At 70.9% G+C, this 56117-nt stretch carries 56 protein-coding genes (1 of these 56 running past the window's edge); 23 read left to right on the forward strand and 33 right to left on the reverse strand.

Features of this window, described 5'->3' with window-relative positions:
• Positions 1 to 338 precede the first annotated feature (338 nt).
• Entirely contained in the window at positions 339 to 1214 is an 876-nt protein-coding gene (locus tag ABEB03_RS23430; RefSeq protein WP_345652764.1) for an alpha/beta fold hydrolase, read from the forward strand.
• Positions 1215 to 1234: 20 nt separating this feature from the next.
• Here the strand turns inward: ABEB03_RS23430 and ABEB03_RS23435 are convergent, their stop codons facing one another.
• Positions 1235 to 2131 carry an NYN domain-containing protein gene (locus ABEB03_RS23435; RefSeq protein ID WP_345652767.1) on the reverse strand — a complete coding sequence of 299 codons (897 nt, stop codon included), beginning with the start codon at positions 2129 to 2131 and terminating at the stop codon, positions 1235 to 1237.
• A 237-nt stretch (positions 2132 to 2368) separates the two neighbouring features.
• On the opposite strand from ABEB03_RS23435, the gene ABEB03_RS23440 reads away from it, so the two are divergent.
• On the forward strand, positions 2369 to 2521 hold the full coding sequence (locus ABEB03_RS23440; RefSeq protein WP_095936476.1) for a hypothetical protein: 153 nt from the start codon (positions 2369 to 2371) through the stop codon (positions 2519 to 2521).
• Between the two features lie 110 nt (positions 2522 to 2631).
• Here the strand turns inward: ABEB03_RS23440 and ABEB03_RS23445 are convergent, their stop codons facing one another.
• The 3 genes from ABEB03_RS23445 to ABEB03_RS23455 form a co-directional block, all read right to left on the reverse strand.
• Positions 2632 to 3237, reverse strand: a complete 606-nt coding sequence (locus tag ABEB03_RS23445) for a MarC family protein (protein ID WP_028801987.1) — start codon at positions 3235 to 3237, stop codon at positions 2632 to 2634.
• 311 nt (positions 3238 to 3548) lie between these two features.
• The gene (locus ABEB03_RS23450; protein WP_345652774.1) at positions 3549 to 4421 is read right to left on the reverse strand and encodes a PHP domain-containing protein; all 873 of its coding nucleotides are present in this window, start codon (positions 4419 to 4421) and stop codon (positions 3549 to 3551) included.
• A gap of 452 nt (positions 4422 to 4873) precedes the next feature.
• The gene (locus tag ABEB03_RS23455) at positions 4874 to 5515 is read right to left on the reverse strand and encodes a DUF6758 family protein (RefSeq protein WP_095936473.1); all 642 of its coding nucleotides are present in this window, start codon (positions 5513 to 5515) and stop codon (positions 4874 to 4876) included.
• Between the two features lie 163 nt (positions 5516 to 5678).
• Between ABEB03_RS23455 and ABEB03_RS23460 the strand changes: the two genes are divergently transcribed.
• Positions 5679 to 6932, forward strand: coding sequence for an MFS transporter (locus ABEB03_RS23460; RefSeq protein ID WP_345652779.1), 1254 nt, complete (start codon positions 5679 to 5681; stop codon positions 6930 to 6932).
• Between the two features lie 28 nt (positions 6933 to 6960).
• Here the strand turns inward: ABEB03_RS23460 and ABEB03_RS23465 are convergent, their stop codons facing one another.
• Complete coding sequence (locus ABEB03_RS23465; RefSeq protein ID WP_345652782.1) at positions 6961 to 7545, reverse strand: suppressor of fused domain protein; 585 nt, start codon at positions 7543 to 7545, stop codon at positions 6961 to 6963.
• A gap of 549 nt (positions 7546 to 8094) precedes the next feature.
• On the opposite strand from ABEB03_RS23465, the gene ABEB03_RS23470 reads away from it, so the two are divergent.
• Together ABEB03_RS23470 and ABEB03_RS23475 are read left to right on the forward strand one after the other, a co-directional pair.
• Complete coding sequence (locus ABEB03_RS23470) at positions 8095 to 9207, forward strand: magnesium and cobalt transport protein CorA (protein WP_028801982.1); 1113 nt, start codon at positions 8095 to 8097, stop codon at positions 9205 to 9207.
• Positions 9208 to 9253: 46 nt separating this feature from the next.
• On the forward strand, positions 9254 to 9793 hold the full coding sequence (locus ABEB03_RS23475) for a hypothetical protein (RefSeq protein ID WP_345652787.1): 540 nt from the start codon (positions 9254 to 9256) through the stop codon (positions 9791 to 9793).
• Between the two features lie 64 nt (positions 9794 to 9857).
• Here the strand turns inward: ABEB03_RS23475 and ABEB03_RS23480 are convergent, their stop codons facing one another.
• A complete protein-coding gene (locus ABEB03_RS23480; protein WP_345652790.1) occupies positions 9858 to 10619 on the reverse strand; it encodes a hypothetical protein in 762 nt (253 codons plus the stop codon).
• Between the two features lie 290 nt (positions 10620 to 10909).
• Here ABEB03_RS23480 and ABEB03_RS23485 point away from each other — a divergent pair, with 290 nt between their 5' ends.
• Genes ABEB03_RS23485 through ABEB03_RS23495 form a run of 3 tightly spaced genes read left to right on the forward strand, consistent with a single transcriptional unit; the run spans position 10910 to position 13941 of the window.
• A complete protein-coding gene (locus tag ABEB03_RS23485) occupies positions 10910 to 12190 on the forward strand; it encodes a magnesium transporter MgtE N-terminal domain-containing protein (protein ID WP_345652797.1) in 1281 nt (426 codons plus the stop codon).
• Positions 12180 to 12764 (forward strand): DUF1003 domain-containing protein, encoded by a 585-nt coding sequence (locus ABEB03_RS23490; protein WP_345652800.1) that lies wholly within the window; start codon positions 12180 to 12182, stop codon positions 12762 to 12764. Before ABEB03_RS23485 ends, ABEB03_RS23490 begins: the two co-directional genes overlap by 11 nt.
• Positions 12765 to 12807: 43 nt before the next feature.
• Positions 12808 to 13941, forward strand: a complete 1134-nt coding sequence (locus ABEB03_RS23495) for an Mrp/NBP35 family ATP-binding protein (RefSeq protein WP_345652803.1) — start codon at positions 12808 to 12810, stop codon at positions 13939 to 13941.
• A gap of 151 nt (positions 13942 to 14092) precedes the next feature.
• Here the strand turns inward: ABEB03_RS23495 and ABEB03_RS23500 are convergent, their stop codons facing one another.
• From ABEB03_RS23500 to sigE, 5 genes are all read right to left on the reverse strand, one after another.
• Positions 14093 to 14749 (reverse strand): hypothetical protein, encoded by a 657-nt coding sequence (locus ABEB03_RS23500; RefSeq protein ID WP_345652806.1) that lies wholly within the window; start codon positions 14747 to 14749, stop codon positions 14093 to 14095.
• A 327-nt stretch (positions 14750 to 15076) separates the two neighbouring features.
• The gene (locus ABEB03_RS23505) at positions 15077 to 15517 is read right to left on the reverse strand and encodes a sec-independent translocase (protein WP_345652809.1); all 441 of its coding nucleotides are present in this window, start codon (positions 15515 to 15517) and stop codon (positions 15077 to 15079) included.
• A 191-nt stretch (positions 15518 to 15708) separates the two neighbouring features.
• Positions 15709 to 17793, reverse strand: coding sequence for a S1C family serine protease (locus ABEB03_RS23510; RefSeq protein ID WP_345652812.1), 2085 nt, complete (start codon positions 17791 to 17793; stop codon positions 15709 to 15711).
• Positions 17794 to 17931: 138 nt separating this feature from the next.
• Positions 17932 to 18918 (reverse strand): anti-sigma factor family protein, encoded by a 987-nt coding sequence (locus ABEB03_RS23515; RefSeq protein ID WP_345652815.1) that lies wholly within the window; start codon positions 18916 to 18918, stop codon positions 17932 to 17934.
• On the reverse strand, positions 18915 to 19613 hold the full coding sequence (gene sigE / locus ABEB03_RS23520; RefSeq protein WP_095936463.1) for an RNA polymerase sigma factor SigE: 699 nt from the start codon (positions 19611 to 19613) through the stop codon (positions 18915 to 18917). The genes ABEB03_RS23515 and sigE overlap by 4 nt, the downstream gene beginning before the upstream one ends.
• A 237-nt stretch (positions 19614 to 19850) precedes the next feature.
• On the opposite strand from sigE, the gene ABEB03_RS23525 reads away from it, so the two are divergent.
• Positions 19851 to 20549 (forward strand): O-methyltransferase, encoded by a 699-nt coding sequence (locus ABEB03_RS23525; RefSeq protein ID WP_078629139.1) that lies wholly within the window; start codon positions 19851 to 19853, stop codon positions 20547 to 20549.
• 403 nt (positions 20550 to 20952) lie between these two features.
• Here the strand turns inward: ABEB03_RS23525 and ABEB03_RS23530 are convergent, their stop codons facing one another.
• Positions 20953 to 21120, reverse strand: a complete 168-nt coding sequence (locus tag ABEB03_RS23530; RefSeq protein ID WP_003966491.1) for a DUF3117 domain-containing protein — start codon at positions 21118 to 21120, stop codon at positions 20953 to 20955.
• Between the two features lie 363 nt (positions 21121 to 21483).
• Here ABEB03_RS23530 and chcB point away from each other — a divergent pair, with 363 nt between their 5' ends.
• Complete coding sequence (gene chcB, locus ABEB03_RS23535; RefSeq protein WP_345652818.1) at positions 21484 to 22287, forward strand: 2-cyclohexenylcarbonyl CoA isomerase; 804 nt, start codon at positions 21484 to 21486, stop codon at positions 22285 to 22287.
• Between the two features lie 100 nt (positions 22288 to 22387).
• Here chcB and ABEB03_RS23540 read toward each other — a convergent pair whose 3' ends face one another.
• Positions 22388 to 22960, reverse strand: a complete 573-nt coding sequence (locus tag ABEB03_RS23540) for a DNA-3-methyladenine glycosylase I (RefSeq protein WP_345652821.1) — start codon at positions 22958 to 22960, stop codon at positions 22388 to 22390.
• Entirely contained in the window at positions 22957 to 23307 is a 351-nt protein-coding gene (locus tag ABEB03_RS23545; RefSeq protein ID WP_345652824.1) for a DivIVA domain-containing protein, read from the reverse strand. The genes ABEB03_RS23540 and ABEB03_RS23545 overlap by 4 nt, the downstream gene beginning before the upstream one ends.
• Positions 23308 to 23459: 152 nt before the next feature.
• Between ABEB03_RS23545 and folP the strand changes: the two genes are divergently transcribed.
• A complete protein-coding gene (gene folP, locus ABEB03_RS23550) occupies positions 23460 to 24320 on the forward strand; it encodes a dihydropteroate synthase (RefSeq protein WP_345652827.1) in 861 nt (286 codons plus the stop codon).
• 58 nt (positions 24321 to 24378) lie between these two features.
• Here the strand turns inward: folP and ABEB03_RS23555 are convergent, their stop codons facing one another.
• Positions 24379 to 25137, reverse strand: a complete 759-nt coding sequence (locus tag ABEB03_RS23555; RefSeq protein ID WP_095936458.1) for an LOG family protein — start codon at positions 25135 to 25137, stop codon at positions 24379 to 24381.
• 142 nt (positions 25138 to 25279) lie between these two features.
• Positions 25280 to 26359 carry a succinyl-diaminopimelate desuccinylase gene (dapE, locus tag ABEB03_RS23560; RefSeq protein WP_345652834.1) on the reverse strand — a complete coding sequence of 360 codons (1080 nt, stop codon included), beginning with the start codon at positions 26357 to 26359 and terminating at the stop codon, positions 25280 to 25282.
• A 130-nt stretch (positions 26360 to 26489) separates the two neighbouring features.
• On the opposite strand from dapE, the gene ABEB03_RS23565 reads away from it, so the two are divergent.
• Entirely contained in the window at positions 26490 to 27470 is a 981-nt protein-coding gene (locus ABEB03_RS23565; protein ID WP_345652837.1) for a heavy metal transporter, read from the forward strand.
• 331 nt (positions 27471 to 27801) lie between these two features.
• Complete coding sequence (locus ABEB03_RS23570) at positions 27802 to 28248, forward strand: ATP-binding protein (protein ID WP_345652840.1); 447 nt, start codon at positions 27802 to 27804, stop codon at positions 28246 to 28248.
• Between the two features lie 114 nt (positions 28249 to 28362).
• Here ABEB03_RS23570 and ABEB03_RS23575 read toward each other — a convergent pair whose 3' ends face one another.
• The gene (locus ABEB03_RS23575; protein WP_345652843.1) at positions 28363 to 29466 is read right to left on the reverse strand and encodes a bifunctional succinyldiaminopimelate transaminase/glutamate-prephenate aminotransferase; all 1104 of its coding nucleotides are present in this window, start codon (positions 29464 to 29466) and stop codon (positions 28363 to 28365) included.
• A gap of 180 nt (positions 29467 to 29646) precedes the next feature.
• Positions 29647 to 29967 carry a ferredoxin gene (fdxA, locus tag ABEB03_RS23580; RefSeq protein ID WP_019058397.1) on the reverse strand — a complete coding sequence of 107 codons (321 nt, stop codon included), beginning with the start codon at positions 29965 to 29967 and terminating at the stop codon, positions 29647 to 29649.
• 140 nt (positions 29968 to 30107) lie between these two features.
• Between fdxA and ABEB03_RS23585 the strand changes: the two genes are divergently transcribed.
• A complete protein-coding gene (locus tag ABEB03_RS23585) occupies positions 30108 to 31154 on the forward strand; it encodes a GNAT family N-acetyltransferase (protein WP_345652847.1) in 1047 nt (348 codons plus the stop codon).
• A gap of 17 nt (positions 31155 to 31171) precedes the next feature.
• Positions 31172 to 32026, forward strand: a complete 855-nt coding sequence (locus tag ABEB03_RS23590) for a transglutaminase-like domain-containing protein (RefSeq protein ID WP_345652850.1) — start codon at positions 31172 to 31174, stop codon at positions 32024 to 32026.
• Between the two features lie 6 nt (positions 32027 to 32032).
• Here ABEB03_RS23590 and ABEB03_RS23595 read toward each other — a convergent pair whose 3' ends face one another.
• The 8 genes from ABEB03_RS23595 to ABEB03_RS23630 all read right to left on the reverse strand — a co-directional run bounded on the left by ABEB03_RS23595 (position 32033) and on the right by ABEB03_RS23630 (position 39557).
• Entirely contained in the window at positions 32033 to 32647 is a 615-nt protein-coding gene (locus ABEB03_RS23595; RefSeq protein WP_028801960.1) for a response regulator transcription factor, read from the reverse strand.
• Positions 32644 to 33828, reverse strand: coding sequence for a sensor histidine kinase (locus tag ABEB03_RS23600; protein WP_345652856.1), 1185 nt, complete (start codon positions 33826 to 33828; stop codon positions 32644 to 32646). Before ABEB03_RS23600 ends, ABEB03_RS23595 begins: the two co-directional genes overlap by 4 nt.
• Positions 33825 to 34565 (reverse strand): ABC transporter permease, encoded by a 741-nt coding sequence (locus ABEB03_RS23605; RefSeq protein ID WP_345652859.1) that lies wholly within the window; start codon positions 34563 to 34565, stop codon positions 33825 to 33827. Before ABEB03_RS23605 ends, ABEB03_RS23600 begins: the two co-directional genes overlap by 4 nt.
• A complete protein-coding gene (locus ABEB03_RS23610; RefSeq protein WP_345652862.1) occupies positions 34562 to 35485 on the reverse strand; it encodes an ABC transporter ATP-binding protein in 924 nt (307 codons plus the stop codon). Before ABEB03_RS23610 ends, ABEB03_RS23605 begins: the two co-directional genes overlap by 4 nt.
• A 172-nt stretch (positions 35486 to 35657) precedes the next feature.
• Positions 35658 to 37823, reverse strand: coding sequence for a hypothetical protein (locus ABEB03_RS23615; RefSeq protein WP_345652865.1), 2166 nt, complete (start codon positions 37821 to 37823; stop codon positions 35658 to 35660).
• A 160-nt stretch (positions 37824 to 37983) separates the two neighbouring features.
• The gene (locus ABEB03_RS23620) at positions 37984 to 38403 is read right to left on the reverse strand and encodes a DUF6113 family protein (protein ID WP_345652868.1); all 420 of its coding nucleotides are present in this window, start codon (positions 38401 to 38403) and stop codon (positions 37984 to 37986) included.
• The gene (gene mshB, locus ABEB03_RS23625) at positions 38400 to 39302 is read right to left on the reverse strand and encodes an N-acetyl-1-D-myo-inositol-2-amino-2-deoxy-alpha-D-glucopyranoside deacetylase (RefSeq protein WP_345652871.1); all 903 of its coding nucleotides are present in this window, start codon (positions 39300 to 39302) and stop codon (positions 38400 to 38402) included. Before mshB ends, ABEB03_RS23620 begins: the two co-directional genes overlap by 4 nt.
• Positions 39303 to 39362: 60 nt before the next feature.
• A complete protein-coding gene (locus ABEB03_RS23630) occupies positions 39363 to 39557 on the reverse strand; it encodes a hypothetical protein (RefSeq protein WP_028801953.1) in 195 nt (64 codons plus the stop codon).
• A gap of 175 nt (positions 39558 to 39732) precedes the next feature.
• Here ABEB03_RS23630 and ABEB03_RS23635 point away from each other — a divergent pair, with 175 nt between their 5' ends.
• Both ABEB03_RS23635 and ABEB03_RS23640 read left to right on the forward strand, forming a co-directional pair.
• Positions 39733 to 41889, forward strand: coding sequence for a S9 family peptidase (locus ABEB03_RS23635; RefSeq protein ID WP_345652875.1), 2157 nt, complete (start codon positions 39733 to 39735; stop codon positions 41887 to 41889).
• A 59-nt stretch (positions 41890 to 41948) separates the two neighbouring features.
• The gene (locus tag ABEB03_RS23640; RefSeq protein ID WP_345652878.1) at positions 41949 to 42086 is read left to right on the forward strand and encodes a hypothetical protein; all 138 of its coding nucleotides are present in this window, start codon (positions 41949 to 41951) and stop codon (positions 42084 to 42086) included.
• A gap of 279 nt (positions 42087 to 42365) precedes the next feature.
• Here ABEB03_RS23640 and ABEB03_RS23645 read toward each other — a convergent pair whose 3' ends face one another.
• From ABEB03_RS23645 to ABEB03_RS23665, 5 genes are all read right to left on the reverse strand, one after another.
• Positions 42366 to 43451, reverse strand: coding sequence for an ABC transporter ATP-binding protein (locus ABEB03_RS23645; protein WP_345652881.1), 1086 nt, complete (start codon positions 43449 to 43451; stop codon positions 42366 to 42368).
• On the reverse strand, positions 43432 to 44427 hold the full coding sequence (locus tag ABEB03_RS23650; protein WP_345652884.1) for an ABC transporter ATP-binding protein: 996 nt from the start codon (positions 44425 to 44427) through the stop codon (positions 43432 to 43434). Before ABEB03_RS23650 ends, ABEB03_RS23645 begins: the two co-directional genes overlap by 20 nt.
• Before the next feature lie 5 nt (positions 44428 to 44432).
• The gene (locus tag ABEB03_RS23655; RefSeq protein WP_345652887.1) at positions 44433 to 45410 is read right to left on the reverse strand and encodes an ABC transporter permease; all 978 of its coding nucleotides are present in this window, start codon (positions 45408 to 45410) and stop codon (positions 44433 to 44435) included.
• Entirely contained in the window at positions 45403 to 46326 is a 924-nt protein-coding gene (locus ABEB03_RS23660; RefSeq protein WP_345652891.1) for an ABC transporter permease, read from the reverse strand. Before ABEB03_RS23660 ends, ABEB03_RS23655 begins: the two co-directional genes overlap by 8 nt.
• A gap of 63 nt (positions 46327 to 46389) precedes the next feature.
• A complete protein-coding gene (locus ABEB03_RS23665; protein WP_345652893.1) occupies positions 46390 to 48024 on the reverse strand; it encodes a peptide ABC transporter substrate-binding protein in 1635 nt (544 codons plus the stop codon).
• 489 nt (positions 48025 to 48513) lie between these two features.
• On the opposite strand from ABEB03_RS23665, the gene ABEB03_RS23670 reads away from it, so the two are divergent.
• The 5 genes from ABEB03_RS23670 (at position 48514) to ABEB03_RS23690 (ending at position 54694) form a co-directional block, all read left to right on the forward strand.
• Positions 48514 to 49542 (forward strand): ABC transporter permease, encoded by a 1029-nt coding sequence (locus tag ABEB03_RS23670; protein ID WP_345652895.1) that lies wholly within the window; start codon positions 48514 to 48516, stop codon positions 49540 to 49542.
• 80 nt (positions 49543 to 49622) lie between these two features.
• Entirely contained in the window at positions 49623 to 51383 is a 1761-nt protein-coding gene (locus tag ABEB03_RS23675) for an ABC transporter substrate-binding protein (RefSeq protein ID WP_345652898.1), read from the forward strand.
• Positions 51384 to 51552: 169 nt separating this feature from the next.
• Positions 51553 to 52533 carry an ABC transporter permease gene (locus tag ABEB03_RS23680; protein WP_345652901.1) on the forward strand — a complete coding sequence of 327 codons (981 nt, stop codon included), beginning with the start codon at positions 51553 to 51555 and terminating at the stop codon, positions 52531 to 52533.
• Positions 52534 to 52590: 57 nt separating this feature from the next.
• A complete protein-coding gene (locus ABEB03_RS23685; protein ID WP_345652904.1) occupies positions 52591 to 53628 on the forward strand; it encodes an ABC transporter ATP-binding protein in 1038 nt (345 codons plus the stop codon).
• Positions 53629 to 53653: 25 nt separating this feature from the next.
• Positions 53654 to 54694 carry an ABC transporter ATP-binding protein gene (locus ABEB03_RS23690; RefSeq protein ID WP_345652908.1) on the forward strand — a complete coding sequence of 347 codons (1041 nt, stop codon included), beginning with the start codon at positions 53654 to 53656 and terminating at the stop codon, positions 54692 to 54694.
• 150 nt (positions 54695 to 54844) lie between these two features.
• On the opposite strand, the gene ABEB03_RS23695 is transcribed toward ABEB03_RS23690, so the two are convergent.
• The gene (locus ABEB03_RS23695; protein ID WP_345653028.1) at positions 54845 to 55222 is read right to left on the reverse strand and encodes a VOC family protein; all 378 of its coding nucleotides are present in this window, start codon (positions 55220 to 55222) and stop codon (positions 54845 to 54847) included.
• Positions 55223 to 55231: 9 nt separating this feature from the next.
• A complete protein-coding gene (locus ABEB03_RS23700; RefSeq protein WP_345652911.1) occupies positions 55232 to 55735 on the reverse strand; it encodes a DinB family protein in 504 nt (167 codons plus the stop codon).
• 102 nt (positions 55736 to 55837) lie between these two features.
• Here ABEB03_RS23700 and ABEB03_RS23705 point away from each other — a divergent pair, with 102 nt between their 5' ends.
• A protein-coding gene (locus ABEB03_RS23705; protein ID WP_345652914.1) for a class I SAM-dependent DNA methyltransferase crosses the window boundary here: on the forward strand, positions 55838 to 56117 show its start. Its footprint extends 464 nt past the window's final position; 280 of the gene's 744 nt are visible here — the first part of the coding sequence; its start codon is at positions 55838 to 55840; its stop codon lies off the right edge, out of view.

Raw genomic sequence — 56117 nt, forward strand, 5'->3', positions numbered from 1 at the left:
CGAGATCCCGGCCCAGACCGCCGCCGACGACAGCGAGGCCAAGCCCGTCCGCCGCCGGACGCGCAAGGCCACGACCGCTGCCGCGGAGCCCGCGGAGAGCTGAGTCGCCGACCTGAACGGCCCGGTCCCACCCGAGGTGGGGCCGGGCCGTTCGTCTTGCGCTCCCCCGGACCCCGGACCGCCCGGGGCCTTTCCCCGCGTTCCCGGATTCGCCCGAACAGCGGGGTCCCCCTCCCGGGGCGCCGCCCCCGGTCTCCGCTCCTCGCGGGCCGTGTGACCGTCGTCGCGTTCGCGGGCGGGCGCGCGCGGCCTCTTGCGGGTGCCGATAGCCTCGGCTCATGAGTCGGCCCCCCACGTTCGTCCCGCCCGCCGGAGTCCGCGCCCACCGCCTGTCCACCGGGCGCGGCGAGTTCGCCGTGCTCGACGCGGCACCTCAGGGACGCCCCAAGGGAACCGCCCTGCTGCTGCCCGGGTTCACCGGGAGCAAGGAGGACTTCATCGCGCTGCACGAGCCGTTGGCCGCGGACGGATACCGGACGGTGGCCGTCGACGGGCGCGGCCAGTACGAGACCGAGGGTCCCAAGGACGACGAAACTCCTTACGCACAGGAGGAGTTGGCGCGGGACGTGCTCGCCCAGGCGACCGCGATCGGTGCTCCGCTGCATCTCGTCGGGCACTCCCTGGGCGGCCAGATCTCGCGCGCCGCGGTGCTGCTGGACCCGTCCCCGTTCGTCTCACTGACGCTCATCGCCTCCGGCCCCGCCCAGATCTCCTCCTCCCAGCAGGCGCGCGTCAAGCTGCTGCGGGACGCGCTGGCCGTGATGGACATGGCCCAGGTGTGGGAGGCGATCCAGGCGATGGAGCCGCCGGAGGAGACCGACACCGGCGGTGTCGACTCGGGGCTCGACGACATCGCAGCGCTGCGCAGGCGCTGGCTCGCCAACAGCCCCGCTCAACTCGTCGCGACGGGACGCCAGCTGTGCACGGAGCCCGACCGTGTCGCCGAACTGGCCGCCCTCCCGCTGCCGAAGCACGTGCTCTCCGGTGCGCACGACGACACCTGGCCGGTGACGCTGCTGGACGAGATGGCCGTCCGGCTCGGCGCCCGCCGCACGGTCATACCGGGAGCCGAGCACTCCCCCAACACGGACCGGCCCCTCCTGACGGCCCGCGCCCTGGCCGGGTTCTGGAACGACAACCCGGGCGCCGAGTAGCCGCAGGACACCCGGCATGCCTAGTACTGCGTCTGCAGGTGCTCCCAGAAGCCGTCACGCAGGGCACGGCGCAGATCGGACTGCCCCCGCAGGGAGTACTGGAGCATCCCCTCGGCCTCGACCAGCAGGTCCTGGTCGACCAGACCGGGGAGGTAGGGATGTCCGGGCAGGAGCTCCACGAGTGACTCCCGGCCCCGTGCGGCCAGCCACTTCGCCGCGATCTGGGCGCCCACGAACCGCACGTCCTCGCGGCCGGGCCGGCTCGCCGCCGTCGCTTCGTACGAGAGGGCGGTCCGCCGCGACACGTAGGGCTTGAAGAAGTCGAGGTCGAAGGTGCGCTGGCTGTCGACCTCCCACAGCAAGGGCTCCGCCTGGTTGCGTCCTTCGGGGGCCTCGATCCCCCAGAGGTGGACGCGCGCCCCGTACCCCTGGGCCGCCTCGACCGCCGACACCAGGTCCTCGTCGCCGCCGAGCAGCGCGGCGTCGCTGATGGCGCGGTGCCGGGCCAGGGACTCCAGGTCGGACCTGATGAGTGAATCGACGCCCTTCTGCTGGTTGTTGGCGTTCAGGTTGCCCAGCCGGACCTTGACGTCGGGCAGTTCGGCGATCGACTGCTGCTCGTTGGTGTGGATGCGGCGGCGCGCCCCGTCGTACCAGTAGACGCGGAGCAGCCTGCTGTCGGCGAAGATCGTGCGGGCCCGGTCGATGAGGGCCTCGATGAGGCCCTCGGTGTCCAGATCGAAGGAACGCCGGTCCTCCGTGCCGACGGCGAGCCGCCCCGCCGCCGCGTACAGGTATCCCGCGTCGACGAAGATCGCGTGTGTGGACGGTGTCTTCGCCACCTCGGCGAGCATGCGCTGCAGGAGCTCGTTCGTGCGGTCGATGCGGGCGCCGAGCGCCAGGAGGTCGTCGTTCATCGCCACTATTGTCCCGGCGGTCACGCTGCGAACACAACTGGTCCCGTTCAGTCCCCGAACAGTCTGCGCCACATCGCTTACCAGCCGGTAATTAGGTTCTCGAAAATTTTCCTTAGCGTAGGGAATGTTTGTAACACGCACCCCGTTGAATACGTACGGATGCGGGCGCACTGTCGCCTTGCATGCCTCACACGAGTAGTTCTCCTCAGGAGGATGACCAGACGAAGGGAGAAGCCCATGCGCTTCGAAATCATGCGACTCGACGATGTCGACGGCACCCCCGTGGACAGCACCGTCGTGGACGCCGCCTCCGTCAACCGGATCGTTCAGCAAGCCGCGGCCATCGGGCAGCGACTGTGGATCCGCCCGGCCGAATCGTCCGCCTCGTAGGACGAGGACGCGCTTCGTCACGCGGACGTCATCGGTTCACCGACTTCGGAGCCCCGCACGGCATCGGCCGTGCGGGGCTCCGCGTGTGTCTGCGCCCGGGACGCCGCTCCTCAGCTCGCCCGGATCACCTGGGTGACGCCGTTGATGATCTGCTGCACGGCGATCGCGGAGAGCATCATGCCCGCGAGACGGGTCACCAGCACGACACCGCCGTCCTTGATGACTCGGATGATCACCAGGGAGTACCGCATCACGACCCACAGCACGACGTGGATCGCGAGGATCGCGGTCCACACCGACACCTGCGTGGCGACCGTGTCGGCCTTCTGCACGGCCAGGATCACGGACACGATCGCGCCCGGACCGGCCAGCAGCGGCATGCCCAGCGGTACGAGGGCGACGTTCACGTCCTTGGTCTGCTTGGGCTCGTCGGTCTTGCCGGTGAGCAGGTCGAGGGCGATCAGCAGGAGCAGCAGTCCGCCCGCGATCATCAGGGCGGGCACGGAGACGTGCAGGTAGTCGAGGATCTGGTGCCCGAGCAGTCCGAAGACCGCGATCACGCCCCCGGCCACGCAGACGGCCTGGAAGGCCATCCGCCGCTGCACCTTGGCGGGACGTCCCGCGGTGAGCGCGAGGAAGATCGGAGTGATCCCGGGGGGATCCATGATGACGAAGAGGGTGAGGAACAGGGAGCCGAAGACGGCGACGTCGAACACGGTGAATGGCCTTGCGAACGTGGTGAGAGCGGGTGTGCCGCTGGGGCGGGCGTTCCGCGCGGCACGTGACCGCGGCGGAACAGGACAGGTGAAGACAGGAGGGCGGGAGGCACCGGCCGGACGCGACGGACCGAACCGCTCGGCCGGGCGGGCCTGCGGGTACGGGGCACACGGACGGACCGTCGCGGGACGCGACGGGCCGTGGAGTGCCGCGGGGTCCGGCCGGACGACCGTTGCGTCCCCGGCCGGACGACCGGCTACGGCCCCGGCGGGACCGGGCACCGGGACGGCGCCGGCGCAGACGGCCGCGGTCAGCCCTGGGCGGTCAGGGGTCCACCGGTGCCGGGCACGGGGAACGCGCCGGTGGCCCGGCGGGTGATCTCCCCGTACACCTCGGGATCGGTGGTGAATTCGCCGAGCACGCAGGTCTTGCGGCTGCCGTGGTAGTCGGACGAGCCCGTGGCCAGCAGCCCCAGCTCGGCCGCCAGACCGCGCAGCCGCGCACGTGTCTCGGGCTCGTGGTCCATGTGGTCGACCTCGATGCCGTCCAGGCCCGCCGCGGCGAGCTCGGCGATCGCGGACTCCGGGACCGTCCGGCCCCGCTTGGCGGCGGCCGGGTGAGCGAAGACGGCGACGCCGCCGGCGCCCTTGACCAGTCTCAGGGCCTCGAAGGGGTCGGTCTCGTGCTTGGGGACGTACGCGCGGCCGCCGTCGGCGAGCCACTGCTCGGTGAACGCGTCGGAGACGCTGCCCACGACCCCCAGCTCGACCAGCGCGGACGCGACGTGCGGACGGCCGACGGATCCCTCGCCGGCGATCCGGGCGACCTGCTCCCAGGTGATCGGCACACCGAGCTCCCGGAGCTTGGCGATCATGCCCTGGGCGCGCGGTACGCGGTCGTCGCGGACGAGCTCGCGCTCGGCGAGCAGCGCCGGCTCCTCGGGGTCGAAGAGGTACGCCAGCATGTGCATGCCGATTCCGTCGATGCGGCAGGAGAGCTCGGCGCCGGTGACGAGGGTGAGCCCCTCGGGGAGCGCGGCGATCGCTTCGGCGTATCCACGGGTGGTGTCGTGGTCGGTCAGCGCGACCACGTCCAGTCCGGCCGCGGCGGCGTTGCGCACCAGCTCGGCCGGGGTGTCCGTGCCGTCGGACGCCGTGGAGTGGGTGTGCAGGTCGATACGCACTACGCGGGCTCCAGGCGGTGACGGGACGGGCGGGGACACTCAAGGATAACGGGCGTCCGGGGCCCCTCTGTCACACCCTCTCCCCGTGTACGCCCCCTACGCGTTTTCTGTGCGCTGCACCTGCGGGGGGGTCCGCACGGGCTTGGGACGCACTCCGCTCGCGACCACGCCAGTCGACCGCCGAGCCTTCCAGCCCTTCACTCCGATGGAGCAACACCGCAGACCGCGATGGGCGCACACGCCGTGCGCGACGGGCACTCCGGTGGTAGGGACGGCCTGCGGCGACCCTCCCTGGATTCACGCGGTCGGCCCGCGGCAACCCGCGCCCGGGTCCGGCGCTCCCCGCGCGCGACCCGGCGGGCCGCCCGCCCTCACGCTCCGACGTACGGAGAAGACACCCGGGCGGTCGGCCGTCGGGCAATGGGCCCGCACCGCCGTTCGGCCCTGCCGCCTCACGGCTCCAGAATGCGCGGCGACAGCGCCCCGCACGGCAGCAGGTCCACCTCCGCGCCCGCGTCCCGGAGATCGGTGAGCACCATCTCGTCGTACATCAGCAGCCCGGTCTGCTCGGGCCAGACGACGGCCCACAGCCACAGCCCGAGCGCCTCGCCCGCGAAGACGGCGCGGTCGTCGGGGGTGCCGGAGACGTGCCACAGCGGGGTGGGGCGGCCGGCCGCGAGGACCTTGGCCTGGGGTGGCTTCTCGACACTCATGTAGGGGCCGGGGTCGGGCCCGTCGACGCCGGCGTACCGAGCGCCGAGGCCGACGCCGAGCTCCTCGGCGACCAGCAGCAGCTCTCCCACACCGCCGAGCGGTCCGGGTCCGGAGCAGGCGACGACGGTCGCACGTCCACCGCTGCGGTCGTCACCGGCGAAGGCCGCGCCGGTGAACAGCCAGCCGACCGGCAGTGGCCACGGCATCCACACCGGTACCCGGGCGCGGTGCACGACCACGTCCAGGGCCTCGACGCTGGGCGGGATCACGGGCTGCAGCGGGTGCACCGTCCCGTGCACGTCGCACTGCCAGGTGTCGGCAAAGAGGCCGGGAGCCCTGACCCGGCCACCACACTTCGGGCAACTGGGTTCGCCCCTCATAGGGCCCAACGGTCCTCCCCGACGTTCGCCACGTCAAGGACGATCACCCGTCCGGCGTGTGCCTGTCACACCAAGGAACTACATGTAGCTTGCATTAATTAGCGCAGCTAACTTATTATGTGTATACGACAACGATCTCTTCGCACGCAGTGAAGGAGCGGGCATGATCAGCAGCACGGGAGGCCCCGCCGAAGGGGACACACTGGACGCGGGCGCCACCAGCCTTCTGCGCCAGCCGAAGGCCGTCTGGGCCACCGCCGGCGCCTCCGTCGTCGCGTTCATGGGCATCGGCCTCGTGGACCCGATCCTGCCGTCCATCGCCAAGGGCCTGGACGCCACGCCCAGTCAGGTGTCCCTGCTGTTCACCTCGTACTTCCTCATCACCGCCTTCGCGATGCTGCTGACCGGATTCGTCTCCAGCCGCATCGGCGGCCGCAGGACCCTGCTGCTGGGCCTGGCCCTCGTGGTCGTCTTCGCGGGCCTGGCGGGCACCTCGGGATCGGTCGGCGAACTCGTCGGGTTCCGGGCCGGCTGGGGCCTGGGCAACGCCCTGTTCGTCTCGACGGCCCTCGCCGTCATCGTCGGCGCGGCGGCGGGCGGAAGCGCCGCGGCCATCCTCCTGTACGAGTCGGCGCTCGGCCTCGGCATGGCCTGCGGCCCGCTGCTCGGCGCCCTGCTGGGCGACGCCAGTTGGCGCTACCCGTTCTTCGGCACCGCGTTCCTGATGGCGGTCGGCTTCCTGTGCATCGCCGCGTTCCTGAAGGAACAGCCCAGGCCGGCACGGAAGACCTCGCCGCTCGACCCGATCAGGGCGCTCGGCCACGGCGGTCTCGCCTCGGCGGCCGTCTCCGCGTTCTTCTACAACTACACGTTCTTCACCGTGCTGGCCTTCACCCCGTTCGTGCTGAACATGACCCCGTACAAGTCCGGCGCGGTGTTCTTCTGCTGGGGTGTGCTGCTCGCCGTCTTCTCGGTGATCGTGGCACCGCGCATGCAGGCGCGGTTCGGCTCGCTGAAGGTGCTGGGCGGCTCGCTGGTGCTGCTCGCCGTCGACGTACTCGTCCTCGGCTACGGCGACCACACCACCGCCGTCGTCTGCACGATCCTGTCCGGCGCCTTCATCGGCGTGAACAACACGGTCTACACGGAACTGGCCCTCGGCGTGTCGGACGCTCCGCGCCCGGTGGCGAGCGCCGGGTACAACTTCGTGCGGTGGTTCGCGGCAGCCGCCGCCCCGTACTTCGCGCCGAAGATCGAGGAGTGGACCGACATCCACATCCCGTTCGTGGTCGCCGCGGTGACGGCCGCGGCGGGTGCCGTCGTGGTCCTCGTACGGCGCAAGGCGCTCACCCATGAGGCGGAGGAGCTCCAGCCCCGGCACGCCGCCGAGGACAGCGTCACGGTTTTTGCCAACTGACGCTTTTCGGCCAGGAACTGAACCGGTCTCAGTCCAGCGGAACGGACTTGCGCAGCGGATCGCGCAGGTCCGTTCCGCCGTTCAGCCAGCGCTCCTGGAGGGCTGCCGCGCCGTGCACGCGCTTCCACGCGGCCTCGTTGGGCGTCATCGGCAACAGCGGCAGGAACCGCACCGGATCGGCCGGCGCGTCGAGTTCCAGGTCCTCGATCAGGCCGCCGGACTCCGCGACCAGGACGGAGGTGAACGGCGCGCCCGGCCACAGCGGTTCACCCACGTCCAGCGAGGCGCCCGGCGACACGATCAGGCCTTCGACCTGCGGGGAGGCGCCGAGCACGGCGAGCGGGCGGAGCACCTTGTCGGTGTCGGCGCCGCCCGCTCGCACCGAGAGGACCAGTTCGGCCCGCGGGCCCTTCACCGGGTCGGCGACGACCGCCGTCGGGTCCGCCATCGGCTGGGCGGACATGCCGAGCGTCGCGTAGCGGACGACGTCGCCCTCTGTGAAGCGCAGCACTTCGATACGGTCGGTGCCGAGGAAGGTGACCGCGGCCCGCGCGTCGGGTTCGCCCAGCGCAGAGCGCAGCCGGGCCTCGACCAGAGGAAGAACATCAGCCATGCCGTGAGCATAGAACTCGTCAGGAGCAGGCAAAGCGGCGCGTTGACGCTTCAGTGCGCTGATAGTCTTGGCCGCCGGTCGGAGCAGCACGCAGAAGCGTCGCTCTCAAGCTCCGAACGCGACGCACTGACGCTGACTCCCCGGGGAGTCAGACTCCCCCACGGGGGATGGATCGTCCCTCACGGGGGACCGACCGGAGGAGGTGGGGCTGCAATGGACCGAAGTCGACCGTGCAGTACCACCCGCTCTTCCGGTCGCTGAGTTCCGTAGCTGGATCGCCTGTCCATCGGCCCTGCCGGCTGCTGCCTCCCGCAAGCGTGTGCATACCTGTCAGCGTTGCCCGGTGCACCACGGAAGAGCGCTTCGATTCCGCATGATCCGTCTGATCTGCATCACCCGATCCGTCTGATCTGAATCAGTAGCGAAGCTGCCACCGCGACGGTGCGGTGCTCCCCGCTTTGTGGACGTGCCAAACATCCGCAGTCTGGACGTCCCCATTCCGGGCAGTTCCAACCGTCGTCGACGGCCTCCGGTGAAAAGGAGCCTGCCATGTCGATGATCCGTGACCTGCGTGCCGCGGTCCGCCCCCGTCCCTCGCTGCGCAAGGACGGCGGGACGTACGACACCACCCGCGACCCCGCCACCCCGTCGGCGGTGGTCGACTGCGCCGTCTACCGCGACGGTGCCCGCGTCGAGACGCGCGAGCCGCTCACCCCGCACGAGGCGATGCGCCAGGTGCACCGCGACGGCGGCTTCGTGTGGATCGGCCTGCACGAGCCCACGGAGGCCGAATTCTCCGGCATCGCCCGGGAGTTCGGGCTGCACCCACTGGCCGTCGAGGACGCCGTCCAGGCCCACCAGCGGCCCAAGCTGGAGCGCTACGACGACTCCCTGTTCACCGTCTTCAAGACCATCCACTACGTCGAGCACGACCGGCTGACCGCCACCAGCGAAGTCGTGGAGACCGGCGAGGTCATGTGCTTCACCGGGCGGGACTTCTTCATCACCGTCCGGCACGGCGGGCAGGGCTCGCTGCGGGCGCTGCGGCACCGGCTCCAGGACGACCCGGAGCTGCTCGCCAAGGGCCCCTCCGCGGTGCTGCACGCGATCGCCGACCACGTCGTCGACGGGTACATCGCCGTCGCGGACGCCGTGCAGGACGACATCGACGAGGTCGAGACCCAGGTGTTCTCGCCGGGCCGCAAGGGCACTCCGCGCGGCACCGACGCCGGGCAGATCTACCAGCTCAAGCGCGAGGTGCTGGAGTTCAAGCGGGCGGTGTCCCCGCTGCTGCGCCCCATGCAGCTGCTGAGCGAGCGGCCGATGCGGCTGATCGACCCGGACATCCAGAAGTACTTCCGCGACGTCGCCGACCACCTCGCCCGTGTGCAGGAGCAGGTTCTCGGCTTCGACGAACTGCTCAACTCGATCCTCCAGGCCAACCTCGCGCAGGCCTCCGTCGCGCAGAACGAGGACATGCGCAAGATCACCTCGTGGGCGGCCATCATCGCCGTACCCACGATGGTCTGCGGCGTGTACGGCATGAACTTCCAGCACATGCCGGAGCTGCACTGGCGCTACGGCTACCCGGTGGTCATGGGCATCACCGTCGGCCTGTGTCTCTCGATCCACCGCATCCTGAAGCGCAACGGCTGGCTGTGAGGCCGGGCCGGCCGGGCGGGTCCGCGCGCTGGCTAGGCTTGCCCTCATGACGGAACAGCTGCTCGACCGGGCCCTCGTCGAGGAGGCCACCAAGAAGTCCGGGCTGATCTGGGTGCGCGCCGCCGACGGGCCGGCTCACGCAGGGAGCCAGGACGGGCCCTCCCGCGCCCTGTGGCACGTGTGGCACGACGGCGCGGCCTGTCTCGTCGGCGACGGGCCGGGCGAGCAGCCGCTGCCGGGCCTGGTCGACGGGGGCACCGCGGTCGTCACCGTGCGCAGCAAGGACAAGGGCGGGCGGCTCGTCTCCTGGACCGCGAAGGTCGTGGAGCTGACGCCCTCCTCGCCCGAGTGGGAGGCGGCCGTCGGCGAGCTCAAGGGCAAGCGCCTGAACGCCCCCGACGGCGAGGCGATGCCGGAGCGCTGGGCCCGCGAGTGCCGGGTGCTGCGCCTGGAGCCGTCGGGCGTCACCCGGGAGCTTCCCGACGGGTCCCTGTCGGCGGTGCCGCTGCCGACCCCGGCGACCACCCGCCGGCCCATTCCGTCGGCCCTGCCGCGGCTCCTGCTCAAGAAGCGCAAGCGCCGCTGAGACCGGATCCCGGCCAGGGCCTGCCCGGCGTCGCCGGGCAGGCGGGAACGGTCCGGCGGTCCTGCTAGGAGGTGGGCAGCTGCTGCCCGTAGTCCACCGTCTCCTTCTTCGTCGGCTCCTCGAGCGCGAAGCCCTTGCCCCAGTCGGTCAGCAGGAGGGTGCCGGCGTTGCCCGCACGGACCAGGCGGACCGGGTACGGGGTGCCCTTCAGGGAGACGTCGAGCGTGCCGCCCGAACCCTTGTCGCCGGTGATGCGGATGGTGCGGATGCCCGCCTGCTCGTGGTGTCCGTCCGTGGCGAGCTTGCCGTGCAGGGTGAGCAGGCCGTCGAGGAGGACGTTCTTGTCGGTGAAGCCGCTGAAGCGCTTGTAGGCGGGGTCGCCGGTCGGCACCTTGACGTACATGCCCTCCAGCTTCTTCGCGGCCGCGCTGTCCGCCGAGGACTTGCCGCCCTTGGTGTCCTGCTGGGTCCAGAACTCGGCGTCGGCCTTCAGGAACAGGTGCTCGCCCACCCGCAGCAGCCGGAACGTCGCGCCCTTCGCGGTCACCGAGCCGGTGCCGCCGTCGGCCTTGAGGCGCATGTCGAGCGTGTACGTCGTCCCGCCCGACACCACGCTCCCGGAGAGCCGCACGGTGTCGGCCCCCTCGGCCGCCTTCCGCGTCTTCGCCTGAATGGTGGCGGCGGGCAGCTTGCCGACCCCGTTCGTGCCCGCGTCCGGGTCCTCGCCGCCGCCGCACCCCGTCAGCCCCACGCCCGACACGGCCAGTGCGCACGCGGCGCTCACCAGTGCGGCCCTGCGGGTGCGGCCCTGGGGAATTGCAGTCACAGGTGGGGTGCCTCTCGTGCGGGGTCCTTCGCGGCGTACGGCAGCGTACCGGTGCCGTACGCCGCGGGCGGAGGCAGTCCGTCCGGACCGCTCACCAGGGCGTATCCGACCGGGACGGGCTAGCCTGAAGCCCACCAGTGGGGACAGAACGGGACGGAACAGGCGTACGCGGGCGCACGGAGACCGGGTACATGCGCGCAGACCGCCCGCGAGGCCGCCCCGGGACCGCCGCGCGAAGGAGCCGGCCGGAGATCGCGTACGACCCCGTACATAGACAAGGAGGCGCTGGCATGGCCGCAGGCGCCCCGCGGATCTTCGTCTCGCACCTCGCCGGCGTCGCCGTCTTCGACCCGAACGGCGACCAGGTGGGCCGGGTGCGGGAACTCGTCGCCATGCTGCGCGTCGGGAAGCGCCCGCCCAGACTGCTGGGCCTCGTCGTCGAGCTGTCCACCCGCCGCCGCATCTTCCTGCCCATGACCCGGGTGACCGGTATCGAGTCGGGCCAGGTCATCACCACCGGCGTCGTCAACGTACGGCGCTTCGAGCAGCGGCCCACCGAACGGCTCATCTTCGGCGAACTGCTCGACCGGCGCGTACGCCTGGAGGAGACCGGCGAGGAGGTGACCGTGCTCGACGTGTCGATCCAGCAGCTGCCCGCCCGGCGGGAATGGCAGATCGACCGGGTCTTCGTGCGCAGGGGCCGCGTCGGCGCCTTCCGGCGCAGCAAGGGCGAGACGATGACCGTCGAGTGGTCCGCCGTCACCGGCTTCTCCCTGGAGGAGCACGGGCAGGGCGCCGAGAGCCTGCTCGCCACCTTCGAACAGCTGCGCCCCGCCGACCTGGCCAACGTGCTGCACCACCTGTCCCCGAAGCGGCGCGGCGAGGTCGCCGCCGCACTGGACGACGACCGGCTCGCCGACGTGCTGGAGGAGCTCCCCGAGGACGACCAGATCGAGATCCTCGGCAAGCTCAAGGAGGAGCGCGCGGCCGACGTGCTGGAGGCGATGGACCCGGACGACGCCGCCGACCTGCTCGCCGAGCTGCCCGCGGAGGACGTGGAACGGCTGCTCACGCTGATGCGGCCCGGCGACGCGGCCGACGTGCGGCGCCTGATGGCCTACGCCGAGCGGACCGCGGGCGGCCTCATGACGACCGAGCCCATCGTGCTGCGGCCCGACGCGACGGTCGCCGACGCGCTCGCCCGGGTCCGCAACCCCGACCTCTCCCCCGCGCTCGCCGCCCAGGTCTACGTGTGCCGCCCGCCGGACGAGACCCCCACCGGCAAGTACCTGGGCACGGTCCACTTCCAGCGGCTGCTGCGCGACCCGCCGTTCACCCTCGTCGGCTCGCTCGTCGACGACGGCCTCCAGCCGCTGGACCCGGACGCCGCACTGCCCGTCGTCGCCGGCTTCTTCGCGACGTACGACATGGTCGCGGCGCCCGTCGTCGACGAGAGCGGCTCGCTCCTCGGCGCGGTGACCGTGGACGACGTGCTGGACCACATGCTGCCGGACGACTGGCGGGAGACGGAGTTCCACCTCACGGACGAGGGGACCCCCCATGGCGCCTGAGCGCGAGAACCGCGAGCGGGTCGTCTCCGGGGCCACCGCCACCTCCCGGCCCCGCACGCGGCTCGACCAGCCGATGCCACCGCGCCGCCGGCTGGTGCCCGAATGGGACCCGGAGGCCTTCGGACGCCTCTCGGAGCGGATCGCCCGCTTCCTCGGCACCGGACGGTTCATCGTCTGGATGACCGTCGTCATCATCATGTGGGTGGCGTGGAACGTCCTCGCACCGACCGACCTGCGCTTCGACACCTACCCGTTCATCTTCCTGACGCTCATGCTGTCGCTCCAGGCCTCCTACGCCGCCCCCCTGATCCTGCTCGCCCAGAACCGGCAGGACGACCGCGACCGGGTCAATCTCGAACAGGACCGCAAGCAGAACGAGCGGTCCATCGCGGACACCGAATACCTCACACGGGAGATCGCCTCGCTGCGTGTGGGCCTCGGCGAGGTCGCCACCCGCGACTGGATCCGCTCGGAACTCCAGGACCTGATGAAGGACCTGGAGGAGCATCACGGTGACGGGCAGGTCGTATTCCCGGCAGAACGGTCCGGCGGACGTGACGTAGACGACCGGTGACGGGGCTTTCCGGGCCCCGGGCCCGTCGCCGTACCATCTGTCTATGGCTACGGAAGACGCGGTGCGCGAAGCACTGGCGACGGTGAACGACCCCGAGATCCAGCGACCCATCACCGAGCTGGGGATGGTCAAATCGGTGGAGATCGGCGCGGATGGCGCGGTCGCGGTCACCGTGTACCTGACCGTCTCCGGTTGCCCGATGCGCGAGACCATCACGAAGAGCGTGACCGACGCGGTCTCGGCGGTCGAGGGCGTCACGCGCGTCGACGTGACCCTGGACGTGATGAGCGACGAGCAGCGCCGCGAGCTGGCGTCCGCGCTGCGCGGCGGCCAGGCCGAGCGCGAGGTGCCGTTCGCCAAGCCGGGCTCGCTGACCCGCGTGTACGCGGTCGCCTCCGGCAAGGGCGGCGTCGGCAAGTCCTCGGTGACGGTGAACCTGGCGGCGGCCATGGCGGCCGACGGGCTCAAGGTCGGTGTCGTCGACGCCGACATCTACGGCCACTCGGTGCCCCGCATGCTCGGCGCGGACGGCCGTCCCACCCAGGTCGAGAACATGATCATGCCGCCGTCGGCGAACGGCGTGAAGGTCATCTCGATCGGCATGTTCACCCCGGGCAACGCGCCGGTGGTCTGGCGCGGTCCGATGCTCCACCGCGCCCTCCAGCAGTTCCTGGCGGACGTGTTCTGGGGCGACCTGGACGTCCTGCTCCTGGACCTCCCGCCGGGCACGGGCGACATCGCGATCTCCGTCGCCCAGCTGGTCCCGAACGCGGAGATCCTGGTCGTCACCACCCCGCAGCAGGCCGCCGCCGAGGTGGCCGAGCGCGCGGGCTCGATCGCCGTCCAGACCCACCAGAAGATCGTCGGCGTCGTCGAGAACATGTCCGGACTGCCCTGCCCGCACTGCGGCGAGATGGTCGACGTGTTCGGCACGGGCGGCGGCCAGACGGTCGCCGACGGCCTGACCCGCACGACCGGCGCCACGGTCCCGGTCCTCGGCTCCATCCCGATCGACGTCCGCCTGCGCGAGGGCGGCGACGAGGGCAAGCCGGTGGTCCTCACCGACCCCGACTCCCCGGCGGGCTCCGCCCTCCGCTCCATCGCCGGCAAGCTCGGTGGCCGCCAGCGCGGCCTGTCGGGCATGTCCCTGGGCATCACCCCCCGAAACAAGTTCTGACCCGGACCGAGCGCCCCGCAAGGGGCGCGAGGAACTGCGCGCGCAACCCCCACCGCCCGCGGACGACATCCGCACCGAGAGCACCCCAAGAAGCACGAAGAAGGGGGCGCCGCCCACCAGGACGGCGCCCCCTTCCCCGTAGAACCGCCGGCTAGGCGTACGCGCCGATGTCCTTGATCATCGCGAACCCCAGCCCATACGCACTCATCCCCCGCCCGTACGCGCCCACGTGGACGCCTTCCCGGGTGGACCCCGCGAGCACCCAGCCGAACTCGGACTCGCGGTAGTGGAAGGACGTCGGCACGCCGTCCACGGGAAGGGACAGCGTGGACCAGTCGGACCCGTTGAGGTCGTCGGCCAGGACCCACGCGGTCTCGGTCTGCTGGTCCAGCCAGTTGTCGCGCAGGCTGTGGTCCATCTGGCCGGGCCAGGTGAAGGACAGCAGCCCCACACCGGCCAGCCAGGCCGCGGAGGACACCGAGGTGGCCTCCAGCAGCCCCGTGCCGTCCGCGCTGCGACGGTCGGGGCTGGCCGCGACGGTGACGACGACGGCGAACCGCTCCTTGTCCTCCGTCGACTCACTGCGCACCGTGGGCTCGTCGCCGTGCCCGATGGAACCGTGCTCGACGGCACCGTCCGCCGACGTACCGACCTGCATCAGCCAGCGCGGGCCCGTGAACGCCTCGTCGAGGCCGTACCACGGGAAGGGCGCCAGCAGGTAGCCGTCGACCGTACGCCGGGCGGAGGGGACGTGTTGTCCGCCCTCCGCGGCCGGCGCCTGCGCGCCTACCCGACTTGTCGTCTCCATCTGCCGGACGCCTCCTCGCTCTCGTCGGACCGGGCGGCCCGCCCCCCTCGGGCGTCCTTGTCGGTCCGCACAACAACTCGGCAGCATAGCCACCCCGATCGGAGCAGCAGGGAAACCGCCCGGCGCGTGGGCCGCTTACGCGCCTGATTCAGGCGCGCGGGGCACGCCCACGCAAAGGCAGCCGGGTGCCGAGCACGGTGACCGGGCCTCAGAGGCCCGGTCACGGGGCCCGTACGGCCCGGTCACGGGTCCGCTGGGCCAGGGATACACCGAAGGGCCGTACGGCCCTTCATGGGCGTACGGCCCGTCCAGGGGCGCCGTGACGGCTCAGGTGGCGTCCGCGTCGTAGGGCGGGCGCTCGTCCGGGTCGAGCTTCTCGCGCTTCTTGGTCATGTCGACGGAGCCACCGCTCGCGCCACCGGAGGACGACGAGGAGTGGTCGGACTCACGGCCATGGACGGCGTCCGTGACCTCGGCCATCTCCTTCTTCAGGTCGAAGCCGTTGCGGATCTCCTTGAGCCCCAGTTCGTCATTGTCCAGCTGCTTGCGGATGAACGTCTTGGGGTTGAGGTCCTCGAACTCGAAGTCCTTGAACTCCGGGCCGAGTTCGTCGCGGATGTCCGCCTTGGCGCTCTCGGAGAAGTCGCGGATCTTGCGGATCGTCCGAGTGACGTCCTGGATCATCTTCGGGAGCTTGTCCGGACCGAAGACGAGCACGGCGAGGACGACGAGCGTCACCAGCTCCAGCGGTCCTATGTCATTGAACACCTGATGCTCCTTGCGATGTCCTCGGTCCTCGGCCCTCGGCAGGTCTTCCGTGGTCCGGGCCGGGTCCACGGTACCTGTCGACCCCGTCCGTCCGGAACTGTCCCGGGGCTTCCGAGTTCATGTACACGGCCGGTTTTCCGTGATGTTTGCCCTTCGGAGCTGGGAGATCGCCTCCGGCTGTGACGTTCGTGTCAGTCCCCGTCGGCGGAACCGAGCACCAGGGTGACCTTCTTCTCGGCACCGTCGCGCCGCAGGGTCAGCTGGAGCCGGTCGCCCGGCCGGTGGGCCCGGGTCTTCACGATGAGCTCCTCGCCGGAGTGCACACGCTGGCCGTCGACCTCGGTGATCACGTCGCCCGCCACGATGCCGGCCTTCGCTCCGGGGCCGCCCGCGGTGACGGGCGGGCCACCGCCGTTGCCCTTCGTGCCGACCCGGGCGCCGTCGCCCGTGTAGTTCATGTCGAGCGTGACTCCGATCACCGGATGCGTGGCCTTGCCGGTGTTGATCAGCTCCTCGGCGACACGCTTGCCCTGGTTGATGGGGATGGCGAAGCCCAGTCCGATCGAGCCTGCCTGGCCGCCCTCCAGGTCGGAGCCGCTGTCGGCGGAGCGGATGGCGCTGTTGATGCCGATGACGCGGGCCTTGGAGTCGAGGAGGGGCCCTCCGGAGTTGCCCGGGTTGATCGGCGCGTCGGTCTGCAGGGCGTCCACGTACGAGACGTCGCTCCCGTCGCCCTTCTCGCCGCCCGCGGTGATGGGCCGTTCCTTGGCGCTGATGATGCCGGAGGTGACGGTGTTGGCGAGGTCGAAGGGCGCTCCGATGGCGACGACGGGGTCGCCGACCTGGACGTTGTCGGAGTTGCCCAGGGGCATGGGGTCGAGGCCGCTGACGCCGGAGACCTTGACGACCGCGAGGTCGTAGCCGCTGTCGTGTCCGACGACCTCGGCCTCGGCGCTCTCGCCCCCGCTGAACGTCACGGATATCTCGCCGCTGCTGCCCGCCGGTTCGATCACGTGGTTGTTGGTGAGGATGTGGCCCTGGCCGTCCAGTACGAAGCCGGTTCCGGTGCCCTCCTCGTCGGAACCGCGCACATGCAGGGTGACGACGCTGGGCAGGGCGTGCGCGGCGATCCCCGCCACGCTGTCAGGGGCCCGCCCCGGCGCCTCCTTGGACGCCTGTGGCAGCTCGACGTCACCCATGCCGCCGTTGCGCTCCAGATACGCCCCTACGGCGCCTCCGACGCCCCCGGAGACGAGGGCGAGCGCCGCGGCCGCGAACACCAGCACCTTCCTGACCCGCCTGCGCCGCTGCGTCACGGTCGCCACGGCGGCCCCGTTCTGCTGGAGAGCTCCGGCGGCGGCCCAGGGGTCGTAGTTCTGCCAGGGGACGTGCGTGGCGGCCGCCTGACCCGGCTGGGCGGCGTCCTGGGGGCCGCCGCCGGCATACGGGGCCACCGGCGGGGTCGGCTGCGCGGAGTGGCCCTGTGCTCCGGGCGGGACGGGTGCTCCCGCGGGCAGATGTGTGCCGTGCGCGGGCGTTCCGGCCGGGGCATGCGGGCCGGGAGCGGGCGTATCGGCCGGAACATGCGCGCCAGGAGCGGGAGCACCGGCCTGCGCGGGCACCCCGTGGACCGGCGTTCCCTGCGGGACGGACGCCGCCGCAGGGAAAGGCGTGCCGTGCGCGGGCGTGGCCACCGGGTGCTGGACCGGCGGAGCGGGCGCCCAGGGGCCGGGCCTGCCGTAGGGCGGGGTGCTGTACGGATCGGGGTCGTGCAGCGGCTTGGGGCGGTCCAGCTCGTAGTCGTCGGCGGTGTCCACGGGGGTGTCGTCCGGGCCCGCCGCAGCCACGCCCGGCGCCCCGGGCCGAGCGGGAACACCCGCGACGGCATGCGGCGCACGGTCGCCCGACGCCGGTCCGACCGCGGCACCGTCCGCCACCGGTCCCGGCGTGGCGGAACCCGCGACCGGTCCGGGCACGGCCGCGTCCCCGACCGGTCCGGGTGCGGCGGAATCCGCAGCAGCGGCGGGCACGGCGGAACCCGCAGCCAGGCCGGGCGGGACAGCGTCCTCGGTCGCGCCGGCCGCCTCGGTCGCTCGGACGTCATCCGGACCCGTCGGCGCGGTGTCGCGGGGCAGGCTCGCATCGGGGGCCGTGGGCGCGGGCATGGCGTCCGAAGGGCCCGGCTCCGGGTGGTGATCCGTGGTGGTTGCGGGCCCAGCGTCATGCGGCCGGGGCCTGCTCCACCACTTCGCCTTCGTGGGCTTCCCCTCGTCCATGCTCTCCCCACACCTGACCCGCGGCACAACTCGCCCACGGCCACCACAGATTGCCGACTCCGCGCCCGGGATCTCCCGTGCGGGCGCGGCTCACCCTGGATTCAACCAGGTTCACGGGCTGCCGCGCAGAGGGCGGGGTCAGTGGGCGGTACGGGGGGAGGGGGAGGCGGGGGACGGGGAGAAGGACGGGGACGACGTGGCGGCGGGGGCGGCAAGCAGGCCCGGAGTGGCGAGCTCCTGGACCGCGGACCATGTGGTCAGCGCGAGCGGCTGGACATCTGTCAGCGGACGTATGAGCGGGGACATCGCCGCGGCGCCGGCCATCACCGGTGTCGTCAGCGTGTGCACGGCGTCCTGGCCGCGGTCCGGAGCGGGGACTCCGGGCAGCAGCGGTGCGGACACCTCGGTCGGCGCCAGAGGGCTCTCGCCGGTCATCCGCTGGCCCTGCGCGAGCAGGGGGCCGACGGACCGGCGGCGCTGCGACTCGGGGGTCGTCGCGGCTCCCGCGGTCTGCGAACGGGACGGCGTCACATTGCTGCCGGCCCCGGACCCGCCCCGGGCGTCCGTGGTGTCCCCGGGCATGCCGGTGGTCACCCCGCCGAGCGCGACCGCGGCCAGCGACACCGCGCCGGCGGCTGCGAAGGCGAACCGGCGGCTGCGCGAGGACGACCGCTCGACCTCGTGGCGGCTGACGTCATGGATGCGGAAGCCACGCCCCGGGGAGGGGGGCAGGACATCGGCATGGGGTCCGGCGGGGACGTACCCGAAGGGCTCGCCCCGCACTGCGAAGAGTCCGGTGACGCCGGTGCCTCCGGCCAGCCCGCCGCTGCCGAATCCGGCTCCGCCCAGCGGTGACCCGCTGTCCGAGTCTCCGCCCCCGGGAAGCCCCTGGAGGCGGGCGAGGAAGCTCTCGGAGGGCGGCGGTGGGGCGACTTCCGCGAACACGTTCTTCAGTCGGCGCTGGGCGTCCGCCTCCGCCTTGCACTTCGCGCAGGTGGCGAGGTGGGCGAGGACGCGCTCACGCGACTCATGACCGAGCTCTCCGTCCACCAGGGCGGAGAGACGGTCTCCCAGATGCTGCTCAGCCACGGGCCTCTCGGCTGAATTCGGCCGGGTTCCACTCACGCGGTCGCGCCCCCTCCTCCCAGCACGGGTACTCCGGCCACGGCGAACGAGCGGCGCTCGGCGCGGGCCTCGGGAGAGCGGTGGGCCAGGGCCTTGCGCAGCTGCGAGCGGCCGCGGTGGATCCGGCTGCGGACCGTGCCGAGCTTGACGCCCAGGGTCGCGGCGATCTCCTCGTACGACAGGCCCTCGATGTCGCACAGGACGACGGCGGCGCGGAATTCGGGCGCGAGGGTGTCCAGCGCCTGCTGGACGTCGGCGTCGAAGTGCGCGTCGTTGAAGACCTGCTGCGGGGACGGCTCGCGGCTGGGCAGGCGCTCGGCCGCGTCGTCGCCGAGGGCGTCGAAGCGGATGCGCTGCTTGCGGCGCACCATGTCCAGGAAGAGGTTCGTGGTGATGCGGTGCAGCCAGCCCTCGAACGTGCCGGGCGTGTACGTGGACAGCGAGCGGAAGACGCGGACGAAGACTTCCTGGGTGAGGTCCTCGGCGTCGTGCTGGTTGCCCGTCAGACGGTAGGCGAGGCGGTAGACCCGGCCGCTGTGCGTGCTGACGATCTCCTCCCAGGTGGGCGGAGTCCACGCCTGCGACTCCGCGTCGGTGGTGAACGTCGCGGTCTGCGCCGGGGCAGCATGGAACGTGTCAGCGATGTCGGTCACGGATTTCGGCTCACCCGCCGATCTGAGTAGGCGCCGCAGCAGCCCTCCCCGATCCACAGGCGCAGCCGCACCTCCCCTGTCGGCTCTGGTGGTGTCCAGTGGAGCCTCTACCATAGCCACCTCGCCCGTTAGCTCCGGATAAGCGGTTTTACGAGAATTTGATGCGCGCTCATACGAGTGCGTCAGCACTCGCTCGTCGTCCCACTCCGCGTCCTGGTCCATACGTTTCCCCCCGCTTCCCCCCGCTCTTTTTCCCCACCCCTTTAAACGCCCGGTCCCATCTGCGGGTTCCCGGCACCAACGGATACAGTCACGCCGAGGCAATCACGGGGACAGGAGAGGGTCATTACCGGCAACCGGCAGACGAGCTGGGCGTTCGCCGACGCCTTTGTCGCCGAGGACGAAGCGCTGCGCTGGGCCCGGGACCGGGCTCGGGAGGCAGGGCTGCGCTCGGTGTCGCCCGGCACCGGCGCCGCGCTGCGTCTGCTCGCCGCCACCGTGGACGCGAAAGCGGTGGCGGAGATCGGGACCGGGACCGGTGTCTCCGGAATTCATCTGCTGCACGGCATGCGGCCGGACGGGGTGCTGACCACGGTGGACCCGGAGCCGGAGCGCCAGCAGTTCGCCCGGCAGGCCTTCCGCGCGGCCGGTTTCGCGAGCAACCGCGCCCGCTTCATCCCGGGCCGCGCGCTGGACGTGCTGCCCCGGCTGGCGGACTCCGGGTACGACCTCGTCTTCTGCGACGGGGACCGTCTGGAGTGCCTGGACTATCTCGCTGAATCGTTGCGCCTGCTGCGGCCGGGCGGGCTGGTCGTCTTCGAGGGTGTCTTCGCGGACGGCCGCACGGTGGACTCGGGGCCGCAGCCCGCGGAGGTCGGCAGGCTGCGCGAACTGCTGCGCGCGGTGCGCGAGAGCCAGGACCTGGTGCCGTCGCTGCTGCCGGTGGGCGACGGGCTCCTCTGCGCGGTCAAGCGCTGACCGGACCGACATCACCGGGCCACCGGGCCACCGGGCCACCGGGCCACCGGGCCACCGGGCCACCGGGCCACCGGGCCACCGGGCCACCGGGCCACCGGGCCACCGGGCCACCGGGCCACCGGGCCACCGGGCCACCGGGCCACCGGGCGGATCATCACGCACGGCGCGGCGTCGGCCCGGCGACGAGGCCGGCTCCGGAACCGGGGCCGGCCGGATCCTCCCGACGGAGCGGACCACCAGGACCGGCCGGCGCACGGGACCGGCTCATGGACCGCCCGCCCCCCGACCTGTCAGGACGCCGGTCCAGCGGGCGCGACACGTCAGCACCGGGCTCCTGAAAAACGACTTCCCCGGCACCGCGTACGATGCCGGGGAAGACGAACAGGTATGGTCGCGTTCCGCGTCAGCCGACGACCTTCTTGAGGGCGTCGCCGAGCGCGTCGGCCTCGTCAGGGGTCAGCTCGACGACGAGCCGACCGCCGCCTTCGAGCGGAACGCGCATGACGATGCCCCGCCCCTCCTTGGTCACCTCGAGCGGGCCATCGCCCGTCCGCGGCTTCATGGCCGCCATGCTCGTTCCCCTTCCTGAAACCAGCTCATCGTCGCCGACGGCCCCATGGAGGGCACGCACGTCCTCTCATCGGACACACGTCACCGGCATCGAACACATTGCTTCCAGGCCATTATCCCGCATCTCAGGACCCGATGACCAACATCAGTCGGCATCGCTTGCGCAACGCGCTCGACCAAAACCACTCAATTCGGGGATGTGCCTGCGATACTGCGCCGCCGCATGGACTTCCGCCGCTCGGAATTCTTTGACGCAGGTCACATGTCCGGTCCGCGCCACCGTCGGTGATCTCCGCCATGCTGTCATCGGACACATGACGTACCGACCGGTACGACCGAGCCGCGACACCGGAGGGGACCCACCATGGCCGACACCGTGCTCTACGAGGTGAGCGACGGACTCGCGACGATCACGCTGAACCGCCCCGAGGCGATGAACGCCATGAACGTCGAGACCAAGGTCGCCCTCCGGAACGCGGCGCAGGCCGCGGCGGCGGACGCGGGCGTGCGGGCGATCCTGCTGACCGCGGCCGGTGACCGGGCGTTCTGCGTCGGGCAGGACCTCAAGGAGCACATCGGTCTGCTGGCCGCCGACAAGCAGTCGGGGTCCGGGCAGACGATGAGCACCGTGCGCGAGCACTACAACCCCATCGTGCGGGCCCTGACGGGTGCCGCGAAGCCCGTGGTCGCCGGCGTGAACGGCGTCGCGGCCGGGGCCGGCTTCGGCTTCGCGCTGGCCGCGGACTACCGGGTCGTCGCCGACACCGCCGCCTTCAACACGTCCTTCGCCAGGGTCGCGCTGACCGCCGACTCGGGGATGTCCTGGACGCTGCCCCGGGTCATCGGCCCGAGCCGCGCCGCCGACCTGCTGCTCTTCCCGCGCAGCATCACCGCGCAGGAGGCGTACGAGCTGGGCATCGCGAACCGCGTCGTGCCCGCGGCGGACCTGCGGGCCGAGGCGGAGAAGGTGGCCCGCGCACTGGCCGAGGGCCCGACCCTCGCCTATGCCGCGCTCAAGGAGTCCCTCGCCTTCGGCCTGACCCACTCCCTGGACGAGGCGCTGGAGAAGGAGGACGAGCTCCAGGGCCGGGCCGGTGCCTCGGAGGACCACACGATCGCCGTGCAGGCCTTCGTGAACAAGGAGAAGCCCAAGTACCTGGGCCGGTGACCGTGCGTGGGGCCGCGGGCCGGCACGGGCCGGCCGCGGTGCCCGCACAGTCGTCGTCCGCCCGGCGCTTCCTCCCGGATCCCCGGGGTGCCGGGCGGATCTAGCGGGCGGAGCAGTCCGCCAGGTGGTCGTTCACCAGGCCGCAGGCCTGCATCAGCGCGTAGGCCGTGGTCGGGCCGACGAACCGTATGCCGCGCTTCTTGAGTGCCTTGGACAGGGCGGTCGACTCGTCGGTGACGGTCGGCACGTCGGCCAGGGTCCTCGGGGCCGGGCGTGAGGCCGGATCCGGGGCGAACGACCAGATCAGCTCGTCCAGCTCGCCCGCCGCCCAGTCGGCCAGCACGCGCGCGTTGGCCACGGTGGCCTCGATCTTGGCGCGGTTGCGGATGATGCCGGGGTCGGCGAGGAGGCGCTCCTTGTCGGCGTCCGTGAACGTCGCGACCTTGGCGATCTCGAAACCGGCGAAGGCGGCCCGGAAGCCGGGGCGGCGGCGCAGGATGGTGATCCAGGACAGGCCGGACTGGAAGGCCTCCAGGCACAGCCGCTCGTACAGCGCGTCGTCGCCGTGGACGGGCCGGCCCCACTCGTCGTCGTGATAGGCGACGTAGTCCTCGGTCGACAGGGCCCAGGGGCAGCGCAGGGCTCCGTCGGGGCCCGCGAGTGCGTCGCTCACTGGGAGCCCTCCTCGGTGTCCTTGTGCAGTGAGGGGCCTGGGGTCGCGCGGGCGCCGGCGAGCGCGGACTCCAGGTCGGCGATGCGGGAGTCCCGCTCGGAGATCTCGGCGCCGAGGCGGACGAGCGCGTCGTCGACGTCGGCCATGCGGTAGCCGCGCAGGGCGACGGGGAAGCGCAGCGCGTCCACGTCGGTGCGGTTCACCGGCCGGTCCTGGGGCAGCGGGTCGGCGAGCAGTTCGGGCGTGGCCTCGGGCAGGGGCGCGCTCTCGCCGCCGCCCACGACGGACAGGGTCACCGCGGCGACCACGACGGCGAGCGCGACGACCAGGAACAAGAACATGTACATCGCTGAGGTCCCCACGCTCTGGTGCCGGCACGAGCGCGCCGACGCGGAAGTACGGAAGCTGAAACTGTCAGGGTCAGATCGTGCCATGCGAGTCTGACAGTTAGGGTCGCAGGCGGCTCATCGGCGGAACTTACTGGGAGAGGTCACAGGGGATGCTCAGGCTGGGCAGGCGTGAATTCGGCACGCACGAGCCGGTGATCATGGCGATCGTGAACCGGACCCCGGACTCCTTCTACGACCAGGGAGCCACCTTCCGCGACGAACCGGCGCTCGCGCGCGTGGAGCAGGCGGTGGCCGAGGGCGCCGCGATCATCGACATCGGCGGGGTCAAGGCAGGGCCGGGCGAGGAGGTCACGGCCGAGGAGGAGGCGCGGCGCACGGTCGGTTTCGTGGCCGAGGTCCGCCGGCGCTTCCCGGACGTGGTCATCAGCGTCGACACCTGGCGGCACGAGGTGGGCGAGGCGGTCTGCGAGGCGGGGGCCGATCTGCTGAACGACGCGTGGGGCGGGGTCGATCCGCGGCTGGCGGAGGTGGCCGCGCGGTACGGGGTCGGGCTGGTGTGCACCCACGCCGGCGGGGCCGAGCCGCGCACGCGTCCGCACCGGGTCGCGTACGACGACGTCATGGCCGACATCCTGCGGGTGACCGTGGGGCTCGCCGAGCGGGCGGTGGAGCTGGGGGTGCCGCGGGAGTCCGTCCTCATCGACCCGGGGCACGACTTCGGCAAGAACACCCGGCACAGCCTGGAGGCGACGCGGCGGCTGGGCGAGATGACCGCTACGGGGTGGCCGGTGCTGGTCTCGCTGTCCAACAAGGACTTCGTCGGGGAGACGCTCGACAAGCCGGTGAAGGAGCGGGTGCTCGGGACGCTGGCGACCACCGCGGTGTCGGCGTGGCTGGGTGCCCAGGTGTACCGCGTCCACGAGGTCGCGGAAACCCGGCAGGTGCTGGACATGGTGGCGTCGATCGCCGGGCACCGGGCCCCGGCGGTCGCCCGGCGGGGGCTGGCGTAGAGACGGTCGCCCGGCGGGGCCGGCGTAGGGGCGCTCGCCCCCACGCCGCCCGCGGGAGCTACCTGCCGGCCTCCTTCGACACCAGGGCCACCGCCTCTTCCACCTCGTCCGTCAGGTGGAAGAGCATCAGGTCCTTCTCCGAGGCCTTGCCCTGCGCGATGAGGGTGTTCTTGAGCCAGTCGACGAGGCCGCCCCAGTAGGCCGTGCCGAACAGGACGATCGGGAAGCGGGTGACCTTCTGGGTCTGGACGAGGGTGAGCGCCTCGAAGAGTTCGTCGAGGGTGCCGAGGCCGCCGGGCAGCACCACGAACCCCTGGGCGTACTTGACGAACATCATCTTGCGGACGAAGAAGTACCGGAAGTTGAGGCCGATGTCGACGTAGGGGTTGAGGCCCTGTTCGAAGGGGAGCTCGATGCCGAGGCCGACGGAGATGCCCTTCGCCTCGCAGGCACCCTTGTTGGCGGCCTCCATGGCGCCGGGGCCGCCGCCGGTGATCACGGCGAAGCCGGCCTCGACCAGGCCGCGGCCGAGGGCGACGCCCGTCTCGTACTCGGGTGAGTCCACCGCTGTGCGGGCCGAACCGAACACGCTGATGGCGGGCGGGAGTTCCGCCAGCGTGCCGAAGCCTTCGATGAACTCCGACTGGATGCGCAGCACCCGCCAGGGGTCGGTGTGCACCCAGTCGGACGGACCGCCCGCGTCGAGCAGCCGCTGGTCCGTGGTGCTCGCCTGCACCTGGTCCCGCCTGCGCAGCACCGGTCCCAGCCGCTGCTCCTCCGGTGGCCGCTTCTTGCCCTCGGGGTTGCCAGTAGCCATGTCCGCTCCCTCCGCATCGGGGTCCTACCCGGCCCGGTCCAAGCCGGAGACCGGGGAAGGCCGTTCCGCCCCAGCGTAGATCCACGCCGGTTACGGAGGGGGGACGCGAGCATGTCCGCCATGAACCGCCGTCGCGTACGGCTCAGGCGGTGAGCCAGGCCCTCAAGCGCTCCTCACCCGCGAGGATCTTGGACGTTTCGACCCTTTCGTCACGCTTGTGCGCCAAGTGCGGGTTGCCCGGACCGTAGTTCACCGCGGGGACGCCGAGCGCGCTGAAGCGGGAGACGTCGGTCCAGCCGTACTTCGGCTGCGGGGTGCCGCCGACCGCCTCGATGAACGCGGCGGCGGCCGGGTGCGAGAGCCCGGGGAGGGCGGCGCCGCTGTGGTCGTCGACGACGAACTCCTCGACCCCGCAGTCCGCGAAGACCTCGCGGACATGGGCGACGGCCTCCTCCTCGGTGCGGTCGGGGGCGTAGCGGAAATTGACGGTCACCACGCACTCGTCGGGGATGACGTTGCCGGCGACGCCGCCGGAGACGGCCACCGCGTTCAGGCCCTCGCGGTACTCGAGGCCGTCGATGACGGGGTAGCGGGGCCGGTACTCGGCGAGCCGCGCCAGGATCGGGGCGGCCGAGTGGATCGCGTTCGAGCCCATCCAGCTGCGGGCGGAGTGGGCGCGCTCGCCCGTCGTCCTGAGCAGCACCCGCAGCGTGCCCTGGCAGCCGCCCTCGACCTGACCGTCCGAGGGCTCAAGGAGGACGGCGAAGTCGCCCTCCAGCCAGTCGGGGTGGGCCTCCGCCACGTGCTTCAGACCGTTCAGGTCCGCCGCGACCTCCTCGTTGTCGTAGAAGACGAAGGTGAGGTCGCGGTTGGGGGCGGGAACGGTGGCCGCGATGCGGAGCTGGACGGCCACGCCCGACTTCATGTCGCAGGTGCCGCAGCCCCACAGCACGCCGTCCTCGTCGAGGCGGGAGGGGACGTTGTCGGCGATGGGCACGGTGTCGATGTGGCCGGCGAGGATCACGCGCTCGGCGCGGCCCAGGTTCGTCCGCGCGACGACGTTGTTGCCGTACCGGTCGACCGTCAGGTGCGGCAGGGCACGCAGGGCGGCCTCGACGGCGTCGGCGAGCGGCTTCTCGCTGCCGCTCTCCGAGGGGAAGTCGACGAGCTGGGCGGTGAGCCGGGCGGCGTCGAGGGTGAGGTCAAGCGGGGTGTCGGCCATGGCGTCGACCCTAGCGTTTACGGTCCGTGGCTCCGCTCGGCGGCCGGAGGCGTCCGGTCGCCCCGGGCGGCTCAGAAGTTGTCCACAACCCCAGGGACCACTGACAGGACCCTCCAGTACCTTGTACGTCGTGTCAGAGCCGTCCCCCGCACCCGTCCGGCGCGGCCGCCTCCTCCGTTCCGGGGCGGCCGTCATGGTCCTGCTCGCGCTCGCGGGCTATCTCGCCGTGCAGTACCTGACGGGAGGCACCGGCGCGCCGAGATGCGAGGTCGTCTCGGGCAAGGGCGACGGCGCGTCGTACGAGTTCACCCCGGAGCAGGCGGTGAACGCGGCGACGATCTCCGCGGTGGGCACCTCCCGGGGCATGCCCGAGCGCGCCGTGACGATCGCCCTGGCGACGGCGCTCCAGGAGTCCGGCCTGCGCAACATCACCCACGGCGACCGGGACTCGCTCGGCCTGTTCCAGCAGCGGCCCTCGCAGGGCTGGGGCACGACGAAGCAGATCATGGACCCGACGTACTCGGCGGGGATCTTCTACGAGCACCTGGCGAAGGTGCCGGGCTATTCGCGGCTGCCGCTCACCGTCGCCGCGCAGCGGGTGCAGCGCAGCGGCTATCCCCAGGCGTACGCGAAGCACGAGCCGGACGCCACCCTGCTCGCCGCGGCCCTGACCGGCCGCGCGGCGGCCACGCTGACCTGCGAGGGGCGACCGGACGCGACCGAGGCGGGCGGCTCGGACTCGGTGCGGACCGCGCTCGTACGGGACTTCGGACGCGATGTGCTCCAGGAGGCGGGTGCCGACGTGGGCGCCGGGGGCGCCTCCCCCGCGCCGTCGGCCGCCGCCTCGGCTTCGGCGAGGGGCGGCAGCCGGACCGTGACCGTCCCCGTGCGCGAGGGGACCGCCTCCGGCACGGACGCCGCCCGGCGCGGCTGGGAGCTGGCGCACTGGGCCGTGGCGAACTCCTCGGCGCTGCACATCGACCGGGTGTCGTACGCCGGGCGCGAGTGGACCGCCGGCAGCACCCAGGGCGAGTGGCGCACGACGGGTGCGCAGGGAAGCGCGGCCGCGGGGAAGGCCGCCGCCGAGGTCCGGATCGTCACTGCGCAGTAGTACGGCGCCTCACCCGTCCGGGGGACTCGCTCCGTGTGACTCCGCCGATGTGCGCAGGTTTTCGCGCGGTCACCCCCACCACCGTCGAATCCCTTGAGAACAAAGGGCGGTAAGGATTCGGCAGACTTTCCGACCGGGTGCCCTTTGCCCGCTTTTATCCGCAGCCGATAATGCGACGCATTGCCAACTCTTTACGTCGGGCCACCGCAACCTTCGCGGGTTTCGAGCGGTAGTCACTGCGTCCGACGCCCAGAACGATCACCGGCAGCCAGCCGGTCAACTGCCGGGCTCGGGTGGACACTTCCACGTTCTCTCCCGTCTAAGGAGCATCATGTCCCTCCCCCTGACCCGCCGGATCGCCCGTGCCGCGCTGCTCATCGCAGCGGGAGCGGCTCCCGTGGTCGGTGCGGCCGGCTCCGCCAGCGCTGCGGCCGAACTCCCGGCCACCCCGAACCTCGGTGGGCTGACCGCCCTGGACGGGGCGAGCGTCGGCAACACCGTCGACGGTGCGGCACAGAACGTCACCGGGCTCGCGGGCGACACCGGCGGCAAGACGGTCAAGAAGGCCGTGCCCGCCGCAGGCAAGACCGGTGGGAAGGTCGCCAAGAAGGCGACGCCGGCCGCGCAGAAGGTGGCCGGCGACGCGGCGGGGCAGGCCGGCGGCCTGCTCGGTGACACCGCGAAGACGGCGACCGGTGGCGGCCTGCCGACGGACACGGTGACCAAGGGCGGGCTGCCGACGGGCCAGCTGCCGCTGAAGGGCCTGCCGCTCGGCTGACCACAGGGCCGGCACGCCTGACCACAGGGCCGGCACGCCTGATCACAGGGCCGGTACGACGGAGGGGTCCGGGGAGCTGTCCCCGGACCCCTCCGCGCTGCTCGGGCCGCGGGCTCAGGCCTGGCCGGACAGTCGCTCGACCGCCGCGGCGACCCGCTCGTCCGAAGCCGTCAGGGCGACCCGCACGAACGTCTCGCCCGCCGTGCCGTAGAAGTCGCCGGGGGCGACCAGGATGCCCAGCTCGGCCAGGTGGGCCACCGTGTCCCAGCAGGACTCGTCGCGGGTGGCCCAGAGGTAGAGGCTCGCCTCGCTGTGCTCGATGCGGAAGCCGTGGCCGAGCAGCGCGTCACGCAGCGCGGTACGCCGGGCGGCGTAGCGCTCGCGCTGCTCGCGGACGTGGGTGTCGTCCGAGAGGGCGGCGACCACCGCGGCCTGGGTCGGCGCGGACGTCATCATGCCGCCGTGCTTGCGGATCTGGAGGAGCTCGCCGAGGACGGCGGGGTCGCCAGCGAGGAACGCGGCACGATAGCCGGCCAGGTTCGAGCGCTTCGACAGGGAGTGCACCGAGACGATCCCCTCGTAGGAACCGCCGCACACGTCCGGGTGCAGCACCGAGACCGGGTCCGCCTCCCAGCCCAGCTCGATGTAGCACTCGTCGGAGAAGACCAGCACGCCGTGCTCGCGGGCCCAGGCGACGATCCGGGTCAGCTCCTCCTTGGACAGGACCCGGCCGGTGGGGTTCGACGGCGAGTTGAGCCACAGCAGCTTCAGACCCGTCGGGTCCAGCTCGGTGGGGTCGTCGTAGACGACGTGCTCGGCCCGGGCCAGCCGCGCGCCGACCTCGTACGTCGGGTAGGCGAGGCGCGGGTGGGCGACCTTGTCGCCGGGGCCGAGGCCCAGCTGCGTCGGCAGCCAGGCCACGAGCTCCTTGGAGCCGACGACGGGCAGCACATGGCGGTGGGTGACGTCCCGCGCCCCGAGGCGTCGCTCCACCCAGCCCGTGAGCGCGTCCCGCAGCTCGGGCGTGCCCCACACGGTGGGATAGCCCGGCGAGTCCGCGGCGGCGACCAGAGCCTTCTGGATCAGCTCGGGCACCGGGTCGACCGGGGTGCCGACGGACAGGTCGACGATGCCGCCCGGGTGAGCGGCGGCCGTCGCCTTGTAGGGCTCCAGCTTGTCCCAGGGGAAGGTGGGAAGCCGGTCGGAGACTGCGGACACGGGATCGGGCTCACTTTCTCGTACGTACGACCCGTACGTATCGCTGGTACTCGCTGTGCTCGCCGCGGGCCGTACCCGTCGCGCGCGGCGCACGCGCCCGGTACGGCAAACGCCTCGGTCCCGTACGGCGACCGGAACGATCCGGCCGTACGGGACCGAGGCGGTGCGTGTGCGAGCCGCTTACTGGTTCTGCGGCGGCAGCGCTGCGACGAAGGGGTGGTCGCGCTCGATCAGACCGAGCTTGCTGGCGCCGCCGGGCGAGCCGAGCTCGTCGAAGAACTCGACGTTCGCCTTGTAGTAGTCCTTCCACTCTTCGGGAGTGTCGTCCTCGTAGAAGATCGCCTCGACCGGGCACACCGGCTCACAGGCTCCACAGTCGACGCATTCGTCCGGGTGGATGTACAAGGACCGGGAGCCCTCGTAGATGCAGTCGACCGGGCACTCCTCGATGCACGCCTTGTCCTTGACGTCGACACAAGGCTGCGCGATGACGTAGGTCACGCTGTCGTTCCTCCTCGATAGGGCGCTGGCGGGCCTCCGTAGGCTCCGCCGCCTGGCGCGCGGGAGCGCGGCGTCGTCGATGCCCGCCCCTAGTATCTCCGTTCTTGGGCATGATCCGAACAGGAGGGGTGAACTGACCTGTGGAAATCTCGTCGTCCGGCCGCCTTGAGGTCCGTATCACCGCTGCTGACGTGGGAAAACGTGTCTCGGTACGACGCTTGAGCGACGATGGAGACACGGGAGAGAAGTTCACCGACACGGTCGGTGTTCTCACATCATGGGACAACGGTGTGCTGCTGATCACACGGCGGACCGGCGAACGTGTCCGGATCGCGGAATCCTCGCTGGTCGCGGGCAAGGTCGTGCCCGCCGCCCCGGCGCGTCGGCGGGGCCCCGCGGCCTCGTACGAGGAGCTGGCGCGGGTCTCCGCACGGGCCTGGCGGCCGGTGGAGAGCGAGCGGCTCGGCGGATGGGAGCTGCGGGCCGCGTCCGGGTTCACCCGGCGCGCCAACTCCGTGCTGCCCCTCGGCGACCCCGGCATGCCGCTGGACGACGCGCTGGCGTACGCGAGCGCCTGGTACGCCGCCCGTGACCTGCCCGCCTACGTCCAGACCGCGACCGGGGCCGAGGGCACGCAGGAGCTGCTGTGCGCGGACCTGGAGGAGCGCGGCTGGGTCCGTGAGGTGACGGCCGGCCTGTGGATCGGTTCGCTCGCGCCGATCGGGGACCGGGACGCGCCGGGGGTCACGCTCTCGCGTACGGCCGACGACGCCTGGCTGGGCCGCTACCAGCGCAAGGGCCTCGGCGAGGTGGCGCTGAAGGTGCTGGGCAGCGGGCCCTCCGTGTGGTTCGCGACCGTGCCGGACGAGGAGGGCGAGGCGCCCGCCGCGATCGGCCGCTGTGTGGTGGACGGCCGCTGGGCCGGGTTCGCCGCCGTCGAGGTCGGCCCGGCGCACCGGCGCAGGGGCCTCGGCACCGCAGTGATGGCCGCCCTGGCCCGCCGGGCCCTGGACGAGGGCGCCTCGGCCGCCTGGCTCCAGGTGGAGGACGACAACGCGGCGGCACGTGCGCTGTACACCGGGATGGGCTTCGCGCCCCACCATTCGTACCACCACTACCGCCGGGCCGCGGACGCCGGAGCGGCGGGGCACGGTTTCGGCGCCGCCGAGCCGTATCGATCGGCGTGAAGGGGCACGAGTCCGGCATGCGTTGCTCTCCACAGCCACCGGAACCGGAGCGGGCCGCCGAGGTGCGACGGCTCTTCGCCGAGGAGGCCCGGACCGAACGGCCGGACCTGTCGATGCTGTGCCTGCTGATCGGGGCGGCGGCCGACGGGACGCTCGACGAGGCCGGGACGGACGCGGCGCAGATCGAGCTGGACCGGCTGGCGGGACTGCTGCCGTTCCGCCCGGGCGGGCCGCGGTCCTGGGCCGCCGCCCTCGCCGAACTGCTCGGCGGGCGCTGCGGGTTCCACGGCTCGCCGGCCGACTACCAGCGGCTGGAGTCCTCACTGCTGCACGAGGTGCTGATGCGGCACCGCGGGCTGCCCATCCTGCTCTCCGTGGTGTGGATGGAGGTGGCACGACGGGCCGGCGCGCCGGTGTACGGGGTCGCCCTGCCCGGGCACTTCGTCGTGGGCTTCGGACCGGCCGAGCAGCAGGTGCTCGCCGATCCCTTCGACGGCGGGCGGGTCCTGACCGGCCCGGACGCCGAGCTGCTCGTCGCGGGGGCGACCGGCGCCCCGCTGGACCCGTCGATGCTCTCCCCCGCCGACCCGCTCGACGTCGTCCTGCGCGTCCTGAACAACATCCGGGCCTGGGCGGCCGCCCGTCCGGAGCGCTCCGACGTGTCGCTGTGGGCCGTCGAGCTGTCCCTCCTGCTGCCCGCGCACCCGGCGCGGCTGCGCTACGAGCGGGCCCAGCTGCTGGTCAAGCGCGGCGACTTCCTGGGTGGGGCCACCGAACTCGACGCGTACGCCGACGTGGTGGCCGCCGTCGACGAGCCGGCCGCGGCCCGGGTGCGGCACCAGGCCCATGCGGCACGGGCGATGCTCAACTGACCCTGCCTACAGCCAGCCCTTCTCGCGGGCGATCCGTACCGCTTCCGCCCTGTTGCGGACCGCCAGCTTCTGGATGGCCGTGGACAGGTAGTTGCGGACGGTGCCCTGGGAGAGGTGGAGGGCGGCGGCCAGCTCGGCGTTGGTCGAGCCGTCGGCCGCGGCGCGGAGCACCTCACGCTCCCGGTCGGTCAGCGGGTTGGCCCCCTCGGCCAGCGCCGCGGCGGCGAGCGTCGGGTCGATGACCCGCTCTCCGTCCAGCACCTTCCGTACCGCCGCGGCGAGTTGGGCCGCGGGGGCGTCCTTCACCAGGAAGGCGTCCGCGCCGGACTCCATGGCGCTGCGCAGATAGCCGGGGCGGCCGAACGTCGTCAGGATGAGCAACTTGACGTCCGGGAGGGCCGCGTGGACCTCGGCCGCGGCCTCGATGCCCGTTCTGCCCGGCATCTCGATGTCGAGGAGCGCGACGTCGACGTCGTGCTCGCGGGCGGCGGCCAGCACCTCGTCGCCGCGCGCCACCTGGGCGACCACCTCGATGTCCGGCTCCAGGCCCAGCAGGGCTGCCAGCGCCTCGCGGACCATCGACTGGTCCTCGGCGAGCAAGACCTTGATCGTGCGGCTCATGCCCCGGATCCTACGGGGTCGTCCGCGGCGTCCGCGCCTGCCTCCGCCCCCGTCAGCGGCACCCGTGCGACCAGCCGGAACCCGTGCCGCACCCGCCCGGCCTCCAGCGTTCCGCCCGCCTTCTCCAGTCGTTCGGTCAGCCCGGTCAGACCGTTGCCGTGCGAGCCGGCGGAACCGCCGGAACCGTCGTCCTCCACGGACAGTTCGAGCACCGGCCCGTCCAGTGTCTGACGGCGCAGGAGCTCCACGGTGCAGCGCCGGGCCCCGCTGTGCCGTACGACGTTGGTGACCGCCTCGCGCAGCGCCCAGGCGAGCGCCGACTCGCTCTCCTCGGGCACGCCGGTGAGATCGGGTTCGACCGGCAGGTCGGCCCGCACGCCCGCCGCGGTCAGCGCGACCTGGGTGCCGGCGAGTTCACCGGCGAGCCGGGGTCGGCGGTAGCCGGTGACCGCCTCGCGCACGTCGACGAGGGCCTGGCGGCTGACCTGTTCGATGTCGGCGACCTGCTGGGCCGCCTTCTCCGGGTGGTCGGGAAGCATCCGCCCGGCCAGTTCGCTCTTCAGCGTGATCAGCGACAGCGAGTGCCCGAGCAGGTCGTGCAGGTCTCTGGCGAGCCGCAACCGCTCTTCGTTGGCGGCGAGTTGGGCGACCGTGGCGCGGGCCTCGCGCAGCGCGATGGTCGTCCGCAGGAGCTCGCGCACGCCGGTCATGGCGAACCCGCCGAGGAAGGCGGGGATGAGCAGTCCCGCCAGATAGGCCTTGCCGCCCGGGACGATCAGGGCGACCGTCGTCAGCACGGCCGCCACGGCCGGGATGGTCAGGCGCGCCCAGCGCAGCGGGAGGGCCGCGCCGGCCGCGATGGCCACGTACACGAACAGGACGAGCCATTCCCGTCCCAGCGTGAGGGAGAGGACGGCCGCCTGCGTCGCGAGGGCGCCCAGCGAGCCGAGCACCAGCCTGTTGTGCTCCCCGCGCCCCGTACGGAAGACGAGGGCGCCGTACCAGAGCACGAAGGCGATCAGACCGATCCAGCCGAGCACCACGACACCGGTGCTGTGTCCGCCGTGCACGAGGTCGCTGACCGGCGCGCTCAGGTAGACGAGCCAGATGCCGGTCCAGACGACCTTGACGATCTGCTGCTTGCGGTTCTGCGGGCGCTGCCCGATGCCGACGCTGCTCACGCCTTCAGCGTGTCCTTCCGGTACAGCCAGGCCGCGCCGCCCACGAACAGGACGAAGGAGACGGCGAGGATGGCGAGGTCCTTCGCGTGCGGGGCGTCGCCGAGTTCGATGGCCTGCCCGAGGGCAGCGTACGCGTGCGTGGGCAGCCACTTGGCGATGTTCTGCAGCCAGTCGGGGAAGGTGGTGGTGGGCATCCACAGGCCACCGAGCATCGACAGGCCGAAGTAGGTGATCATCGTGATCGGGCGGACCGCGTCACCGCTGGCGAGGTAGCCGATGGCGACGCCGAGCGCGGCGAAGACGAGGCTCCCGGCCCAGATGGCGAGGGTGAGGGCGATCCACTGCCAGGCGTCCAGCCGTACGTTCTTCACGGCCGCGGCGACCACGAAGACGATCACGATCGAGGGCAGGCTGATCACGGCGGCGCTCGCCGTCTTCGCGAACACGTAGCCGCGGCCCGGGAGCGTGGTGAGCCTCAACTGCCGTACCCAGCCGCTCTCGCGCTCCTTGGCGATGCGCTCGCTGTTGCCCATCAGGACGGCGGTCAGGGCGCCGAAGGACGCCATGGAGACCATGAAGAAGGTCGGCAGGTTCAGGCCCGTCCCGTCGACCTCGGTCGTGCTGTCGGCTCTGCCCGCGATCAGCAGGAACAGGGCAGAGGGGTAGATCACCGAGAAGAACAGGAACTTGCGGTTGCGCAGGGCGCGGGTGATCTCCAGTTTGATCAGGCTGTTCACTTCGCCTTCGCCTCCTCGGCGGCCGTGATGGCGACGAAGGCCTGCTCCAGACCGAGCCCGGACACTTCGAGGTTGCGGGGGTAGACGCCGAGCCCGTACAGCGCGTGCACGGTCGCGTCGGCGTCGGAGGACTGGATGCGGACGGTCTGCCCGGACACGTCGACGGATGTCAGGAAGGGCAGCGCGCGCAGCGGTCCCTCGTCGATCGAGCCCTCCAGGTCGAAGGAGATCCGGCGGGCGCCGGCCTTCGCCTTGATCTCGGCCGCGGTGCCGTCGGCCAGCAGCCGGCCGCGGTGCAGGACGAGCACCCGGTCGGCTATGGCGTCGGCCTCCTCCAGGTAGTGCGTGGCGAACAGGACCGTGCGCCCCTGGTCGGCCTGTTCGCGCATGGTCGCCCAGAAGGACTGGCGGGCGGAGACGTCCATGCCGGTGGTGGGCTCGTCGAGCACGATCAGGTCGCTGTCGCCCGCGGTGGCGAGGGCGAAGCGGACGCGCTGTGCCTGGCCGCCGGAGAGCTTGTTGACCTTGCGGTCGGCGATCGGGGAGATCCCGGCCCGGGCGAGGACGTCCTGGACGCGGAAGGGCTTCGGGTGCAGGTCGCACGCGAGCTTCACCAGCTCGCCCACCGTGACCTCGTCCATCAGCCCGCCGCTCTGCAGCATGGCGCCCACCCGGCCGCCGACGATGGCCTCGCGCGGGCTGGTGCCGAAGACCCGGACCGCGCCGCTGTCGGCCTGCTTGAGGCCGAGGAGCAGGTCGAGGGTCGTGGACTTGCCCGCGCCGTTGGGGCCCAGCAGGGCGACGGTCTCGCCCGGGTGCAGATCGAGGGTCAGCCCGTCCACGGCCCGTACGCTGCCGTACGTCTTGGTCACCGATTCGAAGCCGACCACCGAGGTGGCGGTCGCCGCAGTCGTTGTCATGGCATCCATCGTGGCGACGGACGGGGTGTCCGGGGCAGTGCAGCTTGTCGTCTCTCGGAGATGACAGATGTCATGTGCGGCGGGCGGCACGCCACTTCGCGCCGCGCGTGGTCCCGGTCGCGCGAAAGGGGGGCCCGGTCGTGACCGGGCCCCCCTTCCAACCGCCTCGGGACTAATTCGGGTTGGTCTCGATGACCGCGACCCGGTCGGTCTTGCTCATCAGCGCCTGGCGCAGGGCGACGTAGACGTCCTGCGGCGTGACGGGCGTCTTCTTGCCGTTGGCCCGGGTGATGAGAACCCCGTCGAACGTCTGACCGTACAGCTCCTTCAGGGCGTTCAGGTCCGGCTTGTCGGTCAGTTTGCCGTCGGGGGTCGCTTCCACCCGGAGGAACTTCCAGAGCGAGTTCTGCGGGCTCATCGGGATCGAGTGCGCCGCGTCCGTCTGCACGGTCACGTTGGCCGACATCGCCGGCTTCGCGAACTTCGCCATCATCCGGTCGACCTCGGCGTTCGCGACCTTCGGCTGACGCGTCGTGGTGGCGACCTTCACCGGAGCGGTCGTGCCGGTCTCCACCTGGGCGCGGTACGCGTCCTGCACGGCCTGGGTCGAGGAGGCCACGTCGATGCCCTTGCCCGCCTTGCCGTACACGGGGACGGCCTTGCCGGACACGAACTTGATCGTGCCGTCCTGCATCGACCCGGAGCCGCCCGCGGCGCCCTCGAGGGCGGCCTGGAGCTTCTCCTCGTCGACCGGCATCACGGGCTCGATCACGCGCTCCTGGCCGAACAGCGACCCGATCACCGAGACGGGGTTGTAGTCGCTGCCCGCCGCGGCACGGACCGTGGCCTGGCTGTCGAGCTGGAGCCCGGCCTGGTCCGGCTTGAGCGCGACGGTGTCGCCGTCGACCGACAGCTTGAGCGCCGTGTTCGTGCGGTCGCCGAGGGCGTCGTCGAGCTTCCTGACGGCGTCGTCGCGGGTGCCGCCGCCGATGTCGACGCCGAGCACGGTGGTGCCCTTGGGCACGTCCGAGTGGTTCATCAGGAGGCCGGCACCGTAGGCACCGCCGACGAGGACCACCACGAGGACGCCCAGGAGGGCCGGCTTGTTGCGGCCCTTCTTCTTGGCCGGCTTCGACGAGGCCGGGGGCTGCTGGACCGGCTCGGGCAGCTTCGGCGGGGTGTGCGGCAGCGGTCCCTCGGTGTGCGCGCCCGGCGCGAACGGAGCGTTCTGCGCGGACGGCACGACGGGGATGCCGCTGGTCAGGGTGTGACCGGAGACGTTGTCCCCGGGGGCGCCGTAGCCGCCGGGGCCCGGCTCGGGGGCCGGCTTCTGCGGCGTGAGGATCGCGGTGTCGTCGCTCAGGCCACCGCTGAGGCCGCCGCCGGGCACCGCACCGGGTGCACCGGAGCCGCCGGGTCCGCCCGGACCCTGCCTCGCGGCCAGGCTGCCGGGCGCCACGCCGGGACCGGCGGGCGGCACCATCGGGCCGTCACCGGTGACCGGGCCGCCGGTCGGCCCCGCGGGTCCGCCCTGGCCGTTCTCCGCGAAGTACGGGAGGTCGTCGCGACGCGGCTCGGAGCCGCCCGCGCCGACGGCCGGGAAGGAGCCGGTACTGCCGAGCGCTCCGGAGATGTCGAAGGAACCGGTACCGCCTCCGTGGCCGGGGGCCACGGGTCCGGCGCCGGTGGCGCCGGGCAGCCCGGCGCCGTTCGTGCCGCCGGGACGGGGAGGGTTCGCCCCGCCGCCGGGACGGGCGCCGGCCGGGGGACCCGGCCGCGCACCGTTCCGGCCGCCGGGACGTCCACCCTGCGCGGGCGCACCGTTCTGGCCGCCGGGGCGTCCACCCTGCGCGGGCGGGGCGGCCGAACCGCCGGTGACGCCCGCTCCGTTGGTGGATCCGCCGCCCGGCCCGCCCTTGGGCGCACCGGACTTGCGGGGCGCGAACCAGTCGCTCGCCTTCTCCTCGGCCGCTGCGGGCGCAGCGCCGGACGGGTCGGCGGGCACGGGCGCGGGGGCGGAGCCGACGGCCGGCGCCGGCGAACCGGCGTTCCGCGGCGGCTCCGACGGGTTCCCGCTGCCGTCGGCGGCGTCGGCGGACGTGTCCGCGTCCGCGACGGGTGTGCGCACGACGACGGGCGGGATGGGCCGCGATCCGGGGATGTTGATCCGGATGCGCGTCGTCAGCGTTGTCTCGGTCTTGCGCTCCTCCGGCGGGTTGCCGGCGTCGGCACCGCTCTGGGAAGCCGTGGGGGTCCCGTACGGCGGCGTCCCCGACGGGTACGCGGCTCCACCGCGCCCGTTGGGCCCGGAGGACGAACTGTCAGTTTCACGACTCAAGGCAGGTTCTCCCGGTTGGCTCCACCGCCCGTTTACTCGACCTCATCTCGGGCAGCTCGGCGGCGCGCACCACCATACTGGCCGTGTCCGGCGCGCAAACCTCGCCCGCGAAGGAAACCCGCACGGGACCCGCACCTGTCCGATGCGGCGAAGTGGTACGTCACTTGCCAAGTCGGACGTCGGAGGCGTCCGGTTGCCGCCCCTGGCCGAGCGTGGCGCACATCACAGCGACAGCCATGCCACCGAGCAGGAAGAGATAGGAGACAAGTCCCGCGCCGAACAGGAAGTCGCCCTCGGGGCGGCTGGCGGTGAGCAGGATGACGGCCACCAGCCAGCCGGCCGCGGGAGCGACGGCCCCGGCACGTGTGCCGGTCGCCCGGCTGCCTCCGAGGAAGAGTCCGGCCGCACCCACGAGCGCGAGCAACAGTCCGAGGGGGAACCAGCCGGACTGCACCAGCGCCCCGGCGGCGCCCACCACGGCGCCGAGCAGAAAGAGCCCCAGACCGGCGGCGATCCGCCCGGCGGAGGGCCGTGTCAGCGGCTGCGCGAGCATGCTCCCGCGCTGTCCGGTCGTACTCATCGCGCGTCCGCTTCCTCTCGGTCGATGCCCGCGAACAGGTCGGTCTCCCGCGTCCCGGGCCGCTCCCCGCTCACCAACTCGTAGTACTCGGTGGTGAAGAGCGGCTGCGCCAGCTGGTTCGAGAGGACGAACCAGGGCTCGGACACCTCGATCTGGGTGGCGTGGGCCCGCATGGCGGCCGCTTTGGCGGCGGCGTACGCGGTTCCGTCGATCTCGGTGGTGACCGCCGTGTCGTCGACGACACCCGGGACGTCGGCGAGGTCCGCGGACCGGGTGAACGGCAGCTCCGGGAGCGCTTCCCGAAGCCGCGCGAACGCCTGCTCGCCCACGGAGCGCGGCACCCGGTTCCAGTAGACCTTGGTGATCCCCCAGGGGTCGCCGAGATCGCGGCGGAAGGCGCTGTCCGCGGCGAGCTCGGCGGCGCGCACGGCCACGCGGTGTGCCTTGATGTGGTCGGGGTGCCCGTATCCGCCGTCGGGGTCGTAGGTGACGAGCACCTGGGGGCGCACCTCGCGGATCACGGCGACGAGGTCGCAGGCGGCATCGTCGAGGTCGGCGGACCAGAAGGCACCGGCGCGACGGTTCTGTTCGACGCCCATCATCCCGGAGTCGCGGTGGCGTCCCTGGCCGCCCAGGAACCGGTGGTCGGTGACGCCCAGTTCCTTCATGGCGGCGGCCAGCTCTCCCGCCCGGTACGGTCCGAGCCCGCCCTCGCGGTCGGGCGCCAGGTGGGCGAGTCCGGGCGGGATGACCTCGCCCTCCTCACCGAGCGTGCAGGTCACCAGCGTCACCTGGGCGCCCTCGGCCGCGTACTTGGCCATGGTCGCGCCGTTGTTGATCGACTCGTCGTCCGGGTGCGCGTGCACCAGGAGCAGACGCCGGTCGGGCAGTTCCGTCATGGAACCCACCCTACGAGGCGGCCGCCCTCGTCCCGAGCCGGGCGCGGTCGGCGGACGGGATCAGAACTTGATGCTGCCGATCATCCCCGCGATGTTCGTGGTCAGCTCGTTGATCGTGGGAGCGACCGTGGAGGAGGCGAGGTAGAAACCGAGCAGGACACACACGATGGCGTGGGCGGCCTTCAGTCCTGACTTCTTCACCAGGATGAAGACGATGATCGCCAGCAGCACCACCGCCGAAATCGAGAGTGCCACGGCGGTTCACCTCCAAAGATCCCAGGGACATGGGGGGTCGGACATGGGGGTCGTAAATACATACAGCAGCCAGCAGGTTCATACCCACGCAGCGCTAGTGATCATAACTATCCGTACGCGCGCATCGATCGGCGCACGGCCGCACAAGGGGGCGCATGGCCAATATGGTCGGGGGATGACGAGCGAGCCTTTCTCCTTCCCGCGCCGGTACGCCCGGACGCAGCGGTTCACCTCCGGCGCACCACGGGCGTTCACGGTGTCCCCCGACGGTTCCCGTGTCGTGTTCCTGCGGTCCCTGTCCGGTACGGACCGGGCGCATCACCTGTGGGTCCTCGATGTGCCCCGGGACGGGGCGGGAGCCTCCCCGGGCGGTGGCGGGGAGCGGGTCGCGGCCGATCCGGCGGCGCTGCTCGGCGGCGCGGGCGAGGAGTTGTCCCCGGAGGAGCGGGCGCGCCGTGAACGCAGCCGTGAGGGCGGTGCCGGGATCGTCGGCTACGCCACGGACACCGCGGTCGAGCTGGCCTCTTTCGCCCTGTCGGGGAGGCTTTTCACGGCGGAGCTGAGGGCCGGGACGGCGCGTGAACTCCCCGTGGCGGGACCGGTGATCGACCCGCGTCCGTCGCCCGACGGCCGGTTCGTCGCGTACGTGGCCGGGGGCGCCCTCCGGGTCGTCGGCGCCGAGGGCGAGGACGACCGGGCCCTGGCGGAGCCGGAGCCGGCCGCGGGCGAGGGGTCGGTCTCGTACGGACTGGCCGAGTTCATCGCGGCCGAGGAAATGGGGCGTTCGCGCGGGTTCTGGTGGTCGCCCGAGAGCGACCGGCTGCTCGTCGCGCGGGTCGACGACACGCCCGTGCAGCGCTGGTGGATCGCCGATCCCACGCAGCCCGGGACCGAGCCGCAGCGGGTCGCGTATCCGGTGGCGGGCAGCGCCAACGCGGACGTACGACTCTTCGTCATCACGCTCGACGGGGTGCGCACGGAGGTCTCCTGGGACCGGGCGCGCTACCCGTATCTGGCGCATGTGCACTGGTCAGCGGGGGGTGCGCCGCTGATCCTGGTGCAGGCGCGGGACCAGCGCAGCCAGCTGTTCCTGGCCGTGGACCCGGACACCGGGACGACCCGCATGGTGCACGCGGACGAAGATCCACAATGGCTGGATCTTTTCCCTGGTGTGCCGTGCTGGAGCCCCGCCGGACAGCTCGTGCGGATCGCCGACGAGGGCGGCGCCCGGGTGCTCGCCTTCGGTGAACGACCGCTGACGGGGCCGCAGTTGCACGTACGCGCGGTGCTCGACGTGTCGGACGACGACGTGCTGGTCTCGGCGTCGGCGGGCGAGGCGGCGGCCGCCCAGGAGACCGGCGAGGTGCATGTGTACCGCGTGAACGAGCTCGGGGTGGAGCGCGTCTCGCAGGAACCCGGCGTGCACTCGGCCGTGCGCGCCGGCGGCGTGACCGTGCTCGCCTCCTCGGTGCTCGACCAGCCGGGCGTCCAGGTCCATGTCCTGCGCGAGGGGAAGACGATCGCGACCGTACCTTCCCTCGCGGAAAGTCCCGGTCTGTCCCCGCGCGTGACCCTCACGCAAGGGGGCGCACGGAAAATCCCATGCGCCGTGCTTATGCCTACTGACTACGACGGCGTCACTCCCCTCCCGGTCCTCATGGATCCCTACGGCGGTCCGCACGGCCCCCGGGTGCTCGCCGCGCACAACGCCCACCTCACCTCGCAGTGGTTCGCCGACCAGGGATTCGCCGTGATCGTCGCCGACGGGCGCGGCACCCCCGGTCGCTCCCCCGCCTGGGAGAAGGCGGTCCGCGACGACTTCACACTCTCGCTCGACGACCAGATCGACGCCCTCCAGGGCCTCGCGGAGACCTTCCCGCTCGACCTGTCCCGGGTGGCGATCCGCGGCTGGTCGTACGGAGGGTGGCTCGCGGGACTCGCCGTGCTGCGCCGGCCCGACGTCTTCCACGCGGGCATCGCCGGCGCCCCGGTCACGGACTGGCGGCTCTACGACACCCACTACACCGAGCGGTACCTCGGCGACCCCGCGGCCGACCCTCACACGTACGCGCACAGCTCGCTGATCACCGACGAGGGGCTGTCCGAGCCCGCCGCCCGGCACGCCCCGCTGATGATCGTCCACGGTCTCGCCGACGACAACGTGGTGGTGGCGCACGCCCTGCGACTGTCCTCCGCGCTGCTGGCCGCCGGACGCCCGCACGAGGTGCTGCCCCTGTCGGGTGTCACGCACATGACCCCGCAGGAGCAGGTCGCCGAGAACCTGCTGCTGCTCCAGGTGGACTTCCTCAAGCGCGCCCTCGGACTCGCCTGACGCCCGGGCCCGCGGTTGCAGGTGCACAGCGTCGCGGCGCACCGGACGGGTTCACGGAAGTGGTCCCGCACGTCGGAGAGGTCCGGCGTGCGGGGCGGCACGGCGAGCGCCATGAGTTGCAGGAGCCGACGCCGGAACAGCTGTCGATGACGACCCTGCCGCCCGTCTTCATGTACGAGTACACCTTCCCGCGGTAGCCCTTCTTCCGGCGCACGGGTCCGGCGTAGGTGCTGAACGTGCCGAGGTCCTCGTCGTCCGGGGTGGCGGTGTGGTCGTCCTTCGGCCGGATGCCCGTCGACCGGGCCGAGCCGGTCTCGTCGAGGCCGGCACGGCAACGAGCCGGGGTGACATGGCGCACCCCGGCTCGTTCACGGCACCCGCACGGCCGTACGGTGTTCACCTTGGCCCGTCCGTATATCGGTACCGCTTCCGCCAAGTTGCCTGCGTGTTAACGAAGTTCATGCGGGTTTGCACACTTATGGCGCCGACTCCGGCTCCTCCGCGGGGGGTTCACCGCCCGGCTCCTCCGGCGGGACGACCTGCTTCTCCTCCGCGAAGTGACACGCCGAGTCGTGCGCGGCCGGCCCCTCGGTGAACCGGAACTCCGCGGGCACCGCGAGCAGCGGCACTTCCAGCGCGCACCGCTCCTGTGCCTTCCAGCAGCGGGTGCGGAAGCGGCACCCGGACGGCACGTTCGCCGGCGACGGCACGTCGCCGGTCAGGATGATCCGCTCCCGGTGCTCCCGGGCGTCCGGGTCGGGCACGGGCACGGCGGACAGCAGGGCCTGGGTGTAGGGGTGCGTCGGATGGTCGTAGATCTCGGCGTCCCTGCCGGTCTCCACGATCCGCCCGAGGTACATCACCCCGACCCGGTCGGAGATGTGCCGCACGATCGACAGGTCGTGCGCGATGAAGACGTACGACAGGTCGAACTCGTCCTGCAGCCGTTCCAGCAGGTTGACCACCTGGGCCTGCACGGAGACGTCGAGCGCGGACACCGGCTCGTCGGCGACGATGATCTCGGGCCGCAGCGCCAGCCCGCGCGCGATGCCGATGCGCTGGCGCTGGCCCCCGGAGAACTGGTGCGGATAGCGGTTGACGTACTCCGGGTTGAGCCCGACCACGTCGAGCAGATCCTGGACCCTCCTGCGGCGGTCGCCCTTCGGCGCGACCTCGGGATGGATCTCGTACGGCTCCCCGATGATGTCGCCGACGGTCATGCGCGGGTTGAGCGAGGTGTAGGGGTCCTGGAAGACCATCTGGATGTTGCGGCGCACGGCCTTGAGCGCCCTGCCGGACAGCCGGGTGATGTCCTCGCCCTTGTACTTGATGGTCCCGGCCGTGGGCCGCTCCAGGTTGACCAGCATCCTGGCCACCGTGGACTTGCCGCAGCCGGACTCGCCGACGATGCCGAGGGTCTCTCCGCGGCCGAGGCGGAAGTCGACCCCGTCGACGGCCTTGACCTCGCCGATCTGCTTCCTGAACAGGATCCCCCGGGTGAGCGGGTAGTGCTTGACCAGCCCGTCGACCTCCAGGATCGTCTCAGCCGTCGTGCCGTCCATCGAGGCACTCCCTCCAGAAGAAGCAGGCGCTCCTGCGGGTCCCGCCGCTGCCCTCCACCTCCGCCTGCGGCGGCACGTCGGTCCGGCAGACGTCGCGGGCCATCGGGCAGCGCGGGTGGAAGGCGCAACCCGGTGGAATGCGCATGAGGTTGGGCGGCAGTCCCTTGATGGCGTAGAGCTCGTGGCCCTTCTGGTCGAGCCGTGGGATCGAGTCCAGGAGGCCCTTCGTGTAGGGGTGGGCGGGCGCCTTGTAGATGTCGTGCACGGGTGCCGACTCCACGATCCGCCCCGCGTACATCACGGCGATCCGGTCGGCGACGTCGGCGACCACGCCGAGGTCGTGGGTGATGAGGATGAGCCCCATGTGGAGTTCGCGCTGCAACTCGGCCAGCAGATCCATGACCTGGGCCTGGACGGTGACGTCGAGCGCGGTGGTCGGCTCGTCGGCGATGATCAGGGCGGGCTCCAGGGCCAGCGCCATGGCGATCATGATGCGCTGGCGCATGCCGCCGGAGAACTGGTGCGGATAGTCGCGCACCCGGTCGGCGGCGGCCGGGATACGGACCCGGTCCATCAGCTCGACCGCCTTGGCGCGGGCGTCCTTGCGGGACATGCCGCGGTGCACGACGAACATCTCGCCGAGCTGGTCGCCGACACTGAGTACGGGGTTGAGGGCGGACAGCGCGTCCTGGAAGATCATCGCCATCCCGGCGCCACGGACCTTGCGCCGCTCGTCCTCCTTGAGCGTCAGCAGGTCCCTGCCCTGGAAGAGGATCTCGCCGCCGGTGATACGCGCGGGCGGTGTGTCGAGAATGCCCATCACGGCCTGCGCGGTCACCGACTTGCCGGAGCCCGACTCGCCGAGCACGGCGAGGGTCTCCCCCTCGTCCACGCCGTAGGCGACCCCGTTGACGGCTTTGGCCACACCGTCCCTGGTCCTGAACTCCACGTGCAGATCACGCACTTCGAGCAGCACGTCCGTCACCTCAGCTTCGGGTCGAGGGCGTCGCGCACCGCGTCGCCGAGCATGATGAACGCGAGCACGGTGATCGCGAGCGCGCCGGCGGGCCACAGCAGCATGTGCGGGGCCTGGCGGATGTACGCCGACGCCGAGGAGATGTCGATGCCCCAGGAGACGGTCGGGGGTTTCAGACCGACGCCGAGGTAGGAGAGCGTCGCCTCCAGGGCGATGTACGTGCCGAGCGCGATGGTGGCGACGACGATCACCGGCGCGACGGCGTTCGGGGCGATGTGCCGCAGCAGCAGCCGGGAGTTGGAGGCACCGAGGGCGCGGGCGGCCTGCACGTAGTCGTTCTGCCGGGTCGTGATGACGGAGCCGCGGGCGATGCGGGAGATCTGCGGCCAGCCGAGCAGCACCATGAACCCGATGACCGGCCAGACCGTATTGCTGGTCACCACGGAGAGGAGGACCAGACCGCCGAGCACGACGGGGATGGCGAAGAAGATGTCGGTGAGGCGGGACAGGATCGAGTCCCACACCCCGCCGTAGAACCCGGCCAGTCCGCCGAGCAGTGAGCCGAGGAGGGCGACACCGAGGGTGGCGAGGACACCGACGCTGATCGAGATGCGGGTCCCGTACACGGTGCGGGTGTAGACGTCGCAGCCCTGGCCGTCGAAGCCGAAGGGATGTCCCGGCTGGGACCCCTCCTGGGCCTTGGCGAGGTCGCACTGGAGCGGGTTGCCGGAGGTGATCAGCGAGGGCCAGACGGAGATGACGACCAGGAAGAGGATGACCAGCGCGGAGACGATGAAGACGGGGTTGCGCCGCAGGTCCCGCCACGCGTCGGACCACAGCGAGCGCGGCTTCTCCTGCGGTCCGGTGCCCTCCGGTCCGCCCGGCGTCTTCTCCAGGGTGAGGGCCTCGCCGGCGCCGAGGTCCATGGTGCCGCCCATTCCCGTGGGGGCGATGGCGCCTTCCGGCCGCTGCGGTTCAGGCATAGCGGATCCTCGGGTCGAGTACGGCGTACAGGAGGTCGACGAGCAGGTTGGCGACCAGGAAGACGAGGACGAGGATGGTCACGAAACCGACCACGGTCTGGGTGTTCTGCCGGACGATGCCCTGGTAGAGCTGGAAGCCGACGCCGTGGATGTTGAAGATCCGCTCGGTGACGATGGCGCCGCCCATCAGCGCGCCGATGTCGGTGCCGATGAACGTGATCACGGGGATCAGCGAGTTGCGCAGCAGGTGCCGGGTGATCACCCTGCGCCGGGGCAGCCCCTTGGCGACGGCGGTGCGGACGTAGTCGGACCGTCGGTTCTCCGCGATCGAGGTGCGGGTCAGCCGGGTCACGTAGGCGAGCGACACGGACGCGAGGACCAGACCGGGGACGATCAGCTCGCCGAACGTGGCGTCCGGGGAGACGGACGGTCTGATCCAGCCCCACTCGACTCCGAGGAGCAGCTGGAGCAGCAGACCGGTCACGAAGGTCGGCACCGAGATGACGACGAGGGTGAGCAGCAGGACGCCGGTGTCGACGGGCCTGCCGCGGCGCAGGCCGGTGACGACGCCGAGCGAGATGCCGATGACGATCTCGAAGAGGATGGCGACGATGGTCAGCCGGATGGTGACCGGGAAGGAGCTGGCCATCAGCTCGGTGACCGGCTGTCCGTTGAACGCCGTCCCGAAGTCACCGGTGAACACTTTGCCCATGTATGACAGGTATTGCTGCCATACGGGCTTGTCGAGGTTGTACTCCTGGCGCAGCTGAGCGGCCGTGGCGGGGTCGCACTGCTTGTCGCCGCACAGGCCGGCGATGGGGTCGCCCATCACGTTGACCATCAGGAAGATCAGCAGGGTGGCGCCGATGAAGACCGGGATCATCTGGAGCAGGCGCCGGATCACATACCGTCCCATGGAGAGGCTCCGGGGGTCGTGGGACAGCCGGCCGCCCGCGGACGGTCCGGCTGTCCCGGCGGCTCAGCTGACCTTGATCTCGTTGTAGACGGGGACGCTGAACTGGTTGAGCGCCACGTCGGAGAGCCGTTCCGAGTAGCCGGCGCTGCCGTTCTGGTACCAGAGCGGGATGGCGGCCATGTTGTCCCGCACGACGCCTTCGGCCTGCTGGAAGAGCTGGACGGCCTTGGCGCGGTCCGTCTCGGCGTTCGCCCGGTCGACGAGCTTGTCGAAGTCCTTGTTCGACCACTTGCCGTCGTTGGAGGAGGCGTTCGTGTAGTACAGCGGCTGGAGGAAGTTCTGGATCAGCGGGTAGTCCATCTGCCAGCCGGCCCGGAAGGGGCCGGGCATCTTGTGCTGGTCGATCTGCTTGCGGAAGTCCGCGAAGGTGCCGACCGGATTGCCGACGCAGGCCTTGTCGTTGCCCAGCGCGTTGTTGATGGAGTTGCAGACGGCGTCGATCCACTCCTTGTGGGAGCCGGTGTCCGCGTTGTAGGTGAGCTTGACCTGACCGCCGGGCAGGCCGCCGCCCTGCTGCACCAGCTGCTTGGCCTTGGCGGGGTCGTACTCGCAGGAGGCACCGCACAGCCCGTCCTGGAAGCCGCCGTCCTTGCCGAGGACCGGCGAGGTCCAGTCGGAGGCCGGGGTGCGGGTCTTCTGGAAGATCGTGTCGGTGATCTGCTTGCGGTTGATCGCCATCGACAGGCCCTGGCGGACCTTCTGCGCTCCGCCGGAGTCCCAGTTCTTGTCGTAGAACGGGAAGGCGATCGTCTGGATGATGCCGGCCGGCGTGTTGATGTACCGGCCGCCGAGGTCGCTCTTCGCGTTCTTGAGCTGGGCGGCGGGCACGTCGTCGACGAGGTCGAGATTGCCGGCCAGCAGGTCGGTGTAGGCGGTGTTGTTGTCGGTGTAGACCTTGAGGTCCACTCCGTCGTTCCGCGCCTTGTCCTGCCCGGGGTAGGCGTCCCACTTGCGCAGGGACAGCTGCGAGCCCTTGGTGTAGGAGTCCACCGTGTACGGCCCGTTGCCGACCGGCTTCTGGAGCCAGGCCGCGTGGTCGCTGAAGAACGCGCTCGGCAGCGGCGAGAAGGCCGCGTAGCCGAGGGTGTCGGGGAAGGTCGAGAACTTCTGGTTGAGCTTGACGGTGAACGTGTCGGTGCCGGTCACCTTCAGCCCGGACAGCGTGTCGGCGCTCTGGGCGCCCGAGGAGGGGTGGACCTTGTCGTAGCCCTCGATGTAGCCGAAGAAGTACGCGTTCTTCTGCTTGTTCTTCAGGCTCGCCCCGTAGTTCCAGGCGTCGACGAAGGACTTCGCCGTGACGGCCTCGCCGTTGCTGAACTTCCAGCCGTCCTTCACGGTGATCGTGAAGTTCTGCGAGTCCGGGGTCTCGATCTTCTCGGCGAGCATGTTCTGGGCCGCGCCGGTCTTGGCGTCGTAGCGCTTCAGCCCGCGGAAGATCATGTCGAGGACCTTGCCGCCCTGCACCTCGTTGGTGTTCGCCGGCTCCAGCGGGTTCTGCGGGTCTCCCCAGGAGGAACTCAGGACTCCGGCGTTGCCACCGCCACCGCCACCGTCTCCGCCGCCGCCTCCGCAGCCGGCCGCCGCGAGGGCGACCGCCGTCGCACAAGCGGCCCATCTGGCGTGCGTGGCTCCACGCATGGAGTGCCTCCTCAAGAGTGCGCTGTGGCACCGACTCCGGGTGTTCACGCCCGATTCCGATGCGCCCTTCCTGTAGCGCCCAATATCGACACACAAGGGAGGTATCGCACATTCACCCCACCCGTCCGGGCCGCGTCGTCACCCGGATGCTTCCGGAGGCGGTTGCTCCGGATGATCTATGCAATGGATCTTCGCCGTTCGATGCAGAACCGTTGATTTGGGTGCACCAGATGTACGCATTCCGAGACTCCGGCGTCCGGTTATCGAACCTCTTGCCCGTTTCGCGCAGTTGGCCCGATTCCGGACACAGAACGGCCACGGTGCGCTACACGCGTAGTTACGCTGAGGTCAAGCCAGGGCAAAGAAGGTAAAGAGAAACCCAAGGCGACCGAGAATTTATTGACCTTGAATGAATTGCGTTGAAAAAGTCCGGCGTAGCCCGTAGGGAGCGCCCTGCGGAGCCGTTGACCCCATCGGGCCTGGAGCACCATGACCCTCCCTACTCCTTCCGCGGCCGCATCGCTTGAGGTGACCGACGAGATCGGCCAGATCCCGGATTCGTCCGCCAACCCCAAGGGCTCGGAGAGTCGCTCCCCGGGACGACTCGCCTGGAAGCGGTTCAAGCGTGACCGCACAGGCGTCATATCCGCGTACATCGTGATCTTCTTCTTTGCGATCGCGATCCTCGCGCCGCTGATCGCAAAGCTGTACGGCAAGGACCCGTACACCACGTACGCCAGCCAGCGCCCGGAACTCCTCGACGCCTTCTCGTACCCCGCGGGTCCCAACGGCGGTATCAGCTCGGAGTTCTGGTTCGGCATCGAGCCGCAGCTGGGTCGTGACGTCTTCACCTTCCTGCTGTACGGCATCCGCACCTCCCTGGGCATCGCCGTGGCCGCCACGCTGCTGACCACCTTCATCGGTGTGATCGTCGGCGTCACGGCCGGCTACCTGGGCGGCAAGACCGACTACCTCGTCGGCCGCATCATCGACATCCTGCTGTCGTTCCCGTCGACGCTGTTCTTCATCGCCTTCATGCCGGTGGTGTACGGCCTCTTCGTCGCCCCCGACGAGAACATCCCCACCTCGCTGCGGGCCATCTCCCTGATCCTGGTCCTCTCCGCCTTCGGCTGGGCGTCCATCGCCCGTCTGCTGCGCGGCCAGGTCCTCGGTCTGCGTGAGCGCGAGTACATCGAGGCGGCCAAGGTCACCGGTGCGTCGCCCCGGCGCATCGTGTTCAAGGAACTGCTGCCCAACCTGTGGACGCCGATCATCATCCAGTCCACGCTGATGCTCCCGGCGTTCGTGACCGCGGAGGCCGGTCTGGCCTTCCTCGGGGTCGGCATCATCGACCCCACGCCGGACTGGGGCGTCATGATCCAGCGCGGCGCCCAGTTCTACACCGAGGACCTCACCTTCATGCTCTTCCCGGGCCTGTCGATGGTGATCTTCGTCCTCGCCTTCAACCTGCTCGGCGATTCGGTGCGCGACGCGCTCGACCCGAAGTCCAAGCGGTAGCCACCAGATCCACCCGGCCAGTTCAGTGTCGTGCGGCCGGTAACACCCGTCCCGATCGTCCCTATAAGGCAGGCTCATCCATGTCTTTCTCCCGTAGAAACTTCCTGATCGCCACCGGCGTGGTCGCGGCCTCGTCGTCCGTCCTGACCGCCTGTGGCGGCAGCGGAAGCGACAGCAAGTCGAAGAGCAAGGTCCCCTCGGTCAGCGGCTCCAAGACCCAGGAGATCCCGGTCGGCACCAAGGCCGACTCCGTCGGCCCCGCGCCGGAGGTCAAGGGAGCGGTCAAGGGCGGCACGATCTACTCGCTCGACCAGTTCGACATGGACCACATGGACCCGGCGCAGATCTACGTCTCGACCGAGGGCGCCATCACCGTCCCGATCCTGCGTGGTCTCACCGGCTACAAGATCGACGAGAAGGGCGGCGCGACGCTGGTCGGCGACGCGGCCACCGACGCCGGCACCATGAAGGACGGCGGCAAGACCTGGACCTTCACCCTGAAGGACGGCGTCAAGTGGGAGGACGGCTCGGACGTCTCCTCCGACGACCTCCGCCACACCTTCGAGCGCCTCTTCGCCTCCTTCATCACCGAGGGTCCCCGCTACGTCCAGCAGTGGCTGGAGGGTGGCGACAAGTACAAGGGCCCCTACAGCGGCAAGAAGCTCGACTCCATCGAGGTCGACGGCAAGACCATCACGTTCCACCTCAACGAAGCCCGCACGGACTTCAACTTCACGCTCGCCATGCGCGGCTACTCCCTGGTGAACAAGAAGCACGACACCAAGGAGAAGTACGACAAGAAGCCCTTCTCCTGCGGCCCGTACAAGATCGGCGCCCGCAGCATCGGCAAGTCGCTCACCTACGTGCGCAACGAGCACTGGGACCCGAAGACCGACGCGATCCGCAACAACTACCCGGACAAGTACGTCTTCCAGTTCGGCTTCGAGCTGCTGGCCTCGACCGACCGCTACATCGCGGACAAGGGCAACGACCAGTACGCGATGTCGATCTTCAACGAGGTCGCCCCGGAGCGCATCGCCCAGGTCCTCACCAACGCGAAGCTCAAGCAGCGCGTCCTCACCGAGGTCGACACGGTCACGTACTACTGGCCGATCAACATGACCCGCATCAAGGACGTCAAGGTCCGTCAGGCCATCAACTGGGCCTGGCCGCACCAGCAGCTGCAGACGATCCGCGGCGGCGCCTCCACCAGCGAGCTCGCCACCACGATCCTCTCGCCGGTGACCCCGGGTTACCAGAAGTTCGACCTCTACGGCGTCACCAAGAAGCCCGGTGGCGACCCGGCCAAGGCCAAGGCCCTGCTGAAGGAGGCCGGCAAGGTCGGCCAGAAGCTGGTCATCGCCTACCAGTCCTCGGACAACTCGGTGAAGTCGGCCGTCGCGATCAAGAACGCCCTGGAGGCCGCCGGCTTCCAGGTCGTCAACAAGCAGGTCGACAAGTCGACCTTCTACACGCAGATCGGCAAGATCGACAACGACTTCGACCTGTTCGCGGCCGGCTGGAGCCCGGACTGGCCGAACGGCTACTCGGTCTTCTTCCCCTGCTGGAGCGGCAAGAACATCGGCGACGGCCGCAGCAACTACGCCCAGCTGAACGACCCGAGCGTCAACAAGGCCATCGACGCGGCCGCCAAGATCACCGACGTCGAGGCCGCGAACAAGGCCTGGGGCGAAGTCGACCGCCAGATCATGGAGCTCGCCGCGGTGGTCCCGGACTACCACTCCATCCGTAACTGGATGCACGGTTCCAAGGTCGGCAACGTCACGTACGACAGCGGCAACACCTGCGTCGCGCTCTGCAAGCTGTACGCGATGAAGTAAGCCGTACGACCCGGGTCCTGTCGCCGGACTCCGCCCGATCCGCCCGTGAGGCGGAGAGAGCGGGTCCGGCGGCAGGGCCCAGGGGCGGTCGTTCACGCGAACACCGCCCTGCGGCCCTCCCACACCCACGCCCCCGGCGACGGCGCCCCGTCCGGAAAGTCACGCCCCCATGTCCCGCTTTCTCATCCGCCGAGTCTTCGGCGCACTGGTCATCCTCCTGATCATCAGTGCCATCACCTTCGGCCTGTTCTACGCCATTCCGCGTGACCCGGCGATGATGTCCTGCGGCAAGAACTGCACGCCCGACATGCTCGCGCAGATCCGGCACAACCTGGGCATCGACCACCCGATCCCGGTGCAGTACTGGGACTGGCTCAAGGGTGTGTTCGTCGGGCGCGACTACGGCAGCTTCGGCAACTGCAACGCCCCCTGCCTCGGCTACTCCTTCGCCAACCGCGAGCCCGTCCTCGGCACCATCCTGGACCGTCTGCCGACGACCCTCTCGCTCGCCTTCGGCGCGGCCGCCGTCTTCCTCGTCTTCGGTGTCGGCGCCGGCATGCTGGCCGCCGTCAAGCAGGGCAAGTTCCTGGACAAGTTCGCCAGCTCGGCCTCGCTCTTCGGCTCCTCGCTGCAGATCTACTTCGTCGGCTACATCGCGATGTTCTTCTTCGTCGCCAAGCTCGGCATCTTCGCTCAGCCCTCGTACACGCCGCTCAGCGAGGACCCGGTCTCCTGGTTCTCCGGACTGCTGCTGCCCTGGCTGACCCTGGCGATCATCTTCACCGCCAACTACACCCGCATGACCCGCTCCCAGCTGGTCGAGCAGCTCAGTGAGGACTACGTCCGCACGGCCCGCGCCAAGGGCCTGTCCCGTACGAACGTGTTCTTCCGGTTCGCCTGGCGCGGTGCGATGGGTCCCATCGTCACGGTCTTCGGCATCGACCTGGGCACCCTGATCGGTGGCGCGATCATCACCGAATCGACCTTCAGCATCCAGGGCATCGGCCGCCTCGCGGTGGACTCCGTGAACAAGAGCGACCTGCCCATGCTGCTCGGCGTCACCGTCCTGTCGGCCGGCGCGATCGTGTTCTTCAACATCATCGTCGACGCCGTCTACGCCCTCATCGACCCGCGGATCCGGCTCGCCTGACCCCGGGCACCCCGCCCCCGACAGCAACCCCGGCATCACCCCCTCAGGAGCGTCCCCGTGACGAGCACCGATCAGCAGCCCTTCCTGTCCGTCAGGGATCTGAAGGTCCACTTCTCCACCGAAGACGGCGTCGTCAAGGCCGTCGACGGTCTCTCCTTCGACCTGGCCAAGGGCAAGACGCTCGGCATCGTGGGCGAGTCCGGTTCGGGCAAGTCCGTCACGAACCTCACGATCCTGGGGCTCCACGACCGTGACCGCACCTCCATCGACGGGGAGATCCTCCTCGACGGCAAGGAGCTGCTGACCGCCTCCGAGCGTGAGCTGGAGCACCTGCGCGGCAACAAGATGTCGATGATCTTCCAGGACGCGCTGGCCTCGCTCTCGCCCTACCACACCATCGGCAAGCAGATCGGCGAGACGTACCGCAAGCACACCGGTGCCTCCAAGAAGGAGGCCCGGGAGCGGGCGATCGAGATGCTCAGGCGCGTCGGCATCCCGCAGCCGGACGTCCGGGTGGACGACTACCCGCACCAGTTCTCCGGCGGTATGCGCCAGCGCGCGATGATCGCCATGGCCCTGGTCTGCGACCCCGAGCTGCTGATCGCGGACGAGCCGACCACCGCGCTCGACGTGACCGTGCAGGCCCAGATCATGGACCTCCTCAAGGACCTCCAGCAGGAGTTCGGCACGGCGATCATCTTCATCACCCACGACCTCGGTGTCATCGCCGACATCGCGGACGACGTGCTGGTGATGTACGGCGGCCGGTGCGTGGAGCGCGGCACCAAGAAGGAGGTGCTGCGCGCCCCGCAGCACCCGTACACCTGGGGTCTGCTGGGCTCGATGCCGAGCCTGGAGGGGCCGGTCGACGTCCCGCTGTCGCCCATCCCCGGCTCGCCGCCCTCGCTGCTCAACCCGCCGTCGGGCTGCCGCTTCCACCCGCGGTGCACCTTCGCGGAGAAGGTCCAGGGCGGCCTGTGCTCCACCGAGCAGCCGCTGCTGGACATCACGGACGGGCGGGGCTCCGCCTGCCACCTCACGGACGACCAGCGCCGTGAGTTCTTCGCCGACTACGCCGCGACCCGGTCGCACTGACGGACACGAGACGGGAATCACGATCATGAGCAACACGAACCCCCTCCTGGACGTCACCGGACTGACCAAGCACTTCCCGGTCATGGGCGGCTTCCCCTTCAAGCGGAAGATCGGCGCCGTGCAGGCCGTGGACGGCCTGGACTTCCAGGTCGCCGAGGGCGAGAGCCTGGGTCTGGTCGGCGAGTCCGGCTGCGGCAAGTCGACCACGGGCCGGCTGATCACGCGTCTGCTGGAGCCCACCGGCGGCAGCATCAAGTACCGCGGCCAGGACATCACGCACGCGGGCCGCAAGCAGCTGGCTCCGGTCCGCTCCGAGATCCAGATGATCTTCCAGGACCCGTACGCCTCGCTGAACCCGCGGCAGACGGTCGGCAAGATCATCTCGGGCCCCATGGAGATCAACGGGATCAACCCGCCCGGCGGCCACGAGAAGCGCGTGCGTGAGCTGCTGGAGACGGTGGGTCTCAACCCCGAGCACTACAACCGCTTCCCGCACGAGTTCTCCGGCGGTCAGCGCCAGCGCATCGGTGTGGCCCGCGCGCTCGCGCTGGAGCCCAAGCTGATCGTCGCGGACGAGCCGGTCTCCGCGCTCGACGTCTCCATCCAGGCGCAGGTCGTCAACCTGCTCCAGGAGCTCCAGCAGGACCTGGGCATCGCTTTCGTCTTCATCGCCCACGACCTCGCCGTCGTCCGCCACTTCTCGCAGCGCGTCGCGGTCATGTACCTCGGCAAGATCGTGGAGATCGCCGACCGCGAGGACCTCTACGACAACCCGCGTCACCCGTACACGCGTGCCCTGCTCTCCGCCGTCCCCGAGGCGACGGCCGACGACGTCCCGGCCCGCGAGCGCATCCGCCTCACCGGCGACGTGCCCTCGCCGCTCAACCCGCCGTCGGGCTGCCGCTTCCGCACCCGGTGCTGGAAGGCGACGGAGAAGTGCGCGACGGAGGCTCCGCCGCTGGTCCAGGTCGCGGGCAACAAGGAAGGCCACCTGACGGCCTGCCACTACCCCGAGACGCACGACACCGTCCCGGCGCCCCGCCTCTCCAAGGACGTCGCGGCCTGACACACCCCTTTTCGTCAGCCCGCGGCTTGCGGGACCGACCTTCGCCGGCCCATTGACCCGAGCCCACGAACGTCCGGTTCCCGGGCAAGAAGAAGGCCCGCACCCTGCTGGGTGCGGGCCTTCGCGCGTTCGTCGCGCGGCGTGCCGGGCTCAGCCCGCCGCGCCGCGCTCCATGCAGAACTCGTTGCCCTCGGGGTCGGCGAGGGTGACCCAGCCCCGGCCGTCGGGACGGGTGTGGTCCGCGACCAGGCGGGCCCCGAGCCCGATGGCGCGCTCGACCTCCGCCCCCCGGCTGCGGTCCTGCGGCTGGAGGTCCAGATGGATGCGGTTCTTGGCCGTCTTGCCTTCGGGGACGCGCACGAACAGCAGGGCCGGTCCCCCTGACGGGTCCTGGATCACCGCCTCCGGGTCACCGGGCTTGTCGTCGTCGGCGAGCGGCCGTCCGAGCAACTCGCTCCAGAACAGCCCGAGATCGTACGGGTCTCCGGTGCAGTCGAAGGTGATGGTGCGGATCGTGGGGTTCAACAGGGCTTCTCCCTAAGAGCCGGTGCGGCCGTCGGCCAGCTCGCGCAGGATGTCGAGGTGACCGTTGTGGCGGGCCGTCTCCTCGACCAGATGCAGGATGATCCAGCGCAGGTTCACATGGCGGCCGTCCCGGTTGGCCCGCTTCGCCTCGGCGTCCAGGTCGTGCCCGGCCACCAGGTCCCGGTAGCGGGCGCTCTGCTCCTCGTACTCGTCGAGGAGCTGGGCGAGAGGGACGTCGACGGCGATGCGCATCTCGCGGTCGGGGTCCTCGTCCGTCCAGGGGCCCTCGTCCTCCTCGCCGAGGAAGACGACCTGGAACCAGAAGTACTCGACCCAGCGCAGATGGCTGATCAGCCCGCACAGGGTCATCAGCGGGGAGTCCGGCAGCGGCGCCTTGACGGCGTCCTCCGCCGAGACGCCCTCGCACTTGTCGCGGGCGGTGGCCCGGGCGTAGTCGAGGAAGGTGGCCAGCTGAGTGCGCTCGTCCCAGGAGGGAGGCGTATCGGTTCGCGTCATCGAACGGAAGCATTCCGGCCCGGCCGTTCGATGTCGAGCGATTTACCACCGGTACTTTCCGAACGTGGTTCGAGCGGCCTCGCGGGCTGACAGACTGCTGCGATGACTGATCGTTCGTTCAGTGACGTCACCCTCGCCGCCCTGTACGACACGCTCAATCCCTGGGGCCCGAGCGACGACTTCTACCTGGACCTGGTGATGTCCGCGCGGTCGGTGCTCGATGTCGGTTGCGGGACGGGGCAGTTGCTGGGCCGGGCCCGGGAGGCCGGGCACCGCGGCAGACTGTGCGGACTCGATCCGGCGGCGGCGATGCTGGTGCAGGCGCGGCGCTGGGACGCGGTCGAGTGGGTGCTCGGGGATCTCGCCTCCACCCGCTGGGAGC

Source organism: Streptomyces siamensis, assembly GCF_039543605.1.
Taxonomy (GTDB): domain Bacteria; phylum Actinomycetota; class Actinomycetes; order Streptomycetales; family Streptomycetaceae; genus Streptomyces; species Streptomyces siamensis.

Bases quoted from the DNA above. Each gene is read 5' to 3' on its own strand.
- ABEB03_RS23430 (WP_345652764.1), top strand. From the start codon at position 339: ATGAGTCGGCCCCCCACGTTCGTCCCGCCCGCCGGAGTCCGCGCCCAC.
- ABEB03_RS23435 (WP_345652767.1), bottom strand. From the start codon at position 2,131: ATGAACGACGACCTCCTGGCGCTCGGCGCCCGCATCGACCGCACGAAC.
- ABEB03_RS23440 (WP_095936476.1), top strand. From the start codon at position 2,369: ATGCGCTTCGAAATCATGCGACTCGACGATGTCGACGGCACCCCCGTG.
- ABEB03_RS23455 (WP_095936473.1), bottom strand. From the start codon at position 5,515: ATGAGGGGCGAACCCAGTTGCCCGAAGTGTGGTGGCCGGGTCAGGGCT.
- ABEB03_RS23460 (WP_345652779.1), top strand. From the start codon at position 5,679: ATGATCAGCAGCACGGGAGGCCCCGCCGAAGGGGACACACTGGACGCG.
- ABEB03_RS23465 (WP_345652782.1), bottom strand. From the start codon at position 7,545: ATGGCTGATGTTCTTCCTCTGGTCGAGGCCCGGCTGCGCTCTGCGCTG.
- ABEB03_RS23470 (WP_028801982.1), top strand. From the start codon at position 8,095: ATGTCGATGATCCGTGACCTGCGTGCCGCGGTCCGCCCCCGTCCCTCG.
- ABEB03_RS23475 (WP_345652787.1), top strand. From the start codon at position 9,254: ATGACGGAACAGCTGCTCGACCGGGCCCTCGTCGAGGAGGCCACCAAG.
- ABEB03_RS23485 (WP_345652797.1), top strand. From the start codon at position 10,910: ATGGCCGCAGGCGCCCCGCGGATCTTCGTCTCGCACCTCGCCGGCGTC.
- ABEB03_RS23490 (WP_345652800.1), top strand. From the start codon at position 12,180: ATGGCGCCTGAGCGCGAGAACCGCGAGCGGGTCGTCTCCGGGGCCACC.
- ABEB03_RS23495 (WP_345652803.1), top strand. From the start codon at position 12,808: ATGGCTACGGAAGACGCGGTGCGCGAAGCACTGGCGACGGTGAACGAC.
- ABEB03_RS23500 (WP_345652806.1), bottom strand. From the start codon at position 14,749: ATGGAGACGACAAGTCGGGTAGGCGCGCAGGCGCCGGCCGCGGAGGGC.
- ABEB03_RS23510 (WP_345652812.1), bottom strand. From the start codon at position 17,793: ATGGACGAGGGGAAGCCCACGAAGGCGAAGTGGTGGAGCAGGCCCCGG.
- ABEB03_RS23530 (WP_003966491.1), bottom strand. From the start codon at position 21,120: ATGGCGGCCATGAAGCCGCGGACGGGCGATGGCCCGCTCGAGGTGACC.
- chcB (WP_345652818.1), top strand. From the start codon at position 21,484: ATGGCCGACACCGTGCTCTACGAGGTGAGCGACGGACTCGCGACGATC.
- ABEB03_RS23545 (WP_345652824.1), bottom strand. From the start codon at position 23,307: ATGTACATGTTCTTGTTCCTGGTCGTCGCGCTCGCCGTCGTGGTCGCC.
- folP (WP_345652827.1), top strand. From the start codon at position 23,460: ATGCTCAGGCTGGGCAGGCGTGAATTCGGCACGCACGAGCCGGTGATC.
- ABEB03_RS23555 (WP_095936458.1), bottom strand. From the start codon at position 25,137: ATGGCTACTGGCAACCCCGAGGGCAAGAAGCGGCCACCGGAGGAGCAG.
- dapE (WP_345652834.1), bottom strand. From the start codon at position 26,359: ATGGCCGACACCCCGCTTGACCTCACCCTCGACGCCGCCCGGCTCACC.
- ABEB03_RS23570 (WP_345652840.1), top strand. From the start codon at position 27,802: ATGTCCCTCCCCCTGACCCGCCGGATCGCCCGTGCCGCGCTGCTCATC.
- ABEB03_RS23590 (WP_345652850.1), top strand. From the start codon at position 31,172: ATGCGTTGCTCTCCACAGCCACCGGAACCGGAGCGGGCCGCCGAGGTG.
- ABEB03_RS23595 (WP_028801960.1), bottom strand. From the start codon at position 32,647: ATGAGCCGCACGATCAAGGTCTTGCTCGCCGAGGACCAGTCGATGGTC.
- ABEB03_RS23610 (WP_345652862.1), bottom strand. From the start codon at position 35,485: ATGACAACGACTGCGGCGACCGCCACCTCGGTGGTCGGCTTCGAATCG.
- ABEB03_RS23620 (WP_345652868.1), bottom strand. From the start codon at position 38,403: ATGAGTACGACCGGACAGCGCGGGAGCATGCTCGCGCAGCCGCTGACA.
- mshB (WP_345652871.1), bottom strand. From the start codon at position 39,302: ATGACGGAACTGCCCGACCGGCGTCTGCTCCTGGTGCACGCGCACCCG.
- ABEB03_RS23635 (WP_345652875.1), top strand. From the start codon at position 39,733: ATGACGAGCGAGCCTTTCTCCTTCCCGCGCCGGTACGCCCGGACGCAG.
- ABEB03_RS23645 (WP_345652881.1), bottom strand. From the start codon at position 43,451: ATGGACGGCACGACGGCTGAGACGATCCTGGAGGTCGACGGGCTGGTC.
- ABEB03_RS23655 (WP_345652887.1), bottom strand. From the start codon at position 45,410: ATGCCTGAACCGCAGCGGCCGGAAGGCGCCATCGCCCCCACGGGAATG.
- ABEB03_RS23660 (WP_345652891.1), bottom strand. From the start codon at position 46,326: ATGGGACGGTATGTGATCCGGCGCCTGCTCCAGATGATCCCGGTCTTC.
- ABEB03_RS23665 (WP_345652893.1), bottom strand. From the start codon at position 48,024: ATGCGTGGAGCCACGCACGCCAGATGGGCCGCTTGTGCGACGGCGGTC.
- ABEB03_RS23670 (WP_345652895.1), top strand. From the start codon at position 48,514: ATGACCCTCCCTACTCCTTCCGCGGCCGCATCGCTTGAGGTGACCGAC.
- ABEB03_RS23675 (WP_345652898.1), top strand. From the start codon at position 49,623: ATGTCTTTCTCCCGTAGAAACTTCCTGATCGCCACCGGCGTGGTCGCG.
- ABEB03_RS23680 (WP_345652901.1), top strand. From the start codon at position 51,553: ATGTCCCGCTTTCTCATCCGCCGAGTCTTCGGCGCACTGGTCATCCTC.
- ABEB03_RS23690 (WP_345652908.1), top strand. From the start codon at position 53,654: ATGAGCAACACGAACCCCCTCCTGGACGTCACCGGACTGACCAAGCAC.
- ABEB03_RS23700 (WP_345652911.1), bottom strand. From the start codon at position 55,735: ATGACGCGAACCGATACGCCTCCCTCCTGGGACGAGCGCACTCAGCTG.